The organism is uncultured Cocleimonas sp. (genome assembly GCF_947495625.1).
GTDB lineage: Bacteria > Pseudomonadota > Gammaproteobacteria > Thiotrichales > Thiotrichaceae > Cocleimonas.
The window spans coordinates 1-57671 of the sequence record NZ_CANLZW010000030.1; the positions used below are offsets into that span (position 1 = coordinate 1).

Sequence of the window (57671 nt, forward strand, 5' to 3'; positions counted from 1 at the left end):
AAGCCGCTTGGAATGATAACTTTCGGTTCAAAACGCTGTTTAACTTATGATTATAATGCGTTTGCCCTGGGGGGGGGGTCTAAGTCACCCCCCTACTTTTAGGCACTTTTTTGTATCTTGTTAAATCTACTTATTCGTTTTCAGCCTCTAGCACCGCAATACTGATTAGCTTGCCTATAGTATCGTCGAAGCTTTCCCAGTCTTTGTATTTTGCGAGCTTCTCAACAATCACAGGCTTCATTTCAAATGCTTCAGCATCATCATCTAGCATTTCTTTACTGGTTTCATAGATAATACTGAGAAAGTCTCGGAAATTGCTTAACACCTCTTTTCCACCAGATGGACCATGACCGGGTATAACAACATCGACATCCAGTTTCATTGCGTCTTCTAACACTTTTATATTACCCGGAAAGCTTCCATCATCGAGTCTTGGCATTCTTTGATTAAAATTATTATCGCCAGTAACTAGTACTTTATCTTCAACGATAACAAACATCGCATCGGTTTTAGTGTGTGCAATCTCACTCAAATAGGCTTTGATAGTTATATTATCTACCTTTACTTCCTGCTCATTTTCTAAGGTTATTGAAGCTATTACAGCTTCAGTGCCATCGGTAGCGCCTTCTGTTAAATTATGCATGAGATTTATCCAGCTTTCGGCTTCGCCTGCCTTTGCTTCTTCTATCATCACAGGATGAGCATAAATTTTCACGTCAGGGTAAGCGTTTTTAATCGCTTGATTACCCAACCAGTGATCACCATGCACGTGGCTATTAAAAACGTGAGTAACAGGTTTATCTGTTTGTTTTTTTATTTTTTCCAGCAAAGCTTCACCAACCTGCAAGCTCGACCCTGGATCTATTACAATCACACTTTTATCGGTGATGGTGAATAAAGGATTATTCATAAACCCTTTATTTTGAGGATTAGGTGGCGTTAACGGACCAAATACAACCCAGGAGTACTCTGCTACTTTTTTAGCCTCAAAAGCATCCATAATGCCGTTACCTTTAGCAAAACCCACTTTTGCGAATAAAAGCGACAATATGCATAACGATACTGCGCATAACAAAACAGCATTAAATTTTAATTTAGCAGTAGATTTCATGGAGTTAATTCCGCAATATAAAGCGCTTTATACTACTTAGATTCGTCTAATTTAGACATTAGTATAAACACCCATTAACACCAAGGTTAGTCACAAGTTTGAAAATTAAATTCAAAAGCGCAGCACCGTTTATTTATGAAAAAAAGAACATGTGAAACACAGAATTGGGATTAATTGGGGATTTGGAAATAGATCGGTTTAAAAAAAGTAACATGCAGTATCGTTATACGATTTCAAAATTTTTAAACGATGATTGTGAACACTTATATGGATATGGAAAAGATAAAGTGTTTGTGGATAAAGCAAGAAGTGGTACTAGAAGCTTAAAATGGTGGCCCGAGGTGGAATCGAACCACCGACACGAGGATTTTCAATCCTCTGCTCTACCGACTGAGCTATCGGGCCTTAAGCGAGGGCGCTATTAGAGCGTTTTCGTATTTAGTTGTCAAGAGATAAGTTAACAAGATTTCTTTTGTTTTTAAAATTATAAAAAAGTAATTAAATATATGATTGATATAGCGCTCTTTGAGCCTGAAATACCGCCAAATACGGGAAACATTATGCGTCTTTGTGCAAATACTGGATCACGCTTACATTTAATCCATCCTCTTGGTTTTGATCTCGATGAGAAGAAATTAAGACGCGCAGGAATGGATTATCGGGATATGGCAACTATTCAGGAACATGAAAACTATCAAAGCTTTCTAGAATTTATCGGCGATCGACCTGTTTTTGCTTTAACAACCAAAGGAAAAACTACTTACACAGATGCGAAATTAGTAACAGATTCAGTACTGTTATTTGGTCCGGAGACACGCGGTTTGCCTGATGAGGTATTGGCAACGTTTGCCGAAGAAAATAAATTACGTTTACCAATGCTAAAAGATAGTCGCAGTTTGAATCTTTCGAATACCGTTGCAATTGTCACATATGAAGCACTTAGGCAAAACCATTTTGAAAGTTTGGGTTAAACTTTACAGATGAATTTTATCCGACACATAGACACGCAAAAAAAGAATAATTCTGCGTGTGTTGCCACTATTGGAAACTTTGATGGGCTCCACTTAGGTCATCAAAAAATTATCAGCAAGCTGAAACAAAAAGCCCAGGAATTACAGTTACCTTTAACGGTGCTTAGTTTCGAACCATTGCCTGCTGAATACTTTAGCCCTAATCCTCCAACGCGAATTTATCCGCTGCGCGACAAGATTCGTTTATTAGAACAACTAGGCGTGAATAACTTTCTCTGCTTAAAATTCGATAAAGCATTTGCGAATATGCCCCCTGAAGTCTTCGTCAAAGACATACTGCAAGATTACCTGAATGTTAAACATCTCGCTGTCGGTGATGATTTTAAATTCGGCTATAACCGGGGGGGTGACTTTGCTATGTTAAACGACTTAGGAAAACATTCTGGAATGACAGTGGTTGATACCCCCACTGTAGAAAAAGAAGCGCAGCGTGTGAGCAGTACAAGGATTAGAAAAGCACTGGAACAAGGTGACATTTCATTAGCGAATAGCTTACTAGGATACAACTATCAACTAAGCGGGAGAGTTCGCCATGGTGAGAAGCGTGGTCGAACTATAAATTTTCCTACCTTAAACTTAAAACTCCCTGAAAATATTTCACCGAAACGCGGTGTTTATGCTGTTCGTGTTCATGGTTTAAATGATTCTATTCATACAGGTGTGGCTAATTTAGGTAATCGTCCTACCGTCTCAGGAAGTCGGAATAGGTTAGAAGTGCATTTATTTGATTTTTCAGATTCTGTCTATGGAAAATACGTCTGCGTAGAATTACTTGAGTTTATTCGTGAAGAAAAACGATTTGAAAACCTCGATAAATTAAAAGAGCAGATTTTGATAGATGCTGAAAAGGCTAAAACATTGATAGCTAAAATGACTTAGATTTGAGTACACAGTGTTTTCGTTATAAGCAGGTATTGTTGTTAGAAGATCCTGTCACTAAAAAACCTAAAGAGAACTAATAAATTCTTCTGGAAGCTCATCCTTATATTTGGTGACGTAGCTTTGCACCGCGTTGCGATACTCATCCACATATTGCTTAAAGCTCTTGAGATTCTTATCAAATTCGCCAATTTTATTGTCAAACTTTACGATTTGATTGATTTCAATAAAAAACGCATCACTTAAAACATCATGTTTACTTTGATGAGACATGGCCCTTGGATAAGATTGATCGACTAATGTCTTACTAAAATCTGCCAGTTGCTGACACGAAACAAGCAAAGATCTCGTATCCTCATCGTCTGTTTTTAATTTGCGAATAGCAATATCGTAAGTATTGATAATATTTCTGGTAGTAACATGATCAAACTCTTTAGTCTGCTCATATGAGTCTGAAAACTTGTCTGGATTGAAATAGTGGAATAATTTTACGTAGTTGGCTCGTGCGTAAAGGATTGATTCTCCCCCTAATACGGTACATTTTTTTAATGCAGATACCCGATCATCGCTACTACATGCAACAGTAAAGACTAAGGTATAAATAACCAATAAAAATAAAAACAACGACTTCATCAATACAGTGGTAGGGGACAGTTAACTCAGAATCTAAAATACTAGTCGAGTTTGACAAAAATTCAACAATCTTTACATTCCTTTATTGCAGGCTTTAATGCAGTCATCATTATTTTGTGCACCTTTATCTGTTACCAGCATGGTTTCAAGCGCTTCCTATCTATACTAATTCATTAAATCAAACTGTTTAAGAAGTCGTACTTCACCGGGGAATACCATGCAAAATACTAAGCGCAAGCAGCATTTAACTTTCATCACACTGTTAATTCTGAGTTTGAATGTCATTTCAGTGAGCCATGCGCAAGATTATGTCGCTGATCAAGATACTTTTGAACAACAGAGAATACGCGAAATGCGACTTCTTGAATGGTATGCGCAACAGCAACAGACAGAACAGGGGATGCCACAATCTTCTGCTCAAAATGTATCTAGCAATCAACCGTATAATCCACCCAGTGCACCTGCCCCAGTTGCAACACCAGAAGCTGATGATTTATTTGCTGCAGCAAATGCAGGTAACGTCAATCAACTTAGAACGCTTTTGTCTCAAGGTTTGGATATCAATATCTCAAACCAAGAAAGAGAAACTGCATTGCACATGGCTGCCGCTCGTGGTCATTATTCTGCAGTCATATTTCTAGTAAACAAAGGCGCTTACGTTAACGCCAGAACAGTAAAGAACTGGATACCTCTTCATCATGCGGTACGTTTTCGTCACCCGAATATTGTTAATTTTCTGGTTAATCATGGCTCACCTGCATACTCAAGAACCTCAGATGGATTGACTGCTGTAGACATGGCAAGAAATGTAAATGACCAACGTTTACTATCAATATTAGGCGCACGATAGGTTTAGAGTGGCTCTTAGGTCACCCCCCTACTTATAAGCATTTTTTTATAATCAAATAAATAGTCAGCCTAAGCAACAAGCCATATACTTTGGCTTTTGTAACTTCGCGATTTTAAGGTCATGGCCAAAATCGTATACTGACTTTAAATGCGAAAAACACAATACACTCAGCTTTCAGCTTTCTACTTCTTTTATTTCGCGGGCCTGGGTGCATTTCTACCCTATTGGTCACTCTATCTAAAGTCTCTACATTTCACAGCGAATGAGATTGGTGAACTGCTTGCCATTGTCATGGCGAGTAAGGTCATATCACCCTATCTGTTTAGCTGGATCTCTGATCACATAGAAAAGCGTTTAGTTATTATTCAGGGATCTATGTTTATATCCGTGATTGTATTTGCGGGCGTCATTCCCTATCAAAGTTTTTGGTGGTTTGCCTTGGTAATGGCTTTTTTCGGCGTTTTCTGGAACGCCGCATTACCCTTATATGAAGCGCTCACACTCAATCATCTAGCGCATGATACAAATCGGTATAGTGACATAAGACTTTGGGGCTCAGTTGGCTTCATTGTGGTGGCTTTGGTTTTGCCGATGATTATTGGCGGCAGTAATATTTCTCTGCTGCCACTGATAATACTGGCGTTACTGGTAGCAAGCACTGTCACAACATTTTTAGTTGGAGATAGAGCATCACATCATAGCTATCAAAGTAAACAAACACATATTATAGAAACGCTTAAAAAGCCGATTGTCATGGCATTATTATTAGCCTGCTTCTTTCAGTCTTTAAGCCATGGCGCCTACTACACTTTTTTCTCTATTTATCTGGAAGGCCATGGATATTCGCGTGATTTCTCAGGTGCCATGTGGGCATTAGGCGTTTTTGCGGAGGTAGTACTTTTTCTTTTAATGAGACGTTTACTGACTAAGTTCAGTGTCTGTCATTTATTTGCTATCGCCTTGTTTATCACAGCTTTAAGATGGGTAATGTTGGCGCTATGGGTTGATAATCTTATATTGCTGATCATCTCTCAACTGTTTCACGCTGCAAGTTTTGGCTTATTTCACGCCTGTGCTATTTACCTTATTCATACTTTGTTCCCCGGACGACTTCAAGGCCGCGGCCAAGCACTTTATGCTGGAATGAGTTTTGGTTTAGGAGGAACTTTAGGTCATTTACTCAGCGGTTATGCATGGGACTCTATGGGTGCAGTCTGGACATTCTTATCATCTGCAATTATCGCTTTAATTGGTGCTATTATAGCCTTCAAATATATTACCGAAGAGCGCTTGCCTGCGTATGCCGACAAAACATAAACCTTATGATATTGATCTGATCTTAGGTGAAACTAGTTCCCATATTCCTGGAAAAATTCATTATTTTGACGAAATAAATTCTACCAATACATGGTTAAAAGATAATGGTCAATGTGGAGATGTTTGCCTATCCGAAAAGCAATTCAATGGCCGTGGAAGGCGTGGCAATAACTGGGTTTCACCAGACAGTGGTAATATTTATTTATCATTTTGTTTTTGCCTGCTTGATGAAACTCAGCACCGTTCTCTATTAGGTTTAGTCACGGGCATTGCAATTGCCGAAGCATTAAAAGATATTGGATTGAAAGGGCATGGCGTTAAGTGGCCCAACGATATTTACTGGCAAGGTAAAAAGATGGGAGGTATTTTGATAGAAACGTCAAACTACTCAGATCAATTTATTATAGGCATCGGTTTAAATATCTCTTTAAACGGAATAGAGGCAGACAATATTAATCAGGGCATTACCTCGGTAAAAGATGCAATGCATGATAATGAATTTTCACGCGATGAACTTTTGATCAGCATTATCCACAGACTATCTATCCACCTTAAAAACTTTGCTACCATGGACTTTCACCACTTTAAAAAATTATGGGCAGAATGGGATATTTTGCAGGGGGAAAGTGTAAATTTTCAGCATCAAGGGAGCATTATCTCAGGTAAAGTTGATGATATTGATCAACATGGAAGACTCGGGATTATAAGCTCTTCAGGTGAAATCCAGTTTTATTCTTCTGCCGATATAAGGCTTGATAAAAAATCGTTGCAACAGTTTACGCAGTCAAACAACCACAGGCTCAACTAATCAATGAAAACACTATTAATTGACGCTGGTAATTCACACCTTAAATGGGCCACTTTGAGTGATGAAAACTCATTATCTGAACAGACTTCAGCATCCCATCAATACGAATTACCCATAGAGGTTTACGAAAAAATAGTTACTTCCAATAATGATAGTCATACCGTGATTATGGTCTCAGTATTGGGCGGTACATTCTCTCGTGCTGCCGAAAAAATTGCTCTTGAACAGCAAATGAAATTTATTGAAGTCGCCTCTGTAAATGAACTGAGCAATATAAAAAACGGCTACGCGGATCCAACTAAATTAGGCACTGACCGGTTTGTTGGAATAATCTCTGCATATCATCTACATAACAACTCAACGAATGGAAACAGGGCTTGTATCGTGGTGGATTCAGGAACAGCAACAACTATCGACGCGGTTGATAAAAATGGACAGCATCTCGGGGGCGTTATTCTTCCCGGCCTACATTTGTGTTCCGAAAGTTTATTAGAAAATACCGAGCTTCTTGGATTATGGGGCAATGAGTCCCATGTATTTACCCCTGAATGCTTTTCTAAAGAAACCACACAAGCAATAGCAAGTGGATGCTTATTGGGCCATGCTGGTGCAATAGAACATATTTGTAACATGATGGAACAACAACTTATCAAACAGTCTCAGCTTACTAGTAAGAATGACCCTGAAAATGGCATTAACCAAAACCAAAAAGACGAACTTGAAATCAAAAGAGTTATTTGTGGTGGCGCAGCAGAGAGCTTATTGCCATATATGGAAAGTGAATACGACTTGCAACCAGACCTTCTAATGTATGGCCTTAAAGTGATCAAGGAAGATTTAGCAAGAAATGTCTAATTCACTTCTTAAAAACATCATAATCGTTTTACTCGGTCTAAATGCCTTTTATTTAATATGGACCCTAACGATGGGGAAGAATTATGACACCCCCCCACTTTTAGTGGAAAAAAATGTTCCCAGCTTAACATTGCTGCCTATACAAAATAACGATATCTACCAAAGTGATAGCTCAACACGACAAAGTAGTTGCTACACCTTTGGGCCATTTAACAGTGAAAAAACAGCCAAAATAATCGCACAAAATATAAATAATTTTGGCTTGGCAACAGAAATACATAAACAAAAAACCATGCAGACGCTTAATTTTTTGGTATACCTGGAACCTTTTAGTAATCGTTCAGAAGCTATCAAAGTTATCAACGATATTAGAAATCAGGAAGTCACTGACTTTAAAATTATCGATTCAGGGCCGTATAAAAATGCCATAGCATTGGGATCTTTTGATTCATTAGGCGAAGCACGTCGACATTCCGAATATATTCGTTTTCTTGGCTATGACGCAAAATATACAACGCAGAAAAAGCAAAAAGAAGTTTACTGGATTGATTATGACGAACCATTTGGTAGTAATGCACCCGTCATTGATTGGGCAAATGATATAGACCCAAGAAACAGCGCACAAAAGATTCCTAAAGCGTGTGCTTTTTTGTAAAATTAGCGATTAGTAGAATAGAAGCTATATCTTAAAGCTTACCGAATAGACAGGCACAAAAAAGGGTGCCTACCAAGATATCGCAAAGTGTACATTGACCTTGAACCAGTAAGGTTCAAGTGGGAGTCTTTAAAAGCTTATTAGGCTTACCGCCGTAGCAGTCATGCTCACAAAACTTTCTCTAACCCCCGGAGTTTGTAATTAGGCTCAAGGGACTACCCGCACACTTTCCGAATACCACAGAGGACACCCGTAACTAAATACTAATATAAATAGTAAAGGTTGTTAAGCGATATTGGATTAACACGATGAAGTGATGGGTATTTTGAAGATAATTCAATGCAGTTTTTAAAATTCAACCCATAAATAATAGTTGATATTATTCTTTATTTTCAGCCACTTACTATACCTTAAAAACCATTATGGCTGTAATCTGTCAAATTAAAAAGATATGTTTATCTACTCATTTTTTTCTTTGATACTTATCCTGAGTACTCCTGTGGTATTTCAATACAAACGCAAGTAATTGAAATAACTCTTGTAAGTTTCTTTTTTGTTCGCTATAAAGAAAACTGAGAAACAAAGGGAGAACGATATGTTGACATCAAAACAATCATTGGTTTTAAATACCATCCAGGAAATGGCCCAGGAAATGGGTTACTTGCCTACACTGGAAGAAATAGGACAGCATATTGGTATTGGTCGCAGCACCATACATAAACATATTCGTACCTTAATAAATAATAACTACCTGCAAGAAGCTGATGGCAAAGCAGCTTATCAATTAATTGAGCCTTTCGAAGAGGAAGGTAGCCTACCTTATATGGGAAGAATCGCGGCAGGATTTCCCATTGAAGCAATACCAGATCAACAAAATATCAATCTTGCCCAGTTATTTTGTGGTCCTGGACGGTATGTATTAAAGATTGCTGGTGACTCTATGATAGAGGCCGGTATCTGGGACGAAGATTACGTAGTCATACAAAAGAAAAATTCGGCCAGAGAAGGTGAAATTGTTGTTGCCTTGGTGGATCGTTATGAAGCGACACTCAAATATTATCATCCTAAAGATACAGGAGTAGTTGAATTAAGACCCGCTAATAGTCAATTACAATCAATGTTCTATCCTGCTGATCAAGTGGAAATACAGGGTGTAATGATTGGTGTATTCCGTAGCTACTAAACACGTTTTACAACGACAAATACAAGATAAAAGGACACCCCCCGGCTTTTAGGTGATTTTAGAATTATCTATGAAATATTCTGTTAGAATATGACCAATAATAATTCTCGAGTTCAGGACGGGCCATGAATAAGCACAAAATCTTAATTAATACGTTTCATTGTGCGCTTTTAATTATTAGCGGGATTGTTCTTAGTTCTAGCGCTACTGCAAAACAAACAGCATTACTTGACGCAAATGGACAGCCTTTGTCTGAAGAAGTTTTGATGTTATTAAGTTCCGGCTCAGAGAAATTCAATTCGAGTAAGTCATCTAACAAATCAAAGAATAAGCCAGAAAAACAAGACCTTAAAACCCTTCCAAAAAAACCTAAAAGAAATAAACCGCCATCTAACCCTGTACTTGAAGTCGAATTGCTAGAGGCACTGAAAGCTGGAAAAACTCAGCGAGCGAAGCAACTTCTCAAAGCAGGAACCTCTCCTACCTATAAAAACTTAGAGGGTGAAACTCCTCTCGGTATTGCGGTATCTAGAGGCTGGGCATCAATGGTTATTGATCTTATCGATAACGGTGCAGATGTTAATGAAAAAGGAGCAAGAGGGGTTACTCTTCTTCATATAGCTAGTGCGAATGGCCTGATTGATGTTGCTAAAGTACTGGTTAAACATGGCCTCAATCCAGGCCAAAAAACTGATAAAAACTGGACTCCTTTACACGTCGCCGCGCGCTATGGTCACTGGCAATTAGTTCAATACTTCTTATCAGTTGGTGTGGACCCAGATATAAGAAACTCAGACGGTAAAACAGCTCTGGGACTTGCCCGTCATTTAAAGCATCAAGGCATTATTAAAATTCTTGCTCGTGTTACTACAGTTAGGTCTTTAGATTTCGCTAAAGTGAAAAAAAGCAAAAAGAAGAGCAAAAAAAGACGTAAATCGAAACGCAAATAATTAAATGCTCGAAAAAACTAACTACTAAAGAACAAACCATTTACAGATATCTTTGGCTGTTTCAAAACTTTTGTTAATACTGTTAAAAGAAACCAGCGGGTAATCAATCTTTTCTAATAAGTCTTCATAATTATTCATATTATGACTACTAGAATTACTACCTTCAATATTATTTAAAACAACACCTAACAATGTTAATCCCGCCTTTTCAATGGCTTCAATACTGAGCAATGTATGATTAATGCAGCCAAGACGATCTGCCACCACTAAAATAACCGGTAAATGTAACGCTATCGCTAAATCAGCATTTAAACCATCGGAACAAATTGGAGAATAGAACCCTCCTGCCCCTTCTACATATAAAAAATCATCCTCAGCGTTATAATTCTCGACACACTGCGAAGACAACTGTTTAATCGTAATTAGCTTACCTTCAATTTTGGCAGCCCTGTCTGGAGAAATAGCTGCCAGGAATCGATTAGGACAGATAGACTCTAATTTATCTTCTTTATTAGAAGCATGAGATAGTTTCCACGCATCACTTTGTGTAATGTCATCAGGCCAGCCTGACTCTATCGGTTTTCTTGGTTCTACAGAAATACCATCCTTGGTTAACTGTTGAATGATTTTCTGTCCTACCCAAGTCTTTCCAACGTCGGTATCTGTGCCTGTTACAAAAACACCTTTCATTTTATTTCTCCGCCCGACTTACCATTAGCACTGTAAATTATAGCTGTCGCTTTACCCACCACATCTGACTTTGAAATAACGCCAAACATTCTACTGTCATTGCTATTGTCCCTATTATCACCAAGTACGAATAGTTTATCTTTAGGGATCTGAATCTCAGTCATGTTTAAAGAATACTGTTTTATTTTATTCGCACTTTTTATATAAGACTCAGATATCTGTTTACCGTTAACATATGTAAAACCTTTGTGAATTTTCAAAAGATCTCCAGGCAAAGCCACTACGCGTTTTATAAAAGGGATGACTTTACCGGTCTTTTCATTAGGCTTGCGATTAAACACTATAATTTCGTTCCGATTTATTGCCGTTTCTAAATAAGCCTTATTAGAAATCACGATAACATCTCCAGGATTTAACAATGGCTGCATTGATTTACTTGGTATTCGATAGATATCCATTCCGATGATACGAGGACGAATATTATTAGATTTAATGTTATAGGGATTAATAAAGTACAAAGAAATCATCGCAGTAATTGCAAACACGACTATTCCAATTACTATAAAATGTAAGCGTCGAAATAATAACTTTAATAATCTTAGTAACAATTGCATCGACGATATATTAACAACAAAATTAAACAGATTCAGAAAAGGTATTAATTATGCAAGCACCAGATATTCAAGCCGTTAAAGACTACTTACTTGGATTACAGGACTCTATCTGCGAACAACTTGCTGAGGAAGACGGTAAGGGCATCTTCGAAGAAGACTCCTGGACCCGCATACCAAAACCTGATTCACCCGTTATGTATGGTGGGGGGAGGACAAGACTACTTGTTGACGGAGCAGTCATTGAACAAGGTGGTGTGAATTTTTCTGATGTTAGAGGCGATAAAATGCCTGGGTCAGCAACTGCTCATAGACCTGAATTAGCTGGTAGAAGCTTTCAAGCAATGGGAGTGTCTTTAGTTATTCACCCTAAAAACCCATATATTCCTACATCGCACGCCAATGTCCGCTTTTTTATCGCTGAAAAAGAAGGTGAAGAGCCAGTATGGTGGTTCGGAGGAGGTTATGACCTAACACCCTACTATGGATTTGATGACGATTGTAAGTTTTGGCACCAAACAGCTAAACAAGCATGTGAGCCATTTGGAGAGGATGTTTATGATACATACAAAAAATGGTGCGATGACTATTTTTATCTAAAACACCGTGATGAACAGCGTGGAATCGGCGGAGTATTCTTTGATGATTTAAATAAATGGGATTTTGAAAAGTCCTTTGATTTCATGAAAGCCATTGGAGACAGCTACATCAATGCTTACAGACCGATAGTTGCCCGTAGAAAAGAGTTGGAATATGGAGAACAAGAACGAGACTTTCAACTCTATAGACGCGGTAGATACGTAGAATATAATCTGGTTTATGACCGCGGAACACTGTTTGGATTACAATCAGGAGGTCGTACAGAATCTATATTGATGTCTATGCCACCATTAGTGAAATGGAAATATAATTGGCAGCCAGAAGAAAACTCTGAAGAAGCAAAACTATATAATCACTTCCTAAAACCCAAAGATTGGGTTAACTATTAATAGGGAATGTTAAGGCTTTGGAGCTTTAAAAACGGCTAATGCTTTACTAGCATTAATAAGGCCTTCACCATACTCATCGTCTCTTCCAGGCTTACCTAGATCAACAGCTGTTTTGGTAAGCGCTGAGTTTAGATTATTATTACTCTTCTGCGAAAGCAGGAGGGCAACGATTCCACTAACATGCGCTGAAGAAATTGAAGTACCAGTCGCTAATTTATATTTACCCTCAGGGGCAATCGTTAATATATTTACGCCAGGTGCTGAGTAATCTATAAAACGACCTTTATCAGCCATATTGAATAATTTCTTATTCTCATCAACTGCGGTAGCTCCGATCACTCCCGGAATTAGGGCTGGGTATATTGTACTACCCCAATTTCCACCATTTCCGGCAGCGGCAACAACAACAATACCTTTTGCGACCGCTTTTCTAACCATCTTTTCTACAATAGAATCTTTGCCGCCAGTAAAACTTAAATTGATGACATCTACATCATGCTGGATACAAGCATCAATAGCCTTTGCAACATCAGCTGAAGAACCTTTTAACACTGAAGGATGATTCTTTTCAGCTTTAAAAGCACCAATGGAATATAGCTTTGCCTTAGGCGCTATACCTATATGTGGATTTTGACTGACTAATACACCCGCAACAGATGTTCCATGAAGCAAAGCTTCCTGGTTTTTTATATCAACTTCAAATAAGTCTTTTGTTTCAATATGAGCATTAGATAACGATGGGTGGAAAATATCGATTGGAGTATCAACCATGCAAATGGTTGTGCCTTTGCCTTTGGTAGTTTCGTGTACGTAACTAACACCCGTCTCATACATCGAATAAGCATTTTTATAGGATGCTGAAGCAGTTTTGAAAATATTGTTAGTCTCAGCGTTTACACTTTTTTCTTTTTTGTTTATTGATGCACTGAGATTTAAAGGATCTTGGCCATTAGTTTTAGCGACAAGCATCCCTGTTTTAACTGAAGCAAGAACCGTACTACTTGCAGGATTTAAATTATACTTTTGAGTAATATTCTTAACTTTTGAAATATCTTCAGTTGCATACAACAATACAACTTCATCTTTAATATAATTTGATCTTCTTGGTTTTTTTACTATTTTTGGTTCATAGACAAAATCAAAATACAATGGCTCTTTGTTTTCGTCATCCAAAGCATATTCATCGGCTTGAACTGCGCCAATAGCAAGGCTGCAAATAGCAGCACTACTTAAAATAGATAATTTAATATGCTTCACCGGCAAACCATATCAAGTCTTTGTTAGAAGATAGAGAAGATAATACTTCTTTTATCTGGGCATTATTCAACTTTTGATTAAAACTAATTTGGTACATGCCTTCCTTACCTGGAACAGACTCAACTTTCTTAAGCTTTCCTTTAAGCAAAGGGAGTGACTGTAACGAATCCATTGAACCATTAGTACCTACAAGCAAAATGGTAGTTGATTTATCGTTGACGACTTCCGCAGATTTTGCAGCTGCTGGTGTAAACTCACTATCTGCTGTAAACAAAGGAGCTACAAAAGCCATCATTACTGATAAAGATATTACTAATAAAGCAACACTAGCAAAACGTGCATACTCAGTCACACCAAACGTGGCTGGCACCCATACTGAAATAGCACTTTTAATTTTATCTACGAAACTTTGATTTTCATTAGTTGAAATACTTGATGGTGTTTCGACTGAAATATTGTCGATCTGCTTGAAAACATTTTCAAGTCTAGATTCTGGTGACGCAAGCGTTGATAAACCTATTAATGATTTATCCTCTGTCATTAGATTAAAAACGTTACGTTCTTCCTCTACGAGTGATTCAAGCACACTATTAGACTGTAATACTTCTTTAAAGTAAGCATTATCTTCAGAAGAAAGCTGTCCAGTTACAAACCAAGGTAGTAACTCTAGCGCCCTTTCCGGGATTTCATTATTCTTAGTATCAATATTCATGGTCTAAAAGATCTGTATTTGAAAGAAGTGATTTCAAGTGCTTTCTTGCGTAGAACATCCGAGTTTTAACGGTATTTTCAGAGATATCTAACATCACTGAAATATCTTTTATAGACAATTCACGATAGTAAACTAATTCTATAACTTCTCTATGTTTCTCGCTAAGCTTTGCTAAATTGTCGACTATTTCCTGGTCTCTCTCTGAAATAATCACTTCTTGTTCTGGTAATAGATCTGTGTCCTCTATATTTAGTTGTTCAAAATCATCATCCTGCAATAACTCTTTGTTCTTCCTTAAATAACCGATCATCCTAAAACGTGCGATCGAATGTATCCAGGTAGATGGTTGTGAAAGTCCTGAAAAGCTACCAGCTGATTTCCATACTTCAATAAGTGCTTCATCGGCAATATCCGCAGCCAATGCAACATCATATTTCAACATACGACTACAAAATTTAATAAGCCTTGGTTGGTAGCTTATATATAACTCTGTAAATGCGTCACGATCACCTTCAGATATCTTTTTTAATAACTCGGTATCACGTATCGTCTTTTCTTCAACTGTTTGCTTATTGTTCTTCACAACTGCGTCCATTGATTCTGTAGTTTCGACTAAATAAAATGTTCAAAATAATTTATTTTATCCAAAATGATAAAAAAAAGACAATTTAACACAAATAAATGAACCTTTATTAAATGAATTGCCACAGAGCATGTGTGAGACGGTTAAGTTGGGCTTGATCAAAGGGGATTTGTAGACCAACCATATTCACGAGCAAAATCTAGCGGTTTGCTCTGTACCGACTCCCTCGCAACTTTGGGCGGACTTTATGTCCGCCTTTTTTTTGCGTATTTCTAATTGCTTATGTTCGTTTTAGCATACAATATTGATGTCTTTCATTATTGAACACTGTTTATCTATGCAAAAACAAATCAGCTTAGGGGTCGTCATGGACCCTATTCAATCAATAAATATTAAAAAAGATAGCTCTTTCGCAATGATGCTCGAAGCACAACGAAGAGGTTACTCTATATATTATATTACCCAGAAAGACTTATATGTTAAAGATGGTATAGCTTTTGCCAATATGTCTAAGGTTAAGGTCACTGATAATCCTGATTCCTGGTATGAATTAGAAGAATCCAGTGACAGACCGTTACATGAACTATCCTGCATAATAATGAGAAAAGATCCTCCATTTGATATGGAGTACATTTATTCCACCTATATTCTAGAATTGGCTGAACAAAAAGGATGCTTAGTCGTCAACAAACCTTCTAGTATACGAACCGCTAATGAAAAACTTTTTACTGCCTGGTTTCCAGAATTTTCCCCCGAAACACTTGTTACCAGAGATATTCAGCGGATCAAAGCATTCCATGAGCAGCTTAAACGAATTGTTGTAAAACCCCTTGATGGTATGGGTGGTTCAATGGTATTCCAAATTCAGGAAGGTGATGCCAATAGAAGTGTCATTCTAGAAACAATAACAAATAACGGCACTCAAACCGTGATGGCTCAACGCTTTCTTCCAGAATTCAAAAATGGGGATAAAAGAATATTAGTCATTAATGGAAAACCATTTCCTCATGGATTAGCAAGAATACCTGCGAAAGGTGAAAGTCGAGGTAATTTAGCGGCTGGTGCCAGCTATGAAGGCGTAGACCTTACCGAAAGAGAATTCGAGATTTGTAATGCAATAGGACCAAAACTGAAAGAAATGGGCCTCATATTCGTAGGGTTAGATGTCATTGGAGACTATGTTACTGAAATCAATGTCACCAGTCCTACCTGCATTCGCGAGTTAGACACAATCTATTCGGCAAATATATCTGGCTTATTAATGGATGAAATTGAAATTAGTCTTAAAGAGAATTTACAATGAATACAAGGGTGAAATGGCTCGATAATATGAGCTTTGTAGGGGAATCAGGAAGTGGGCATTCAGTCGTTATGGATGGGCCTCCTGAACACGGCGGCAGAAACCTTGGCATACGTCCAATGGAAATGCTTCTATTGGGTTTAGGTGGCTGTGCTTCTTTTGATGTTGTTTCCATGCTTAAAAAAAGTAAACAAGACATCGTTGATTGCGAGGTTGAAATAACCGCAGAACGCGCTGAAACCGAGCCGAAGGTTTTTACCAATATACACCTCCACTTTATTATCTCTGGAAATGATATATCAGAAAAAAGAGTGGTAAGAGCTATAGAACTTTCCGCAGATAAATACTGCTCTGCTTCTATAATGCTTGGAAAAACAGCCAAAATTACTCATGATTATGAATTAAAGTGACTAAAAAGACTCCAGTCATCAGTTGCAGTTGCTGAATAAAATAATTTAGCCTAATATTCGCGCGGATTTTAAAATCTAACCAAAAAAACAATAATATTTAGATATATAGGCACATCAAAGGGGAAATTATGAAACGCTTAAAAGCAGTTTCAATGAGTTTAATTATAGTTAGCTTGTTTTGTATTCAAGGGACAAGTTTTGCTAATAGCTCAAAAAAGAAAGTCGATATTGATATAAACCAAGCTTACGATTTGCTAATTAAAGGCAATACAAAAGCTAAAACTAATCGAGCTTCTAAGGCTAAAAATAATACGCCGCACAAATATAAAGCACTTCAAGTGGCAAAGAAGCAAATAAATAAGCGCTATAAGTGGGGGGGTGACAATCCTAAAAAGGGATTCGATTGTAGCGGTCTCATCCAATACGCTTACAAAATGATAAAAGTAAATCTTCCAAGATCTGCTGCAGCTCAATACAAACATGCAAAAAGAGTGGCTTTAAAGCACCTGGAAGTTGGTGATTTAGTCTTCTTTCATACGAGAAGAACCCGAGCTAAAGTAAATCATGTTGGTATCTATCTAGGCGGGAATAAATTCATTCATGCCCCCAGAAGGGGCAAAAACGTTTCTGTGGCCAGTTTTAATAGCTACTGGCGAAAGAAATTTGTAGGCGCAGGACGCGTCTAATAACTAATCTGCTGTTGATGTCTCAGTAGCAGGCTTCGCGCCAGCTTCATCTGTATTAGTAGCTTCTTTCTTTGTTTCTTCCATTGCAGGAACCGCTTCTTCTGTTGCTGGAGCCTCTTCTGTCTCTGGTGCGCTTTCTGCAGCGGGCTTCTCTGTTGCAGGTGTATTTTCTTCAACTGGGGCAGTTTCTGGTTCTGTATTTTCTTCAGGTTCAGCCTTAACTTCAGGAGTTTCTACAGCATCGGTTTCTACTGCTTCAGATTTTGCAGCTTCTTCTACTTTAGGAGCAACTTCTTCTGCAGGTGAAACAGCGCTAGCTTGAGACGAGATTGGAACTCCAAAATTTAATGCATTACCTTCAACAGCCGGACGCTTGGCCATAAAAAAGAAAACAGCCGCTGCCAAAATTGTAAAAATTAATATACCGATTGAGTTATTAGATAGTTTCATTACTTCGATCCATGGTTTAATTAAATAGAATCATATCATTGATTTAGCTGATACAAATCTTACGGTTAAACTTTATTAAATTTAATATTTTTTCTAATTCTCTAGATTTAAGAAGTTTATATTAAGTTGTTCTGCTTAAAGAATAATTTGCCAAATTAGATAAAGCAGATTTAAATTCTGAATCTGGTAATACCTTTAAGCAATCAGTTGCCAAGATCGTTTCTTTTTTAGCAACTTCAATTGTATATTCTAAGGACTTGGTCTTTTTAATGATGTCCGTTATCTCTTCAATTAAATCAAGGCCACCTTCTTCGATCGCTTTTTTTATCATATCGGCATCTTCTGTATGCCCACTCTTTTCACTTTCGCTTAGTGCATAAATTAGTGGCAATGTAGGTTTACCTTCTGCCAAGTCGTCTCCAACATTTTTACCCATTTCATCACTGTCTGCACTGTAATCTAAAATATCGTCAACTAATTGAAATGCTGTACCTAAGTGCGTTCCAAATTTTGCAACAACAAGCTCATCTTCCCTAGACAGACCTGATAAAACGGCACCGAGCTGGCAAGCTGCTTCAAAGAGTTTGGCGGTTTTGGAGTAAATAACTTCTAAATAACGCTCTTCGCTAGTATTAGCATCATTTATATTAAGTAGTTGTAATACTTCACCTTCAGCAATAATGTTGGTAGTGCTTGCCATGATATTCATAACGCGCATTTCATTGACATCTACCATCATTTCAAAAGCACGTGAATAGAGAAAATCACCGACTAATACAGCTGCTTGATTTCCCCAAACATTATTTGCCGTATCTTTGCCTCGTCGCATATCAGACTCGTCCACTACATCATCATGCAATAAGGTGGCTGTATGGATGAATTCAACGATAGCAGCAATATCTACATGCTTTTTTCCATCATATCCACAGGCACGGGCCATCAGAAGTGCCAACATAGGTCTTAACCTTTTGCCGCCACTATTAATAATGTAATGACTCAATTGATTGACCAGTACAACATCTGATTGGAGTCTATTTTGAATTAAGGCATCAACAGCCTTCATATCTGATTCAACCAGATTCTGTATTGTTTTATAATCCACGCAAATTCTTTGACTTAATGTTATTGAATTAGGGAATGCTAGGTAGATGCAGGGTAAGTGTCAAGGCAGATGTCGAAATTCACTGCGTTTTATTGATTAAAATAGCAAATATAATATTTGACTAAGTATATAAGTGCTTGTAGACTTTCGCGGCTTAAACAAATTATATATTAACTGGGATTTTACTCCGGTTTATTACAGAGGTTATTAAAATGGCTCATAAAAAAGCAGCGGGTAGTACACGAAACGGTCGTGATTCAAATTCAAATCGCCTTGGTGTTAAGCGCTTTGGTGGCCAATTAGTTTCTGCTGGAAGCATTATAGTTCGTCAACGTGGAACTCACTTTCACCCGGGTACAAACGTAGGCTGTGGCAAAGACCACACTTTATTTGCAAAAACTGACGGGGTTGTTCTTTTTGAAGTAAAAGGCCCGAAAAACAGAAAGTTTGTAAGTATCCAAGCGGCATAAGTTACTCACAACTTTAATAAAAGCCCCGCTTGTCGGGGTTTTTTATTGCCTGTTATTTTTATTAGATTCAGATAAACTCAAACCATGAAATTTGTAGATGAAGTTGTAATTATTGTTAAAGCCGGCGACGGAGGAAACGGTATTGCCAGTTTTCGTCGTGAAAAATACATTGAGTTCGGTGGACCTGATGGTGGCGATGGTGGTGATGGCGGCAGCGTTTATCTACAAGCCAATAAAGGCTTAAACACTTTAGCTGACTTCAGACATGTACGGTTTTATGAAGCTGGGCGCGGAGAAAATGGCGCTAGTCGAAATATGACCGGTGCTAAGGGTGAGGACAAAATTGTTCAAGTGCCTATAGGAACAATGATCTATGTAGAAGAAACTGGCGAAATGATTGGTGACCTGACCAAAGACGAAGAAATGATCAAAGTCGTTCAAGGTGGCTTTCATGGCTTAGGGAACTTACGCTACAAAAGCTCTGTGAATAGAGCACCTCGTCAAACTAAGCCAGGTTCTGAAGGTGAAACACGTTCTCTCAGGCTAGAAATGAAAGTGCTTGCTGATGTAGGGCTTCTTGGTTTGCCAAATGCTGGTAAATCTACCTTAATTAGCACTGTTTCTTCTGCAACACCAAAAGTTGCAAATTACCCTTTCACTACGCTATACCCAAATCTTGGCGTTGTTAAAGTCGATTCCTATCAAAGTTTCGTTATTGCAGATATTCCTGGAATAATTGAGGGTGCAGCAGAAGGTGCTGGTCTAGGGATACAGTTTTTAAAGCATTTATCTAGAACAAGTCTATTGCTACATCTAGTTGATGTTGCCCCGATGGATGAGAACGAAGACCCTGTAGAATCTATTAGAATAATAGAAAAAGAGTTACAAAAATTTAGTTCTGAGTTAGAAGAGCGCGAGCGTTGGTTAGTACTCAATAAAATCGATCTTCTCCCTCCTGAAAAACAGCAGCAGCATTGTGATGACATAGTGAAGCGACTCGACTGGAAAGGTAAAGTATTTAGGATCTCAGCTGCCACAGGTCTAAATACTAAAGCATTAACCAACCAAATTATGCAATCACTCGATGATAAAGCTTATCTGGAAACGCAAAACCAAAATGAGCAGGATTAAATACACTCAAAAAGCTAAGCGCTGGGTCATTAAGATAGGTAGCGCGCTTCTCACTAAAGATGGCAAAGGCTTGGATTACGATGCCATAAACAGTTGGACCGAACAAATGGTCCAGTTACGCCAACAAGGCATTGAAATTATTTTGGTCTCATCAGGTTCAGTTGCGGAAGGTATGAGCCGCATGGGATGGACTAAGCGCCCAACAGAATTGGCAGAACTTCAAGCGGCTGCAGCGATTGGCCAAACAGGCTTAATTGAAGCTTATGAAACTCAATTCAAAAAACACCATATTCAAGCAGCTCAGATCTTACTCACTCATGATGATGTAAGTAATCGAAAGCGTTATCTCAATGCCCGAAATACATTACGCGCCTTACTGAAATTCAAAGCCCTACCGATCATTAATGAAAACGACACCGTTGCCTTAGAAGAAATGCGCCTAGGCGATAATGATACCTTAGCGGCATTAGTGGCAAATATTACCGAAGCTGAATTATTAGTAATTCTTACCGATCAACAAGGACTGTTTGATAAAGACCCTCGCCATAATGAAGATGCAAAATTAATTACCGAAGAAAGAGCCGGCAATCAAAAATTACATAAGTATGTGGGTGAAATTAAAACATCACTAGGTAGCGGCGGAATGTCTACCAAACTGACAGCGGCTCAACGTGCCGCTCGCTCTGGTTGTGCAACTATTATTGCTTCAGGCAGAGAAAAAAATGTACTAGGTCGTATAGCAGCTGGAGAGACAATTGGTACCTTATTAACACCCGATGATGCTCATTTCTCGGCAAAAAAACAGTGGATTGCAGGACAAGTACAGGCTAGTGGTACTCTATATCTCGATGCAGGCGCAAGTCATGCTATTCAAACTCAAGGCACGAGCTTACTACCAATTGGGGTAGAAAGGTCTGAAGGAAGTTTTAAACGTGGAGACGTAGTTGATTGTAAAAATAAGGACAATCAGCTTATAGCACGCGGATTAATCAACTATTCTGATAAAGAAGTATCCCTGCTAGCTCAAAAACCAAGTAATAAAATTGGTAATATTTTAGGATATACAGGTGAGTCAGAGCTGATTCATCGTGATAATTTAGTCGTCTTATAGTTTATAGCGAATAATCCTGCAAATAATCTAAATTAGGTCACCCCCCTACTTTTAGGCCTTTTTCTCTCATAAATCGAGCATTTTATAGAGATTAGGTAATAGATAGGAAGACTTCATAGCACCGTTTGATCCGTTTAACTTCTATTTTTAATAAATTATCTTGATAAGACGCGCGCTTATCGGAGTTTTATTGAATAGATAACCCCTTAGACGTTAAAGTTTAGCTAATGAAATAGAACTAACACTCTATCTAAAATATAAAAATTATAAGGTTACAGTCATGATTTTAGTCGGCTCACTCATTTTAGCGTTTCTCATCACTCTTTTCTTGGTAAGTAAAATAGCAAGTATGCTTCATGCTAAGAAACCAGATATGGGAAGAATTTTCTTAGCATCCATTGTAGGAAGTATTGCAGCTGCTATCACTCTTATCCCTTTAGGAATTTTCCTTGGTGGTATAGACCCAAACATCATGCTGATTTTATCCATTGCTATCGTCTTTATAGTTTCTAGCATGGCGTTCAAATACATCAATGTAATGACATGGGGTAGTGCCATTACAACGAATATTGCAAATATCGTATTAAGTCTAGTTGCCTTAACTGCCTCGGTTGTTTTGAACGGCGGATCAATTAACGAAACTGTCGCTAAAATGACTAGTGTTGCTAAAGAAAATGCGAATATGGTTCAAAGTGTAGCAACAGGCGATTTAAATGCTGTTTTACCTAATGACTCAGAAAATACTGATGAAGTTAATCAGGATGCAAGTATGGATCAGAATGGAAATGTAATCGCAGCGAATGACGAAGAGATATCACTTGATGATGATCTCGAACCTACTTTTAAAGAAAATGACTTGTTACCAGCAGCAACGGTCAGAGAACTGAAGGCAAAAGAAAAGAAAGTATATATTGAGCCAAAATTTAGAGTGGTTAGTATTTCAAGAATCCGCTCTGCAGTAGGCAAGAATATTAGAATTTTAAATACAAATGACACTAGCATTACTGGCTTGCTTAGAAAGGTAAAAGGAAACAATGCTGTCATTGAGCAGCACTTAGGCGGAGGTATTGCAACAACACCAGTGTCATTAGCTAAAATTCGTAAACTTGAAGTTTACAGGTAAACATAAAACAAAAATCAGTTACATAAAAAAAGCCCAGTTTACTGGGCTTTTTTTATGTTCTTTTTATTTACAACTTTAACTATCATCTGTTTCTTTTCTAATTTTTAGTAAAGTATTGATGGCTGCAGAGGCAACATCACTACCTCCCTGGTGACCTAATACTGTAATACAGGGAATATCAAGTTGTTCATGGTTATCCCATAAATAATTCTTGGATCCGATTGTTCCGGTAAACCCTGAAGGTGTTGCGATAATTAAACTTGGCTTTTTGTAATTTTCGTCGTCTTTTGATTCTTCAAGGACTTCTAGTAAACGATAGAGTGCGGTAGGCTCTCTACCAATAACGACAAAACTATCAGATAGATAAGGCTTCCATAGATCGACCGCTTCCATGCTTCGTGTATGCCTATTAGACTTCGCTTGTGAAATTACACTGGCTTTATTTATCAAGCAAATGGGCTCGTCTTTTAAATATTTTTGCTTCATCGCGCATGCAACATTTTCTGTATCACATAGAAGATCAAAATCTTCTTCGAGCGCTTCTAAAGCAGCATCTATCGCGCCCTCGCTAAACCGGATATTTTCAAGAAGCGAAACATCCCCTGCTGCTGCTATCATCTGCAGTGCAACTGCTTTTTCATTATCGTTGAAGTGAGATAAATCAGAATTTTCTTGAATAGTTTTTAATGAGAGTTTTTGAATATTTTTTGGGTTTTTTTCGTATTTAATCATAAATCAGACATCGTCAAATAAAGTGACTGTCCTAAATGGAATGGTAGTGAGTATAGAAGAACTTTTGATAAATTTGATAAAAATTAGAATTTATTTTTAAGCATTACATAGCACTTGTTGTTTCTGTTCGATAAAATACAGTGATTATTTATTCAGCTATTTCCGAAGTGAAACGATGCCAACTCCAGTATTTGAAACAAATTTAGAGCACTTACCTTTGATTACGCGAGGTAAAGTTCGTGATATTTATGACGTGGATGATAATCACATGCTTATTGTCACCACTGATAGATTATCTGCATTCGATGTTGTTCTTCCTCAACCCATTCCTAACAAGGGGGTTGTGCTTACACAAGTTTCTAATTTTTGGTTTGATAAACTCTCTCACATTGTGCCAAATCATTTTAGTAATCTAACTCTTAATGACTTGAAACTAACAAAAGTTGAGAGAGAAATTCTTGAAGGCCGCAGCGTTATCGTTAAAAAGCTAAAACCTTTACCGGTTGAAGCCATTGTACGCGGATATATAATTGGCTCTGGCTGGAAAGATTACCAAGAAACAGGCCAAGTCTGTGGCATTGACCTGCCTGAGGGCTTACAACAAGCAGAAAAATTACCCGAAGTAATCTTCACCCCTTCCACAAAAGCTGAAGTGGGTGGTCATGACATCAACATTACTTTTAAACAAATGCATGCTCAGATTGGTGGTTTTTTAGCAGAAGAGGTTCGCCGCATTAGCATTGAACTTTACACAGAAGCATCTGAATTTGCTTTATCAAAAGGCATTATCATTGCTGACACCAAATTTGAGTTTGGATTAGATGATAGTGGCCGATTAATACTCATTGATGAAATACTATCACCTGATTCATCAAGATTTTGGCCTGCGGATCAATACAAAGAAGGCACAAGCCCCCCGTCATTCGACAAACAATTCATTAGAGATTATCTAGAAACTCTAGATTGGGATAAAACACCACCTGGCCCGCATTTACCCACAGAAATATTAGAAAAAAGCGCTGAAAAATATCAAGAGGTTGCAGACTTATTATTAGGTTCGTAGAACCAATACTTAAGCAAAGAGTCCAACCTACATTCCAGCCGCTTTCTGTAGTATTATGTCGGCAAATAACCTAGAGCAGTATGATGAGCGCAACTTTACAATCAAAACCAAAACTTCCAAGTTTTATCAGTCTTCTGCTTGTAATTGCCTTGGGTATTTCGTTAGCAAAACTGATGTGGTTAATTTTGACTCCAACTCCCCAAATTAGCACTTTTTCTGCAACTGAAACCAGCAATCTCATCACGCCTCAAGCTAAAATAAATTATGGCAAACGTATAGCAGATCAACACATATTTGGAGAAGTTAAGATTGCGCCAGTTGCCGCTGTAGTAAAAAAACCAGTTGCAGTAAAACAGGCAGTCGTAGCTCCTACCAAATTAAATTTAAAACTCCATGGCATAGTCGCTTATAAATCTAAAGAAGGCTTTGCTTTAATATCAGCAGCTAACGGCCCTCAAAAAGTATATGGCAAAGGAGAAACCATTCAAGAAGGTGTAACTGTCAGTGACATCTTTCCAGAGAAGGTGGTATTAGATAACCGTGGTAAAACTGAAGAATTATTATTGCCTGTTAATAAAGCAGCACCAAACTCAAGAAGACGATCAAATAATTCAGCTTTAGGCGGTGTGCCGTTACCCGGAAGCGAAACTCAAAAAAAACCTAGCCGCTCACCATTAGCCTCTGCTAATTCTGCACAACCCAATCTTGCAAAATTAAGAGAAGATATCATATCTAATCCAACTAAATTAATGGATGTAGTAAGGCCTTCACCTGCAATCGTAGATGGTCAATTTATAGGATTTCGCATCAAACCTGGAAAAGAAAGAAGAATGTTTAACCAATTAAACTTTCGCTCCAACGATATAATTACTGAAGTAAATGGTATTGTGTTAGACGATCAAAACAAAGGCGCAATGGTATTAAATGAATTATCACAAGCCGCCAGCATTTCAGTAAAAGTAAAGCGCGGTAACCAAGAAATATTAATCGATCACGCTTTTTAAGCACAATTTTAGTATGTTGCTTCGTCTTTTATTTCTTTGTTTCATAAATTTTTTCTTAGTTTCATGTTCTGATAATACTAGCTTGTCCAATAAAGTAGTTTTGCAAGGCAAAACCATGGGCACAAGCTACCACATTACCCTAGTTGCTTCTAAAAAAGATCTGACTAAGCAAAAAGTCATACAATCCGAAATAGATGCACTGTTAATAGATATCAATAATAAGATGTCCACTTACCAATCAGATTCAGAAATTAGCCTCTTTAACGCCAACCCTTCGTTAAATTGGATTCCTATATCAAAAGATTTTTATCACGTAGTAGATAGTGCTCTATCTATTTCAAAACTTTCTAAGGGCTACTTTGACATCACTATTTCGCCTTTAGTAGATTTATGGGGTTTTGGCCCAAAAATAAAAGTTAAAACACCAAAGAAACAAAATATTGAGCTAATAATGTCACGCATTGGTTATCAAAAACTTAAGGCAGATGAGAGTCAATATGCACTTAAGAAAAAGGATCCTTTACTAAAAATAGATTTATCTTCAATAGCCAAAGGATATGCCGTTGACAAGGTAAGTGAGTACTTAAGCAGTAGATCTATAGACAACCACTTAGTAGAAATTGGTGGTGAAGTACAAGCAAAGGGTAAGAACCCTTCTGGTAAAAAATGGCGTATAGCTATTGAAAATCCAGAAACAGAAAACAGAACCCTTAATAGCACCATTGAGCTAAATAATACTGGTGTAGCAACCTCAGGTGATTATAGAAATTATTATGTAGAAAACAATGAAAGGCTTTCACACATCATAGATCCTAAAACTGGCCACCCTATAAATCATAAGCTCGCTTCAGTTACGGTAATAAATGATTCAACAATGCTAGCCGATGCTTGGGCAACGACTCTAATGGTACTTGGTGAAGAAAAAGGAAAAGAATTAGTTTTGGAACAGGATTTAAGTGTTCAGATGATTATTAGAAACGATAATGGGTTTTCAACCTGGAAGAATAAAATACCTTAAAGTCAGCACTCAACTTTAAATTCTGTATATACAGAGCCAAGTCATTTTTTCAGACATTAAAAAAGGAAGGGTGCTTTGAGCACCCTTCCTTTTTAACACTTAGAAAAACTACTTCAAATTAAGTAATTTTCTGATCTAATTCACCGGCTGCATAACGCTGTGACATAACATCTAGTGAAATCGGTGTAATCTTTGACGCATTTCCTGCACTGCCGAATGATTCGAAACGTGCTTTACAGATTGCTTTCATTGCGTTCGTAGATTCTTTCAAGAATTTACGTGGATCAAATACTGATGGATTTTCAGCCAGGAACTTACGAATTGAACCTGTAGAAGCCATACGTAAATCTGTATCAATATTTACCTTAGCTACTCCGTTCTTGATACCTTCAACGATTTCGCTAACTGGAACACCATAAGTTTGTCCCATATCTCCACCGTAGTTATTGATTATTTCTAACCAATCCTGTGGTACAGACGAAGAACCGTGCATAACTAAGTGGGTGTTAGGAAGACGTTCGTGGATTTCTTTAATACGATCAATACGTAAAATATCCCCATCAGGTTCTTTAGTAAATTTATAAGCGCCGTGAGATGTGCCGATTGCGATTGCTAGTGCATCAACATTTGTTGCTTTTACAAAATCAGCTGCTTCTTCTGCAGAAGTTAAAAGCATGTCCATATCAAGCTTGCCTTCAGCGCCATGACCATCTTCTTCGCCCATTTCTCCTGTTTCAAGAGAACCTAAACAACCTAATTCACCTTCAACAGAAACACCACCAGCGTGGGCCATTTTAACTACTTCAGCTGTTACGCCTACGTTGTATTCAAAACTTGCAGGGGTTTTCATGTCTGCTTCAAGCGATCCATCCATCATTACTGATGTAAAGCCAGATTGAATAGAGCGCAAACATACTGCTGGCTCTGAACCATGATCCTGGTGCATCGCAACAGGGATATGTGGGTACATTTCCGTTGCTGCGGTAATTAAATGACGTAAGAAAGGCTCGCCTGCATAAGAACGCGCTCCTGCAGAACCTTGTAAAATAACAGGTGAATCAGTTTCGTCAGCAGCTTGCATGATCGCATGCACTTGCTCCATGTTATTTACATTAAACGCTGGCATACCGTAGCCATTTTCTGCTGCATGATCTAGCAGCTGTCTCATCGAAATTAGGGCCATTGAGGATCTCCTTTTATTTTTAAAGTATCTATTAAATTTCAAGCAGGCTAACAATCTACCCCATTATCAGCTTGCGCTTTTTACTTCATGTAACCGGATAAAAACATTTAGGTCACACATAAAGATTTTTTAACCATTCTGGTGAGAACCGACACGCATAACCTTCATTTGGTTGGTGCCGCCATCGGTTCCTGTTCCTAATAAATCACCTTTTGTGACTATGACTAAATCACCATCTTTAACTATTTCTTGTTCAATTAAATGCTCAACCACAGTTATGTTTGCTTTTTTCGGATCTGTTAAAGGCTCATGAATCCAAACAGGATAAACGCCTCGATACATACAAACTTTACGACAGGTTTCTTTATGTGTCGTCATTGCATAAATTGGTATACCCGAACTTATGCGAGACATCCATAAAACCGTTGAACCTGATTCAGTCAAAGCACCAATTCCTTTGACGCCCATATGGTTTGCAGCATACATCGCTGACATTGCGATTCCTTCGTCTATACGATGAAAACGTTTGCCTATACGATGTCTTGATTTCTTTTGCGACGTAGATTGCTCGGCTTCAATACAAATAGAGGCCATCGCAGCAACCACTTTTGCAGGGTGTTTACCGACGGCAGTTTCACCGGATAGCATTACTGCATCGGTGCCGTCCATAACGGCATTAGCAACGTCAAATACTTCCGCTCTTGTCGGTATCGTATTATCAATCATCGTTTCCATCATTTGTGTGGCTGTAATTACCGCACAATTCAGGTTTCTCGCACGTTTGATTAGCTTTTTCTGCATCAAAGGCAAATTAGCGTCACCAATCTCGACACCCAAGTCGCCTCTGGCAACCATGATTACATCAGACGCACCGATAATATCGTCCAGGGTAGGTTGCTCAACCGCCTCTGCACGTTCTATTTTAGCGACAATGGCAGCATCACCACCTGCATCTTGCATTAACAGCCTTGCATACTCTAAATCTGCTGCACTTCTTGGGAATGAAACTGCTAAAAAGTCGACACCAATTTTGGCTGCAGTTTTGATGTCTTCTTTGTCTTTTTCAGTTAGAGCTTCCGCTGAAATTCCACCGCCCCGCTTATTAATTCCTTTGTTGTTCGATAGACCTCCACCTACGATTACTTCGGTGTGGATCTCAGCTCCCTGAACATCTGTAACTAGTAATACTATTCGGCCATCATCTAGAAGGAGTTCATCTCCCTTATAAACATCGTTTGGAAGATTTTTATAAGCGATGCCTACTCTTTCTTGCGTTCCTGAAAACTTGTCCATGGTCGCATCAAGAATGAATGAGTCTCCAGCATTAATGGTAACCTTATCGTTTACAAAACGATCAATACGAATTTTAGGCCCTTGTAAGTCACCTAAGATTGCGACAGCCCATCCTAATTTATCTGCTGCATCTCGTACCATTTTCACACGGCGAATATGGTCTTCGACCTCCCCATGTGAAAAGTTCATGCGTACAACATCTACACCAGCACGGATCATTGCTTCAACGGATTCCGGAGTATCCGTTGCAGGTCCCATAGTGGCTACTATCTTAGTTCGTCTCATAGCTTATTCATTCTAGTAAAAGGTCTGATTATATTGCGACATTATGACTAGATTATTAACCCTTCGCTCTTTCTTCTAGCATGGCAACAACAGGCAATTTTTTACCTTCTAAAAACTCGAGGAAAGAACCGCCACCTGTAGATATATATGAAACTTGATCCGCAATACCGTATTTATCTACTGCGGCCAATGTGTCACCACCACCTGCTACAGAGAAGCCTTTTGATTCTGCTATGGCCATAGAAATCGCTTTGGTGCCTTCACCAAATTGATCAAATTCAAAAACACCTACTGGACCATTCCAGACAATCGTTCCTGCATTTTTAATCACTTCAGCAAGTTCAGCAGCAGATTTAGGACCGATATCAAAAATCATATCGTCATCAGAAACATCGCTAACATCTTTTACTGTAGCTTCAGCTGTTTCAGAAAATTCTTTAGCGCAAACCACGTCCACCGGTACTGGAATATCTCCACCGTTCGCTTGTGCTGCTGCTTTAAGATTTTTTGCTGTTTCTACTAGATCTTCTTCGTAAAGGGACTTACCAACATTATGGCCTTCGGCTGCGATAAATGTATTTGCTATACCACCACCTACGATCAATTGATCCACAACTTTTGATAGCGACTCTAGAACCGTTAGTTTTGTTGATACTTTAGAACCACCAACCAGTGCAACCATAGGACGAGCAGGATTATCCAGAGCTTTACCGAGGGCTTCTAATTCACCAGCAAGAAGAGGTCCAGCCGCTGCTGTAGGCGCAAATTGACCAGCACCATGCGTAGAAGCCTGTGCACGATGAGCAGTACCAAATGCATCCATGACGTAGATATCACAAAGTGCGGCATACTGTTTTGAGAGTGTTTCATCATTGGCTTTTTCGCCTTTATTGAAACGTACGTTTTCTAATAAAACGACTTCTCCGTCGGCAACTTCCGGTGCAGTTTCCAGGTAATCAGTGATTAATCTAACAGGTGTTCCAAGAAGTTCACCCATATGATCTGCAACTGGCGCTAACGAAAATTCACTTTCAGGAGAGCCTTCTGTTGGACGGCCCAAGTGAGACATGATCATAACTTTTGCGCCAGCAGCGATAGCCTTCTCAATCGTTGGCATCGATGCACGAATACGCTTATCAGAAGTTACTTTGCCATCTTTAATAGGGACATTAAGATCTTGGCGAATAAGAACACGCTTACCAGCGAGGTCTAAGTCAGTCATTTTGATTACAGACACGGAGAATCTCCTATAAATTTTCAGATTGATTAAATAAAGATACTAGTAACTTTATTAAGTCACCCCCCTACTTTTAAGGGCTTTTTGAGGAAGGGAAACTAGTCTATTTATTTAATAAATCTGTGGGTATGTAACATACCCACAAAAGTATTTCTTTTTTGATAGCTGTTTAGTTTAGAGACTAAACAATAACCAAATCATTATGAAATATGGTCAACCAAACGCAGCATGTTACAAGTGTAACCGTACTCGTTGTCGTACCATGAAACGACTTTAACGAATGTGTCGTCAAGTGCGATACCAGCACCTGCATCAAAGATTGAAGAAGCACTAATACCACGGAAGTCAGAAGATACAACCATCTCATCAGTGTACTGAAGTGTGCCTTTCATAGAACCTTCAGAAGCTTCTTTCACTTTCGCACAAATTTCTTCGTAGGTAGCTGGTTTATCTAGCTCAACCGTTAGATCAACAACAGAAACATCAACAGAAGGGATACGGAAAGCCATACCAGTTAATTTGCCGTTAAGCTCAGGAAGTACAACACCTACCGCTTTAGCAGCACCTGTTGAAGATGGGATGATGTTCTCAAATACAGAACGTCCACCACGCCAATCTTTCATAGATGGGCCATCTACAGTCTTTTGAGAAGCTGTTGCTGCGTGAACAGTTGTCATAAGACCACGCTTAAGACCCCAGTTATCATTAAGGATTTTAGCAACTGGCGCTAAACAGTTTGTAGTACATGAAGCTGCTGAAACAATTGCCTGACCCGCATAATCTTCATGGTTAACACCGTATACGAACATCGGAGTAGCATCTTTAGAAGGTGCAGACTGAACAACTTTTTTAGCACCTGCATCAATGTGTGCCTGACAGCTTTCTTCAGTAAGGAAGAAACCAGTACAATCAAGAACCACATCAACATCAATATCGCCCCACTTAAGATCAGCAGGATTACGCTCAGCTGTCAGACGGATTTTGTTGCCATCAACAGTGAAAGACGTCTCATCGACTGCAGTTACTTCACCATCAAAACGACCATGAGCAGTATCGTACTTAAGCATGTATGCAAGGTAATCGTTATCGAGTAAGTCGTTGATTCCAACTACTTCAAGGCTAGGAAAGTCTTTTTTGATTGCACGAAATACCATACGTCCGATACGTCCAAAACCATTAATGCCGATTTTTGTTGTCATGGGTTTCTCCTTAGAAAAATATAAAAATTGATAAAAGATAAAGACAATAGCGCCCCGATTTGATCGAGGCGTATTGGCTAATTAATTTAGGCTACTTCGTTAATAGCGTTAACTACATTGTCTACTGTAAAGCCAAAGTATTCAAATAACTCAGGTGCTGGTGCTGACTCACCAAAAGTAGTCATACCTATCACTTTACCGTTCATACCAACGTACTTCCACCATCCGTCCATAATTGCTGCTTCAACTGCAACACGGGCAGTAACTGCTGCAGGCAGAACTGATTCTTTATAAGCATCATCTTGCGCTTCGTAAACATCAACCGAAGGCATTGATACAACACGTACTTTTTTGTCAGATGCTTCAGCGGCTTTAACAGCAAGATCAACTTCAGAACCCGTTGCGATGACAATTGCATCAGGCGTACCATCAGTATCCACCAGAATATAGCCACCTTTTTCGATATTAGCAATTTGTTCTGCTGTACGTGGTTGATGCGCAAGGTTCTGACGAGAGTAAATTAAAGTGGTTGGACCATCTTTTCTTTCGATAGCATGTTTCCATGAAACAGCCGTTTCAACTGCATCACAAGTACGCCAAACCGACATATTAGGAATCATGCGTAACGTTGGAATTTGCTCAACAGCCTGATGAGTCGGGCCATCTTCACCTAGACCAATTGAATCATGGGTATACACAAAGATGCTTTGAATCTTCATTAATGCAGCCATGCGTAAAGCATTACGTGCATATTCTGAGAACATCAGGAAAGTTGCGCCGTAAGGTAATAAACCGCCATGTAATGTTATGCCATTCATGATTGCTGACATACCAAACTCACGAACACCATATGAAATATAATTTCCGGCGAAATTCATTTCTGTAGAGCCGTGGTTATCATTGATATTTACACTGCATTCGTTGAAGGTATTATTTGAAGGCGTTAAGTCTGCAGAGCCACCAAGGAACTCAGGTAGTTTAGGAGCAAACCCATTAAGCGCCATTTTTGAAGATATACGCGTTGCCTGCGTAGGGGCTTTTTCATTAACATGTGCAATGAATTTTGCTGCGTGATCATCCCAGTCAACTGGCAATTCACCCGCCATACGGCGCTCAAATTCAGCTGCTTCTTCTGGATAGGCTTCTGAATATGCTGAGAATTTCTTATTCCATGCATTTTCTGCAGCTTGTCCTGCTTCTTTAGCATCCCAGCCCGCATAAACTTCATCTGGAATATCAAATGGAACATGGCTCCACTGCAAATGCTCACGAGCGGCTACGATTTCTTCGTTCCCTAGAGCCTCACCATGAACGTGATGTCCACCTTCTTTGTTTGGTGCGCCTTTACCGATAACTGTCTTACAACAGATCAATGAAGGTCTTTCAGTTTCTGCTATGGCAATCTCAGTAGCTTTCTTGATTGCATCAGGATCATGACCATCAACTGATTGAACATGCCAGTCGTAGGCTTCAAAACGCTTCGGTGTATCATCAACAAACCAGCCATCAACGTTACCATCAATGGAAATGTCGTTGTCATCATAAAAACAAATCAGCTTGCCCAGGCCGAATGAACCAGCCAGAGAACATGCCTCATGCGAAATACCTTCCATCAAACAACCATCACCTAAAAATACATAGGTATTGTGATCAACAATTTCGTGCCCTTCTTTGTTGAATTGCGCAGCAAGCACTTTTTCTGCAAGAGCCAGACCAACAGCATTAGTAATGCCCTGACCTAGTGGGCCAGTTGTAGTTTCAATACCTGGAGTGTATCCATATTCCGGATGTCCCGGAGTCTTGGAATGCAATTTACGGAAACCTTTTAAGTCATCAATCGACAAATCATAGCCAGTTAAGTGTAATACCGAATAAGGCAACATTGAGCCATGTCCATTTGACATCACAAAACGGTCGCGGTCTGCCCATTTTGGATTTGTTGGGTTGTGCTTCATAAAGTCGTTATAAAGTACCTCGGCGATATCTGCCATTCCCATAGGTGCACCAGGGTGACCAGAATTAGGAATTTGAATGGCGTCCATGGTAAGGGCACGGATGGCGTTAGCCAGAGTTGCGCGATTAGACATTAAGCTCTCCTTAGATTGTTTTAGCTTTAAATCAATATTAATCAGATTAACAAAATAGTGTCGATAATATATTTCTGTATAGCCTCGAGTTACATTGAATGCTTAAGCTATATAGAAATGTATTATTTAACTGCGTCTCGGTTTTAACTAGCCTGTTATTGAGAATTAAGCCATATAAAAAGAGACAAAAATCCTGAGTTGTAAATTTATTGAAAAGACAGATAACACATTCTGTTGCAATTCATTTATAAACTAAACTAAATATTACCTACTTCTTATATAAGCATTACTTATATATTTGGGGCTTACTAAAATTAAATTTAGACTCCTTTTCTTAGTCAATACTCAAACTTTTGGATCCACATTTATTAAAAAAGGATCGCTATGGTTTTGTATTAGAAACTAAATAATCCTTATTATTAAAGCATTTACTATACTCAGCAAAGTAGGGGGACGGATTATAAGTGGCACATATTGTGATCGACTTAGACTAACTGAGCAACCTCTAATCAGAGGTATTATTAGGTTCTTTAAGCGGTACTTGCTTAATCATAAAGGGTACTAGAAATAGTTTTATTTTTACGATAGAATACTGCCCCCTTGCTTGAGGAGCGTTGCGATCCGATATTTTTTTCTAAAATATTAGACTAGGCTCAAGCTAATTAAACAGTCCGTAATGGTTGTTTGATGAATATGCAACGACGCTCAGCTAATATTTAAGGAGAACTTAATATGGCTGGGAATCATTTATTCACATCCGAGTCGGTTTCTGGGGGTCACCCCGACAAGTTGGCAGATCAAATTTCTGATGCTGTCCTTGATGCAATTCTAGAACAAGATACAGATGCACGTGTAGCCTGCGAGACTATGGCTAAGACGGGCATGATCATTCTTGCTGGTGAAGTAACTACTAGCGCTGTTGTCGATTATGAAAAAATCGTACGTGATACAGTAAAAGAAATAGGTTACACCAGTTCAGAAATTGGTTTTGACGGCGACTCATGTGCCGTTATTAACGCACTAGGTCAACAATCACCTGATATCGCAATGGGTGTAGATCGCGAAGACAAAGAATCACAAGGCGCTGGAGACCAAGGCTTAATGTTTGGTTACGCAAGTAACGAAACTGATGTTTTGATGCCTGCTCCAATCACCTACTCACACCTTTTGGTTGCGAAACAAGCTGAGCTAATGAAAAACGGCAAACTACCTTTCTTGCGTCCAGACGCTAAGAGCCAGGTAACTTTCCGTTACGAAGGCGACAAGCCAGTATCAATTGATGCAGTCGTTTTATCTACTCAACATAGCCCTGATGTTAGCCAAGCTGATCTTCAAGAAGCAGTTATGGAAGAAATCATCAAACCAGTTCTTCCTGCTGAATGGTTAAATTCAGACACGCTTTACCACATCAACCCAACAGGCCAATTTATTATTGGTGGTCCAGTAGGTGATTGTGGTCTTACAGGTCGTAAAATCATCGTTGATACTTACGGTGGAATGGCGCGTCACGGTGGCGGTGCATTCTCTGGTAAAGACCCATCAAAAGTTGACCGTTCTGCTGCATACGCTGGTCGTTATGTTGCTAAGAATATTGTTGCTGCTGGTCTTGCTGAGCGTTGTGAAATTCAGGTTTCATACGCAATCGGTGTTGCTGAGCCTACTTCAATATCAATCGAAACGTTTGGCACTGGCACAATCTCTGATGAAAAAATCGAAGCGCTAGTGCGTGAAAACTTCGACCTACGTCCTTTCGGCATTATGACAATGCTAGATTTACTTAAGCCAATCTACAAACAAACTGCTGCTTACGGTCACTTCGGTCGTGAGGACATTGGTTTGCCTTGGGAAAAGACTGACCGGGCTGAAGCACTTAAAGCTAGCGTTTAAATAAATTTGCTACTTTTCTGAGGAACGCTGCACCAGATCACTTATTGAGTGATTATGGGAGGCTCAGAAAAGTAGCTAAAACTTTAAACTGCGTTCCTAAATTTTTACTTTAAATTTAATAGGAAAAATATCATGACTAAAGCTCAAGACTATATTATTGCTGATATAACACTTGCTGATTGGGGTCGTAAAGAACTCAATATCGCGGAAAATGAAATGCCTGGTTTAATGGCGTTACGTGAAAAGCACGGTACAGATAAGCCACTTACTGGCGCTCGTATTGCTGGCTCTTTACACATGACTATTCAGACAGCTGTGCTTATCGAAACGTTAACTGCATTAGGTGCAGAAGTTCGTTGGGCAACGTGTAACATTTTCTCTACTCAAGACCACGCTGCTGCTGCAATCGCTGCATCTGGTGTTCCTGTATTCGCGGTTAAAGGCGAGTCTTTAGATGAGTACTGGGATTACTGCCACAGAATTTTTGAATGGCATGACGGTGGCACTCCAAACATGATTCTTGACGATGGCGGCGACGCGACTGGCTTGATCGAGTTAGGTGTTAAAGCTGAAAAAGATATATCTGTACTGGATAACCCAGGCAGTGAAGAAGAAATCTGCATGTTCAACTCTATCAAAGAGAAATTGAAGACAGATCCAACATGGTACTCAAACATTCGTCCAAACCTTCAAGGTGTTACGGAAGAAACGACTACTGGTGTACATCGTTTATACGAAATGGTTAAAAAGGGCGAGCTAGCTTACCCAGCAATCAACGTAAACGATTCTGTAACTAAATCAAAGTTCGATAACTTATACGGTTGTCGTGAGTCTTTAGTTGACGGTATCAAGCGTGCTACTGACGTAATGATCGCGGGTAAAATCGCTGTTGTATTAGGTTACGGTGACGTTGGTAAAGGTTGTGCACAATCACTACGTGGTTTAGGCGCGACTGTATGGGTTACTGAAATCGATCCGATTTGTGCACTGCAAGCTGCAATGGAAGGCTACCGCGTAGTAAACATGGATGATGCTGCTTCACAAGGCGATATCTTTGTAACAGCTACCGGTAACTTCCACGTAATCAATGAAGAGCAAATGCTACAGATGAAGCATGAGTCTATCGTTTGTAATATCGGTCACTTCGATAACGAAATCGCTGTAGCAGATATGGAAAAATACGAGTGGGAAAACATCAAACCACAAGTTGATCACATTATCTTACCTAGCGGTAACCGTATCATCCTTCTTGCTCAAGGTCGTTTGGTAAACCTGGGTTGTGCAACAGGTCACCCAAGCTTCGTAATGTCAGCTTCTTTCACTAACCAGGTGTTAGCTCAGATCGAATTATTCTGTCATGGCGAAAAGTACGAAAACGATGTTTACATGCTACCTAAAGCATTAGATGAAGAGGTTGCTCGTTTACACCTTGATAAGATCGGCGCTAACCTAACTGAATTAACTTCAGTACAAGCTGAATATCTAAATGTTGATAAGAACGGTCCTTACAAAGTAGAACATTACCGTTACTAATAGTTAGTTTTATAAAGTACACCCCCCCACTTTACGGCAGTTTTTCTAAAAAATGTGCTTAAAGTAGGGGGGTGTCATTAATAGTACTTTATATTTCTGAGGTCTTTTCGCCATTATCTGGCGAGTTAAATACGAATAATTTGATATTTTTTTCATAGAAATGAGAACAATAGATTTACTGTCGTCTGAATTTTGATGGTGGGAATAAATTATTCTATCTGACTATTCAGCCACTATATTGGTCATAAGATCTCTTCTTAACCAGGAGTAACGACCATGAAAGATCATTCATATAGCTTTGAGTTCTTCCCTCCTAAAACGGAAGTTGGTATAGAAAAACTCTCACAAGTTAGCAAAGAATTATCCCAATTGAATCCAGCGTTTTATTCTGTCACCTACGGTGCTGGTGGAACTACACAGGAAGCGACAAAGGGGACAGTTTTAAGTATTCAAAAAGAAACAGGTATTCCAACAGCGCCTCACCTTTCGTGTATTGGATCTGATAAAAAACAAGTTCGTCAGATGCTGAACGAATACAAAGACAACGGTATTAATCGAATCGTTGCGCTACGCGGTGATTTGCCTTCAGGTATGCGTGAAATTGGTGATTTTCATTACGCCAATGAATTGGTTGAATTCATTCGTGCTGAGACTGGCGATCATTTTCAAATTGAAATAGCTGCCTATCCTGAAAAGCATCCTCAATCTAAAACCTTTGATATTGATATCGAAAACTTTGGACGAAAAGCAAAAGCAGGTGCAGATCGCGCTATCACTCAGTATTTTTTCAATGCAGATGCTTATTTCAACTTTATCGATAGTCTGGAAAAGGCACAGATTGATATTCCCGTAATGCCGGGAATTATGCCTATTACTAACTTTTCACAAATGGCGCGTTTTTCTGATGCTATCGGCGCAGAAATCCCACGCTGGTTACGCATGCGTTTTGAGTCATACGGCGAAGATATAGATTCGATTCAGAAACTAGGTAATGAGTTTGTCACTGGAATGTGTGAGCGCTTATTAGAACAAGGTGTACCAGGCTTACATTTCTATTCAATGAATAGAGTTGAACCGAGTTTAGCTATCTGGAATAACCTAGGGCTTTCAGAGGCTTAATACGAATTTACTGAATAAGTAGATAAGTAGATAAGTAGATAAGTAGATAAGTAGATAAGTAAAATATGCCTAAAAGTAGGGGGGTGACTTATAAAGGTCACCCCCCTACTTTTAGGTGTTTTTTTTCTAACGATTTAAGTGTTAAACAAACGGAATCGGTCTGAATTGTTTTTCCCAGGGATTCGGCCTTCTCCACCAACGTTGTGCTAGCGTCGCATATACTTCACGGAAATCTACCGTGTGAATCAAATCGCCATCGTGTAATTTATCTGGGTTTAAACTAGGTTGTTTTCCATACAGTCCACCTCGAACACGACCACCAATGGCAAAGTGTGGCGCTGCTGATCCATGATCTGTTCCGCCGCTGTTATTTTCAGCAACTCGACGTCCAAATTCAGAGTAGGTGATAACCATGACGTTATTCCAAAGACCTGCTCGTTTCATTGCCTCTGAGAAAGCCTGTAATCCACCACCTAAGTGATTCATCAGGTTATTGTGCTGGTCTACTTGTGAAGCGTGGGTATCAAAACCTTCAAGTGATACTTTATAAACAGGTGTATCCATGCCGTTTATAATCATCTGAGTGACCTGTTCTAGTTTTCGACCAAAATGACTAGGCGGAAAACGTACAGGTGAGCGTTTGCCGTTATGAATTCGACCAAGCTCTTTTGCTGCTGTATTGATTTGATTTTGTACATTAAGCATATGCGCTAAGGATGAGTTAGCTGGGCGGAAACCTTTTTTATTTAAATATTTTGTCTGGCGTAAGAAGGTCTTTGGGTCTTCCATTGCGACGGCAGAGCTATTTGCACCAGCCATTGGGCCAAGATTATTATCGCCTAACACTATGCCATTCACTGAGTTCTGGCGAACTGGTAAAACACGAGACAACCAACCACGCGTCTCATCATGTTTAATAGATGCCGTTTCCCAAATATCTATTGAATGAAAATGAGAACGACTCGGATTGGTATAACCCACACCTTGAATCCAGGCCATATTACCTTCTTTCCAGAGTGGTAATAGCTTTTTCAAGTAGGGGTTCATTGCCATATTATCTTTTAATGGAATGCCATTTTTTACGCGTAGCGTAGGTCTTGCACGATGATAATCAGCATCTCTAAAAGGGATCAGTGTGTTTAAACCATCATTGCCGCCTTTTAATTCAACCATCAAAAGAATCTGATCGGGTCGATTGCCTTGTCCGGCCGCAAATGCACCGGGAGCCATACCAGCAAGCGGAACTAAGCTGGCGTATTGTAAAAAATCACGTCTATTCATTAATTTATTATCTTTTCTTTTATCTTATCTAAGTTAAGCAGCCCTATTTAAGCTGAAACACCGGATCTAAAATTAACGCACGCACCATGCGTCGTTTTCCCGGGGTAGTGGGCAAAGGTAAAACAGGTGCTAATGGTAATAACCATTGAACAACTTCTGATCCTGTTGTTTTTGGTAAATATGACTGTACCTTTGCCGATTCACGACTATGTCGCGTTAGTTTATTGAGTAATGAGGTACGCACTAATAATGTTTGCGTATCAATCCAGTCATTACCGCCTGACCAACCCTTTACTGTTGGCGGATCAAATAAGTCCTGTCCTAAGAGTTGTGAAATGTGCACAAGTTCCGTATCGGGTAATTTTGGGAAAGGTAACGCGCGTAATGTGCCTACCAGCAGATCAATAGGTGACTTGGTTAAAGTCCCTTTATAACGAGGAGACCAGAAGGCTTCACTATTAAGCACTTCAGAATATAGCGTTCTGATATTGTAATTTGATTTTCTAAACGCAGCTCCCCAGTTTCGGATATATCGGTAATCTGGAGCTGTATCGCTGACAAACTCTTTCCAGAATTTTTCTGCAATGTATTCGGCAGTTCTTGGTTTTTCTAAAATAATATCGATGATTTGATCACCAGAGAAAGAGCCTCGTCGTCCCATAAAAGTCACAGGTCGAGCATCATGCTGTCTGGCATCATAAACATAGGTGCCGTTATTACGATTTACACCCCAGCCGGTAAAAGCGATGGCTGCAGCCTTGATGTCATTTTCGTTGTAATGCCCTCTGCCTAGCGTAAATAATTCGAGCAATTCTCTGGCAAAGTTTTCATTTGGACTGCCTTTGACATTCTCAGAGCCATCCAGATAGATAAGCATGGCAGGATCACGGGCAACTTTATGTAACAATGTTCGGAAGTTACCCATTGCGTTGTCACGCAGTAATTTGTTCTGATTTAACATCAGATTAGGCTGTTCAACTTTTTCTAGTGAAGAGGTGAAGTGGTTATGCCAGAACAATGTCATGTGTTCGTTAACAGGTGTATCTGTTTTCAAGAGATGCAGCATCCACCAGCGTTTCAGCGTTTCACCTTCTCGCATCATCATTTTTCGGGCTTGTTTTTTCCCTGCGCCATTGCGCATACGCATGCGATTGACATTAGCCCACGGTGTTAATCTTGGTGATGGGGGTGTTTTTGTGGCAGACGGAGACAGCAGAATGCTAATGGCTTCCGCTCGGGTTTTACCTTCTAACGCTTTTACGTCACCCCACTCTTGCCCTAAAGCAGTCCGTGTCACTAGATGCCGTGTGTCTGAGAAACTCAGCCTTCCCATTCCATTACCCTACCTAAACTACCCCGCAGTGCCTATAAGTACCACTAAGTTTTTATTATTATTTGAGTCTTGAGCCCAATATACACTCTGCTTTATGAAGAGATTATGAACGATTTTTTGAATCATAAATCTCCCCGACAAGCGGTACTATAGGGCCGACAGTATACCTACACTTATTTTGGAATCAAGGTATGAACATTGATGTAGATCACAAGGAAGTTGCAAAGCTGGAGGAAACACTCAATGATTTCAAACAGGAGTGGGAAGATATACAAAACAAACGCTCACACACATGGCGCAAATACTTTGTTATTTGTTTTATAGCTGCTCTACTAGTCTCTTTATTAATCCCATCACTATGGTGGTGCGGGATCTTTGTCATTGGTTATTTTGCGGGGTCACTATTTGCCATGTTAAGGCAAAATGCCAAAACAAGTTCGCAAATAACAGAACACCAGCAACAGCTTAAACTGGTTAAGCTGTTGCGCAATTTCGAGACTTCACCTTTTTCTGAAAGGTGAATTAAAACCTCAATTTAAATGAGGCCATATCGTTTCGCGCTTTTTACAGCCGCTGTTCGATTAGATACTTTTAAGTGTTTGAACAAATCATGCACGTGAGCCTTTACGGTATTGGCTGAGATATTTAACTCACTGGCAATCTGTTTATTGAGTAATCCTTGAGACAATAAATAGAGAACCTCTTGTTGTCTTGTGGTTACATGGCCATGAATCTCTGTATTTTCAGGCAAAGGTTTAGATAAGTAAGATTGACCACATAACAATTTCTGGACTGCTTCCAACATGACTTCAATTCGACTGCATTTAGAAATGAAACCTAATGCACCTTTTTCCATAGCCATCGTTGCAATGGTTGGAGAATCATTGGCTGAGACAATCAAAACAGGTATTTTACTATCCATTGTATTTAAATACTCAAATAGTCGAAAACCTCTGACTCCATCTATATTTATATCTAGCAAAATTAAATCGGGTTTACCATTATCTCGAATAAAAGCATAACCGTTATCTACATTGTCTACACATGCTACCTGATTCGATTCATCATAATTCTCTATAAGATTCTTCACTCCTTCAGCAAATAGAATCTGATCATCTATAATTAATATTTTCATCTGCGCTCCCTAGATCTTCCTTAAGCACCCCCTATGCTCATTTTTGATCGATTAATCTCCATAACTCTTCTTTTGCAGTTTTTGGCCCTTTTTTTAATTTACTAAACTGTCTTGAATACAATATACATAAGCCTTTTCAAAATTTTGTGACAAAAGTCACAAAAAAAATCAATCTTTAATTAATTGTTATACTACATATTAGCAATTCCAAATATAGTAACGAATAAGGGGTATTATTAATGCACAACACCTTGTATAATCGCGCGCCTCGGTTAATTGTGAATAAATAACCCTCCTTATATAAAACAGAGACTTTTGTCGTGATAGAAAATTTAAGAAATATTGCCATTATCGCCCATGTTGATCATGGTAAAACAACGTTGGTTGATAAATTGCTAGAGCAATCTGGCACTCTTGGTGATCGCGCTAATGTCTCTGAGCGAATGATGGACTCGAATGCCATCGAGCAAGAACGCGGTATTACCATCCTTGCAAAAAACACTGCCCTTAAATGGAAAGATTACCGAATTAACATTGTAGACACACCCGGCCATGCCGATTTTGGTGGTGAAGTTGAACGTGTTTTATCGATGGTTGATTCTGTATTGCTTCTTGTTGACGCAGTTGATGGCCCAATGCCTCAGACTCGCTTTGTAACATCTAAAGCATTCGCAATGGGCTTTAAGCCGATTGTTGTTATCAATAAAATTGACCGTCCTGGCGCACGTCCTGATTGGGCACTTGACCAAACTTTCGATTTATTCGATAAATTGGGCGCGACAGATGAGCAACTCGACTTCCCAGTAGTCTATGCATCAGCGATTAATGGCTATGCTGGTATGGAAGACACAGTTGATAGTGGCGATATGACACCTCTATTCCAGACTATTGTTGATAGTGTAAGTCATCCAGATGTTGATCCAGACGCTCCTTTCCAAATGCAGGTTTCTCAGCTGGACTACAACTCATACACTGGATTGATCGGTATTGGTCGAATCAAACAAGGTAAAATCAAAAAGAATTCAGCGGTTAAAGTTATCGATGCTGAAGGTAAGATTCGTAGCGGTCGTATTCTTCAGCCAATGGGCTTCAATGGTCTTGATCGCGTTGATGTAGACACAGCACAAGCTGGAGACATCATAGCCTTCACTGGAATGGACAAACTACATATTTCAGACACTTTATGTGACCCTGATAACGTTGTAGCGCTTCCTGCAATGACTGTAGATGAGCCAACAGTAAGCATGACTTTTCAGGTAAATAACTCACCGTTTGCTGGTAAAGAGGGTAAATACGTTACTTCTCGTAATATCCAGGAACGTCTTGATGAAGAGCTTTTACACAACGTTGCTTTACGTGTTGAGCCAGGTGACGATATTGATAAATTCAGAGTATCGGGTCGTGGTGAATTACATTTAGGTATCTTGATTGAGAACATGCGTCGTGAAGGTTTCGAAGTAGCTGTTTCTCGTCCTGAAGTTGTTGTACGTGGCGAAGGCGATAGCCGTGAAGAGCCTTATGAGAACTTGACGATAGATATCGAAGAGACTCATCAAGGTAGCATCATGGAAAAGATGGGCGAACGTAAAGGCGCTCTTCAGAACATGGAAACTGATGGCAAAGGACGTATTCGTCTTGAGTATGTTATTCCATCACGTGGCTTGATTGGCTTCCAAACAGAATTCATGACATTAACATCTGGTACTGGCTTGATGTATCACTCTTTTGATCACTATGGTCCTTTCATTAAAGAAGAGATTGGTCAACGAAGTAGTGGTGTATTGGTTTCTAACGCAACCGGTAAAGCATTAGCATTTGCAATCTTCAACCTTCAAGAGCGCGGTAAGATGTTTATCGACCACGCACAAGAAGTTTACGAAGGTCAGGTAGTTGGAATTCACAGTCGTGATAATGACTTAGTTGTTAACCCTCTTAAGGCAAAACAATTAAATAATATCCGTGCTGCGGGTACTGATGAAAACTTGATTCTAGTTAAGCCTATCAAATTTACACTTGAGCAAGCATTAGAGTTTGTTGATGATGATGAGCTTGTAGAAATCACACCAGAGAGCATTCGTATTCGTAAGAAAGTACTTAATGAAAGCTTACGCAAAGCGGCGACTCGTTCTTCAAAGTAAGTGATTCATTAAAAATTTCATACTCTACTAAATAGAATATGGAAATTAAGTTTTAAAGGATATACACCTCCCCACTTACAGGCCTTTTTTATTGCCTTTAAGTGGGGTTTTCGTATTAACAATACCTATTTATAAAAATACTATTTATGTAAATTTGTATTCGTACTATGATCTGATCTTTTGGGCTTCCGTCTATGTTTAAGATCCTACTCCCTTCACTTTTAACTCCTATTGTTTTTCTCTCAACACTATTTTCTCAACCCGCCTTTTCACATGGGGCTCATTATGAGGTTCAATTAAAGAGTGAGCTTCAAGTTAATACAGATGACCTTATCAGTAGTGTAGGCATGATTTGGGTTTATGATCCAATAGTCAGTGCAAATATGTTAAAAGACGATTCTGATTTAAAGAAGCTAGAGGAGTCTATACATAGTAATCTTGAGCGTTTCAAATTTTTCACTAAGATTACTGCAGATGATAAAGCGCTTGCGATAGGCAAAGCACAAAATTTCAAACTAGAAGAGACAAAAGATGGAGATGTAATTAATTTACAAATTAGTTTTACTTTGCCATTTGCAACACCACCTAAACTAAACAGCGTTAAAAAAATCGATTTTGATTATGCTGACCCTACCGCAACGGCCATTTTATATTATGAAAACCCTCAAGATCTAAGTCTTGGTTTTGGACTTAAAGATAAATGTAAAACTAACCTTACAGAGAAGCCAAGTTTTAAAGAAGGTGAGTTTCCTCAGATCGTTACCATATCCTGTAATTGATTTAATCTCATTACATTTTAATTCAGTTAAGCAAATTTTCAGCTACTCATAACGATAACCGACCCCATGTACCGTTTTAATTAAGACGGGTTCTGTGGGGTTGTCTTCAATGAGCTTACGTAATTTAGAAATATGTTGATCAAGCGTTCTGCTATTCGGCATATGATCATACCCCCAGCATTCATTAAACAATTGATCACGTGTAACCACTACACCCTGATGATTTGAAAGGGTCTGTAATACTTTTATCTCACGCAAACTCAAATCGATAAAACCATCTTCCTTTTTTGCTCTTAATTCATTTGGGTAGATTTCTAACTCACCAAAAAGGAAACTGTTTTGCTCAGTTGGGGTGTTATTTGTTTTTAGATAGCGACGAGTGATTGCCCGAATTCTTGCTACGACTTCACGAGTACCGAAAGGCTTACTAATATAATCATCGGCACCTAACTCCAGACCAATCACTCGATCTATTTCTTCTGATTTAGCGCTCAAGAATATGATTGGAACATCAGCATCCATACTTCTAATTTCTCGACAAACTGCATAGCCATCCATCTCCGGCATCATGATATCCAGAATCACGAATTGCGGTTTATGTTGCTTAAAACGTTCGAGTGCAATTTTGCCATTTTCTGCCGCATCAATCTCATAGCCTTCTTGCGAGAGTAAGTCATTTAAGCCTTGTCGAATATTATGATCATCTTCTGCGATTAGTATTTTCATGATTATTTCTACCCTGCCTGTTTTACCCAGTTTTATTTTGTCTTGTTATTTACTTAGTAGGTATACGTAATTCAAAGCAAGCGCCTTGACTCACTTCAATATATTCTAAAGAACCACCCAAATGTTGAGCTTGTTGTCGGGCGATCGTCAGACCAATACCAGTACCGCTAACACCCTCTGTTATCTTGTCATTGATGCGATAGAATGGTTTGAAGATATGTTTACGCTCGCTCTTTGAAATCCCGTCACCGTAATCTCTAACTGATAAGTGATACTGGCCATTCTTTATTTCACTTTTTATAGTTAAACGTTTGCCTGAAGCAGCATACTTTTCAACATTGCTTAATAGATTATTCAAGATTTGTTCTAAGATATCTGGATCGCTTGTTATTTCTTGATCGGCCTTCAAAGCTAACTCTAAACTAATCTGCTTCGCTTCTAAACTAGGTGCAAAATGCTCAATAGATTGTTGTATAACATCATCTGGGTAAATTTCACGCTTATGAATTCTCGGTGCTCTTGAGAAATTCAGAACATTTGAGATGAGACGAGATAATCGTTTACTCTCATCGGTAATGACTTGGACATAGCGTTTAGGTTGCTCTTCATCTTCGATCTGTTCTTCTAAAAGCTCTGCATACATTCTGATATTAGTCAGCGGTGTTTTAAGCTCGTGAGATACCTGACTGACAAACTGCACACGTTGCTCAGCCAAACGCATCTCGCGCGTTTGTTCCCGATATAAAAACCACGCCAAAGCAGATATCAAAAAAGCAAAACCTAGAAAGGTAAGTAACAAGGTATATCGAGATAAAGAAGACTGATTAAACGGCTCTCCATGATATTCAAGAGCCCAGCTAGAAAGTGGGTAACTCAAAGGACGCCTTTGTTGAGGAACATCTTTAGAAGTACTTAATTCATAATTGCCCCATTGATAAACCACTTGCCCAGCGGTATCCAATAAACGTAAACGAAAATCACTGCTTTCATCACCCGGAACGGTATCTGGCAGGCGGCTAATCAAATCAGCCTTTACACGCACCGGTTCCATCTCTACACCGACAATTATGCCGTTGTCTTTCTGCTGCCAAAAGATCAAATTAGAATCGCTTCCCCAGTGCCACATATACCAACCTTGCCGATTAGCCTTGTTACTATTTTTGAGGGCAGCTGTTCTACTCTTAGACCTTTCAACAATCTTGCTAGGCGCAGATTTTGCTAATGGTGCCATTTCTGCTTGCTCATTCATTTGAACACCCGCTTCATTTTCTGCTTGCGCAATCGCATCACTACTCACATTTGAAGATGACGATAAAGAAGGTGATAAAGAAGGGAGAGAAGAAGTGTTATAGGAAGAAGCTGATGGAGAGATAGTACGAGAATTCTTTTTTGTAAGTGCCGCTATTTGCGGTGATGTTGAATCACCAAGTTCTATTTGATTACTTCGGTTTGTTATCAACATTTGAGGATCACGCCAAATCAATTCCAACCTATCTACAAAGGTTTGCTCTGATTGCGTTACTGCAGCATTTCTAGGAGGGAATTGGCGTTTGTTTTGAGCATCGATAACAAATATTTGGCGGATATTCCCATTATCATCAATGCGCTTTCTAATCTGATCATTGCCCAAGTTCCATTGCTGGATTTGCAGTCCCCACTTAATTTGCATCTCTTCAAAATAGCTTTGAATAACGGTATCTACCTGATTCAATCTGGCGCTTACCAAACTATTAAACCGTGCACTATTTAGTTGTTTATTATCTTGGTCAATTTTCCAGCCCTGCCATCCAAGCATTAGTAATGGAAGCACTACTATCAATACCAAGATGATCATTAACTTTTTATGTTTCGTGCTTTGAGGCATTAAAAAGATTTTTTCCCTTTCATTAATGTAACAGTCAAAATTAACAGTAGATTCATTATTATATAGAAAAGAAGTTAGAAAAAACGAGATCCATACTTTATGGACCCCGTTCACTTTAATATCTATTAATAAGATTGCTGCTTATCTAACTTGTACTGTTTTGCTTTGAATGACTTACGATTCTTATTCCATTCTTTCTCTTCCACAATCACTTCTGCATCCTGGCTGATTGATGAACTAAAAGAATTTAATATGCCAGCCTCAGATCCACCCAGCATTTCTGCTTTACGCTTTATTACACGCGCACTTCCTTTCAATACTTCCTGCGCTTCTTTTAACTGACCTTGATCGCGTAAACGTAATGCCTTCTTGCTCGCTTCGTTTGCTACTTGTTTAGTCGCTGTCACTTCAACACTTCGGTTTAAAGCACGCTTCACATCATCTTGAGACGCGCTATAAGCGATCTGCATATTATCCGCGAGTCTGTCTTGCTTTTTACTCTGCATATTCTGATAAGCCACACTCACATCGGCTAACGATACTTGCTGTTTTGCTTTACCTGCAGGTACTTCAACTTCTATTAAGACGAACTTTTCCTGTTCACTATAAAGCTGGCTCATATTAGTTTTTACGGTTTGACCTAAAATGGTTCCGTCGCGACCTAGAATTCGAATCGGTCTGATACCATTTTTACACTGAATTATTATTTCTACATCTTGGGCAACGACTGATAACACATCACCAAATTCGTATTTGAATATCTTTTCCAGATCTTCTGCGTCTTTAACGAAAGCATGATTTCCATCGCTAAAACCGGCAAGGTTTGCCATTAAGTCTTCGTTATATCCAGTGCCTAAGCCAATCGTTGTTACAGTAATACCATCTTTACTTAACGATGCGCCTAAATCACCTAATTGGCTTGGTGAACTTGGGCCAACATTAGCCTGACCATCTGATAATAAAATAACGCGATTAACACGATCCTTATCTAAAAACTTGCGAATTTCTGCTGCACCTTTACTAACACCTGCAAACAATGCGGTTTTCCCGTTAGAGCGCATTCTGTCGATCGCTTTATTAATTGCTCTTTTATCGCTTACTTTGGTTGCTGGTACCAGTACGTTTACGGTTGAGTCATAACTTATAATTGAAATAATATCGTTTTCATTTAACAGGTTGACTGCCATACGTGCCGCTTGTTTAGCGCTTTGTAACTTCTCACCGCTCATCGAACCAGATTTATCTAATACGATGGCGATATTTGCAGGTGTACGATCAGATTCGTTGTCTAATTTAAAACCTGTGAGCGCAATCTTCAGGAAAGTGGTTTGTTTTCGACCGGCTTCAATTACTGGGCTTCCTAGCTCTGCTCGTAACTCAACCTGTTTTGCGTGTGCAGATGTCATTGCCAGAGCACTTCCCAGTAGGGTGCACGATGCCATACCAACAGCACTCAATAGTTTTTTCCAATATGGTTTCATATTATTCCCTGTCATCTTGTCCTACCTTTATTTCTTGTTTGTGGAAAAGTGACTTTAATGGAGACAGAACAATCATAAGTGAAAACGGTGTATACACTTTGTAAAAATATTGTAAAAAGGTCTCTTGTAGCTTGTACAATGAAAGCATGAAATATACTACATCAATACAAAACCTATTATTTCGAAATGTCTCTTTACTACTTCTTGTGATGTTTGGTTTTACAGCTTGTTCCCATAATGCTGCAACCAATAAGACCAGTAAACATTCAACACAAAAGACTTTGTCGCAGTCTGAGCATGACAAGCAGATTCGTATTTTAGATTTGAAAGCTATTCAGCCTTTAGATTCATTTTCAAACAAGCTCGGGCAATATCGCGTTATTTTTGTCGGCGAATCACATACTGATTACGGGCATCATCTCAACCAACTGGCTATCATCAAAAAAACCCATCAAAAGTGGGGTGACTTAAGCATTGGATTAGAGATGGTTCAACGACCTTTTCAAGCAGCGCTGGATGATTATATCGCAGGTCGAATTAATGAACTTCAGATGCTAAGAAAAGTAGAATGGTATAAACGCTGGAAATACGATTTCCGTTTATATCGACCGATCTTTGATTACGCAAAAGCCAATAAAATCCCATTGATTGCTTTAAATATTCCCTATGAAGTTACTAAACGGGTATCAAAAGATGGCATTAAGGGACTTTCTAACAAAGATCGTGCTCTTTTACCAAAAACACTTGATAGATCCAATAAGGATTATGAAGCGCGTTTAAAGTCAGTTTATTCAATGCATTCTCATGGAGTAAACAATAACAGCAAAGCTTTTGAGAACTTCTACGATGCACAGTTAGCCTGGGATGAAGGAATGGCCTTTGCAGCTTCTAAATATCTAAAAAAAGACTCAAAACGAAAAATGATAGTGATTGCAGGAAGCGGTCATGTAATCAACCGAGAAGGAATTCCCGCCAGATTAGATCGATTGCTAGGTCAACAGATGGGAAAACACTCAGCAGTAATTTTAAGTAAAAGTAGTATTGATAACATGAGTGACAAGGGAGAGCAGCCGTCCTCTAAAAACGCAGATTATTTACTGTATTCACCAGACGTTAAATTACCACCAGCAGGACTCATCGGCATTAGTATGGATGATAGTAAGAAAGGTGTGAAAGTAGGTTCAGTGATAAAAAAAGGTGCCGCAGAAAAAGCAGGTATCAAAGCGAATGATGTGATTGTCGCTATTAATAATCAAACGATTAAAGAAACAAGCGATGTCAGTTTGTGGCGTTTAGATAAAAAACCAGGCGATAAAGCGACAGTGAAATTACTAAGGAATAATAAGGTGCTTTTAAAAACGTTAGTGCTTGGTAAGCCGATGCAACAAAGCATGTTTGATTTCAGCAGGATTCATAAAAAGTAGATTAACTAATAACAAATAAGTCACCCCCCATCTTTTGGGGCATTTTTTAAAAAAATTCGTGTTTCTTAAAGTACTCAGTATTTCCGGCATGCTTCAGTAATCTAAAGCTTATATCATGCAATAGCAGTTACGATTAAGGCTGAGGATTCTTTTGAGCTTTGTTATCGTTATAGTTAATAGTGTATAGACCTGTGCGGCAACGATTGGCATATAGCCTCAGTCTTTTATCTGATGTTTCGCTGCTTTGGCGGAAACTAAACCATTCTCCGTCATAGCCTTGGCCATGTGCTTTTCCAAAGCGAGCTTCCAGCTCTTTTGCCAGCTCTTTTACCTTATTTTTGCATGTTTTCCGAAGGATTTTCTGCTGCTTCACTTTACCAGCCTGTTTACCTTTGGCAATCTCGGTCTGATATTGGTACTCACCCTGGATAGCGTAAATACTGCCATCAACCGTAGTTTTAACTGTATATTTTTGAAAACGCTGATCTGGTTTGTTGGGTTCAACCTGATATATCTTTCCTTTTAGCTTGGTGCTTTCTGCTCCTTTGTATAACTGCGGTTCTTCACTGAGTACTTTAGTAACCATGGAGTGTTCGAATTTTTTACCGAGAGGAATTCCAAATGCACCCTGAATAGTTTCGAATGTCTTTTCGGGGGTTATGGTTTTTTTAATCTCAGTAGTTGTCACTGATACTGGCTCTGGGATAGCCTGGGTCACTTCACTGTCGCTGGTCTTTGCCAACACGACTGTGGATTGTAAAATAAGCAGCGAAATTATCGTACTAGTCAATTGTGTGTTCATATGATTCTCGTGTCTAGAAAAAAACCGGGAAGAGAGTATACCTCCGCCCGGTTTTTAAGTTTAGCTTTTAAAACACATCAGACTCTATTTCAGCAATCCGATGTGCTTTGGTTCTGCGCATCACTGCGCGGGTTTAGTTCTCAGGATCCGGATCACCCGTCTGGCTAGAACCAGGCAACGTGTAAGCGTTATCTGGAGAGATGTAGTCATCCAGGTACATGACGCGGCGGAACATGGAGTCTCCGTCGATGAACTCACCGGTTTCCGAGTCTACATTGAACTGACCCCAAACACCGTATAGGAAGTCACCGCCCGCGCTGGCCGTGATACTAGCTTCTTCGGACAGAGCATCCTTGAAGCCTTCCAGTGTATCGAACTCATTACAGAATCCGGTACCTGCTGCCCAGGCTACGTCCGGATCACCATGGGCGTTACTAGGATAACAATCGGCAGCTGGATCACTTACACCAGTATCAATCTCACTCCACACTGTGAAGTGATCACCGAAGCGCTCAGCTCTACCATAAGCCAGATTCAAAGGCTCTGCTTCACCAAATTCAACCGTAGTGTTATCACCGTCTTCAAAGACCACGAAGTTGCGTGATGGGTTCAGGATATCAGTTGGGTTAATAGCCTCAAAGGTACCCCACTCAATGTTCCCAGGATCGGTTACACCTTTGGGTGGAATCCCACCAGCAGCTGTGTAGCGTGGATCAAGGATAGTGTTTTTCATTGACTTCAGCTGTGACACATTACGAGACTGCTCGGGAACACCTGCTGCATAAGCAGTACACATGTGCGTACTATTAATGGAGTCTGCATCGCGCATGGTTTCACAAGTAGTTGTACCGCTGCCACTGTAAGTCAAACCATTGCTAGCGGTAAAGCTCGTTGGAGTTGTACCCCAAGTGAGACCTCCATCGAATGAACGTCGAGTATAAAGCTCATAACGATCGTTACCTACTTTATTGAGTTTCCAGTTGGGAGACCAGGCGTAGATCATCATGATATGATTACCATCAAGGTAACCTCGATGCGCTTTAGATACCTCAAGCGGATTATACCAGGATGCATCATCCATATTGCTCATGAGCATTGCACTATCGGGCTCAGTTCCACAAGTTGCGGGATTTTGAACAGCATCACCACTGATATTTGCACCATTCCACCCCGGACATTCGTACCAGCTCACTAATTTATCGTAAGTTTTATTGTCTTCAGGATTGTTCTCTGAAGAGCAAAGTTGACCAAATGCCGCGTCATCCACACAAGTCATATCAGAAACACCAGGGCAAGAGCCATCAGCCTCACCACTAGCCTCACACTTATATGGCGTACGAGCAGATAAGTTTATCGGGGCTGACATACATAGGCCGTAAGGATAGTAAGGGTTGGAACCGTCAGTGAAATACTTCACACCTTGGTGCTCACCACCTTCACCGTCATACCAAGCACAGACCATATTATTTGCTGAGTAAGGGTTTTCCGTTCTTTCATCCACTGCGGCCATGGTAGTGACTTCTTCGTCACAAGCAGGAGGGATCGGACCTGAACAGTCTGCTGGGGCGTTTTCGACCGCTATCCAAGGACCAAACTCCAGAGAACCATCAACATCCGCCAACTGTATAGAACACGGAACTGGTCGAGTGCTGCCTGGGCCTACCGCGATCCTGAAAAGGAAATCCTCTGTGGACTCGGTCCATGCATCATCAGCATCGTAAAACCGCTGAACAATCTTATCATCGGTTACAGCGTTGTTCACACGCACCTGAGTTGTTAGATCTCCATCAAGGCCATCGACCTGTAACTCGATTCTCCCTTTCCCATTCGGCAGTAAGAAATACCGAGCGGAGTCAACGCTGGGGACATCCGCATCAACCTCGATGGGGCATGTTTCTCCGCTTCCTGTATTGACAACAAAACGACGGGTACTAATATCAGCAGGTCCACCCTGATTGACGATACCCTGTTTCCACAATGGCATTGCTACCAGTCCATTACCAGATAGAGCCTTGCTAAGCGGCTGTGACATCATACTGGTACGACGTGCAATCTCAGTATTGAAAATCAGGTAATTAAGATCAACACTATCATTTGAAAAGTCCCACATCTGCTCCGTACTCATAGGCGGATAGTAGGTTCCGGTGCGCCAGTTAACTTCAGGTTGGTTAAGCTGAGCGCCTTGAGACAGAACGTTACTCACTAGACTATACTCGACACCAACACCCGCAGAGGTATTTGGTGAACCTAGATTGAAACTAGTCCAGAACACATTTTTACCAATGTCAGCCTTTTGACAACCAGTCTCTTCATCAGGTTGCTGAGGTGGGTCAATACAAGTCTCTTCTGCAGTATCTTCCAAATTACCAAGCTCCCATTCTTCGGTATTTATAAAACCGTAGCGACCCAGACCCTTGTCCTCTTCAGATACAATCACCACCCAGGCATCATCCACAACCCCATCACCATCAGAATCGCGTGGTTGCAGATTCAATCGAGGACGACTAGCTGCATTATTGGCCAGATTAGGCATGTCACCAGCATTCATAGTGCCGTCTTTGTTCGAGTCAACGACACATACTGGATTCAGATTACCCGCGTTTCCAAAAGGAACTTCAACCGAACCTACGCACTGATTAATAATGCCATATGGAGCAGCTAAAGAATTATTACAGAAACTTGCATCTTCAGGGTCAACTGGGAATGTACAACGATCATTATTAGTTAGACGAACTGCAGACATCATAGGCACATAAGGCACTGGACGATTGGTATCGAATACTTCCTCTAAGCCATTATCAGCCAGTGGTAGTGGCTCGCCATCATTGTCAACGATATCGAAGTCTTCCCACTCAACAAAGCTGTACCAGATATCGGTTTTACTGGCAGTTGTTGCGCCAGACCAGCCCGTTCCCGGACCTTCACCTTCACCTGGGCGAACACCTTCCGGGTCTTCCTGCCAGGTAATAGCACAACCGGCACCAGCTACACAGGATGTTTCGACACGGTTTACATCACGTGCACCAGAAGTCAATCTTTCAGCCTGAAACCAGACCATTTGTGATTTACCTTCATTTACAGGATCTTCGCGCATTACACCACGTGCACTCCATAGACAACTGTAGGGTACTTCGCCTACTGGAGCAGCATCAAGCTCGTTGTAATTTGTTGAATCTTGCGAGCCCGCAGCACCAAACATATCAGTTAAGTAGAGATCGCTGGTGTTATCAACACCAAGATAAGCGGCAACTTCTTCACGAGGAAACTCACTACTCCAGACCGGGTTACCCGAAGAACAAAATTTACTATGCCAGGCGACCAGAACCTTATTACCTGCCACTGCGTGGAAGACATTAGGTACGTCACCAGGGTAGTCAGTAATCAGTGTGTTGCCACCAGTATTAGGGCCGACACACTCCTCGCTTGAGCCTTCGACTTCCAAAGCAGGCCCGAAAACACCATCGACTCCTGCTTGAATGAAACAGGGATCATCGGACAGCCTACGCTCTTTCTCGAATTCTCCCGTTTTTTGGGATCTGACTGTAAACAGATCATCCTTGGTAACGGCATTGCGGATGGTGACTTGCTCACGTTTATCCGTCTCTGTATCACCGTGGACATGAAGCTTACCACCATTGTTTTTGGCGTCCCATGAAACCTCTTCGAGTGTCGGGCCAGCAGGATCAAACTCAATCACACTGCCTTCACCTTCGGCAACACCAGGATCCTGCAATGGAGTTGAAACAGCAAAAGAACTTTTATCTGCAGAGTTGGACAGATTGGTATTTTTCCAGGTTTCGCCATCATCTAAACTCACCGCAACAAACGCATCACGTCGACCGTGACCAGAGAAACCTGAAGCCTCAGGGTTCTCAAAACCAACAACCGGGCCGTAAACGTATGCATTAATCAGGGGCTTGGCCTTGGTCTCGGTTTTAACCAACACTTCATCAATGTTTTTGTACTCAATCGGCACTAGTTCACCAGCCGCATTCTGGCTTGGCACATGAAAGTTCATCATTTTAATAAAGGCGTGTTCACCTTCGGGTTCCGGGTTTTCGGTATTTCCGGGTGAACTGGATACATTCCTTACCAGTCGTTCACCATCATCAGCATAAGCATTGAATGTGCTTAAACTTAGAGCAGTGAGAACTGTTGATAGAATAATTCTATTTTTCATTTGATTCCCTCATTCTCATTAAGTTAAAAAATATAGAAATGTAAGAACAAAAAAACCATCTTTTTACATTTCTAAATGGGCTTAATTATTTTTATACCCTGTGATAGCGCTTATATTTAAAAACAAAAGAAATGTGTTTCAAAAAAGAAAAAATAAGCGTGCGTGCAAATTACAATAACTTCAAAAAATTTAGACAGACAGTGAAAAGTTCAAAAGAAAATGAAGATTTTCAACATTCTTGATTTATATCATTACTTTTTATTTTATTAATCAACAATTGTTAATTTGCTTAAATATGGTGATTGACATTTGCTGGTTGAAGATCTCAGTATGGTACTCCTAGTGCATGAATTTACTAATTTTTTAAATATTTCGCCTTACAACAACAGTATTTTTCCTTTAATAGGGACAACATAAAACCGACATTGGATAAGGATTTTCAATGCGATAGTGCTTATAGATAAAAACTAGATAACAACGTTTTTGTTTTCATGAATGATCAATGTATCCAGACCTTTTACCTTTAAACAAAATCAGTCAGGCAGATTAAGAACAAAAAATTGGAATTCAAAATATAATTAAATATGGGAGATAAAAAAATGAAAAAATTCAAGATATTAAGTACAATTTTACTTGTTTTAGGACTTGCGGCATGTGGGGGTGGAGACAGTGAAGTCGATACAACTGAAACAAGCGATGCAACTGAATCAAGCGAAGCCACAGATGTAAATGATACTTCTGATTCAACTGATTCAACCGATACCTCTGATTCAGACGACATCGGTCCAGACTTTTCAACAACAATCCCATTCACCTGTTCTGATGTAGAAACCTTCGATGTTGGGGGAGTTGCAAATACCTCAACATCTCAATCGGGCAGCGATGGCGATATTATTTATGACTGCCTATATGACAATGTGAGTAGCAAATTCACGCTAGAAGACAGTGACAGTGGTAGTGCTATTCCCAGTTTAAATGTTGTAGATGTTACCAAAGTCGAAACTGCTGACATTAGTTGTTCTGATGGATCTTCAGCAAAAGGAAACATCACCTATAATTACAAAAGTGGCGTCGTTAATATTGCGGCAACGGTAAATGGACAGGAGATGAATTGTGAATCACATTTTACTTCGGTCTTACCGGCTACACTGACAGATCATGATTCGATCGCTACACTGCTTGAAGACTGGGGTACCGATACTGACAGAAATAATGGCGCGCAGTCTGGATTGACAAACACTAATTGCCCTCAAGATGACGGGCTTGATGATGAAATTAATCCATTATTAAGCATTTGTAAGGGCTATTTACAAGAGCAATACACGATAACTGATGATAAAGGTAAAGTGCATAAAATCGCTATTAGATCTTCCATTAATAAGTAGTAACCGAAACTGAATTTTCTTTCCGTTATTTTACAGTGAAGAAAAGAAATGCTTTGTTAGACGTAAGTCACCCCCCCTACTTTAAGGCACTATTTCCAAAAAGTGCCTTAAAGTAGGGGGGGTGACATTTTTAATTAATATAATGGCTAATTAAGCACTCGCATCAAGTCTTTCAGCATTAACGAAACTTCGCCGGTCATCAAAGAGAACTGAATATCCATATGCTCTTCGTGTGATTCTGGATCGTTATCATTTAATTCTTCTTCAAGCACATCAAGGAATTTAAGCTTTTTGATCTGTAAGTCTTCACTTAATACAAAGCTGATTTTTTCATCCCATTCCAAAGCCAGCTTCGCTGCATATTTACCCGCTTCTAAACTTTTCTGTACTTCATCCAGGGTTAGATCATGTTGCTTGAATGTTGCACTGCCTTTGTCATCGCCCTGATTTTTTAACTCACACTCAAAACCTAACTCAAAAGGCTCAGGTGTTTTAGAACTGCTTAACCATTCGGTCATAGCAACTGCTGGAGACGTTTCTGATTCTGGCAATGTCACTGGTAAAGTACCCAATGTGCTACGAAGTAATTTTGTGAATGCTTCTGCA

General features: G+C 39.5%; 52 protein-coding genes, 1 tRNA gene, 1 other RNA gene and 1 riboswitch (1 of these 55 running past the window's edge). Of the genes, 28 read left to right on the forward strand and 26 right to left on the reverse strand.

The window, feature by feature from the left end; translation table 11 throughout:
• Positions 1-130 precede the first annotated feature (130 nt).
• Positions 131-1111, reverse strand: a complete 981-nt coding sequence (locus Q1A31_RS15540) for an MBL fold metallo-hydrolase (RefSeq protein WP_299878733.1) — start codon at positions 1109-1111, stop codon at positions 131-133.
• Between the two features lie 329 nt (positions 1112-1440).
• Positions 1441-1516 (reverse strand) — tRNA-Phe (locus Q1A31_RS15545).
• Positions 1517-1617: 101 nt separating this feature from the next.
• Between Q1A31_RS15545 and Q1A31_RS15550 the strand changes: the two genes are divergently transcribed.
• On the forward strand, positions 1618-2082 hold the full coding sequence (locus tag Q1A31_RS15550; RefSeq protein WP_299878736.1) for a tRNA (cytidine(34)-2'-O)-methyltransferase: 465 nt from the start codon (positions 1618-1620) through the stop codon (positions 2080-2082).
• Positions 2083-2091: 9 nt separating this feature from the next.
• Positions 2092-3021: a bifunctional riboflavin kinase/FAD synthetase gene (ribF, locus tag Q1A31_RS15555; protein WP_299878739.1), complete on the forward strand. Its 930-nt coding sequence runs from the start codon at positions 2092-2094 to the stop codon at positions 3019-3021.
• A 66-nt stretch (positions 3022-3087) separates the two neighbouring features.
• Here ribF and Q1A31_RS15560 read toward each other — a convergent pair whose 3' ends face one another.
• On the reverse strand, positions 3088-3654 hold the full coding sequence (locus Q1A31_RS15560; protein WP_299878742.1) for a hypothetical protein: 567 nt from the start codon (positions 3652-3654) through the stop codon (positions 3088-3090).
• Positions 3655-3871: 217 nt separating this feature from the next.
• Here Q1A31_RS15560 and Q1A31_RS15565 point away from each other — a divergent pair, with 217 nt between their 5' ends.
• The 5 genes from Q1A31_RS15565 (at position 3872) to Q1A31_RS15585 (ending at position 8139) form a co-directional block, all read left to right on the forward strand.
• Positions 3872-4504 (forward strand): ankyrin repeat domain-containing protein, encoded by a 633-nt coding sequence (locus Q1A31_RS15565; RefSeq protein ID WP_299878745.1) that lies wholly within the window; start codon positions 3872-3874, stop codon positions 4502-4504.
• A gap of 147 nt (positions 4505-4651) precedes the next feature.
• Positions 4652-5821: an MFS transporter gene (locus tag Q1A31_RS15570; protein ID WP_299878748.1), complete on the forward strand. Its 1170-nt coding sequence runs from the start codon at positions 4652-4654 to the stop codon at positions 5819-5821.
• Positions 5805-6629, forward strand: coding sequence for a biotin--[acetyl-CoA-carboxylase] ligase (locus tag Q1A31_RS15575; RefSeq protein WP_299878751.1), 825 nt, complete (start codon positions 5805-5807; stop codon positions 6627-6629). The genes Q1A31_RS15570 and Q1A31_RS15575 overlap by 17 nt, the downstream gene beginning before the upstream one ends.
• Positions 6630-6632: 3 nt before the next feature.
• Positions 6633-7484, forward strand: coding sequence for a type III pantothenate kinase (locus Q1A31_RS15580; RefSeq protein ID WP_299878754.1), 852 nt, complete (start codon positions 6633-6635; stop codon positions 7482-7484).
• Entirely contained in the window at positions 7477-8139 is a 663-nt protein-coding gene (locus Q1A31_RS15585; protein ID WP_299878757.1) for an SPOR domain-containing protein, read from the forward strand. The genes Q1A31_RS15580 and Q1A31_RS15585 overlap by 8 nt, the downstream gene beginning before the upstream one ends.
• A gap of 65 nt (positions 8140-8204) precedes the next feature.
• Here the strand turns inward: Q1A31_RS15585 and ssrS are convergent.
• Positions 8205-8388, reverse strand: a non-coding RNA gene (gene ssrS, locus Q1A31_RS15590) — 6S RNA.
• 346 nt (positions 8389-8734) lie between these two features.
• On the opposite strand from ssrS, the gene lexA reads away from it, so the two are divergent.
• On the forward strand, positions 8735-9322 hold the full coding sequence (gene lexA / locus Q1A31_RS15595; RefSeq protein WP_299878760.1) for a transcriptional repressor LexA: 588 nt from the start codon (positions 8735-8737) through the stop codon (positions 9320-9322).
• A 125-nt stretch (positions 9323-9447) separates the two neighbouring features.
• Entirely contained in the window at positions 9448-10272 is an 825-nt protein-coding gene (locus Q1A31_RS15600) for an ankyrin repeat domain-containing protein (RefSeq protein ID WP_299878762.1), read from the forward strand.
• Between the two features lie 24 nt (positions 10273-10296).
• Here the strand turns inward: Q1A31_RS15600 and bioD are convergent, their stop codons facing one another.
• Positions 10297-10962 (reverse strand): dethiobiotin synthase, encoded by a 666-nt coding sequence (gene bioD, locus Q1A31_RS15605; protein WP_299878767.1) that lies wholly within the window; start codon positions 10960-10962, stop codon positions 10297-10299.
• On the reverse strand, positions 10959-11507 hold the full coding sequence (gene lepB / locus Q1A31_RS15610; RefSeq protein WP_299878770.1) for a signal peptidase I: 549 nt from the start codon (positions 11505-11507) through the stop codon (positions 10959-10961). The genes bioD and lepB overlap by 4 nt, the downstream gene beginning before the upstream one ends.
• 119 nt (positions 11508-11626) lie before the next feature.
• Here lepB and hemF point away from each other — a divergent pair, with 119 nt between their 5' ends.
• Positions 11627-12562, forward strand: coding sequence for an oxygen-dependent coproporphyrinogen oxidase (gene hemF, locus Q1A31_RS15615; RefSeq protein WP_299878773.1), 936 nt, complete (start codon positions 11627-11629; stop codon positions 12560-12562).
• A 9-nt stretch (positions 12563-12571) separates the two neighbouring features.
• On the opposite strand, the gene Q1A31_RS15620 is transcribed toward hemF, so the two are convergent.
• Genes Q1A31_RS15620 through Q1A31_RS15630 form a run of 3 tightly spaced genes read right to left on the reverse strand, consistent with a single transcriptional unit; the run spans position 12572 to position 15114 of the window.
• Complete coding sequence (locus Q1A31_RS15620) at positions 12572-13819, reverse strand: S8 family serine peptidase (protein WP_299878776.1); 1248 nt, start codon at positions 13817-13819, stop codon at positions 12572-12574.
• On the reverse strand, positions 13806-14531 hold the full coding sequence (locus Q1A31_RS15625) for a hypothetical protein (protein WP_299878779.1): 726 nt from the start codon (positions 14529-14531) through the stop codon (positions 13806-13808). Before Q1A31_RS15625 ends, Q1A31_RS15620 begins: the two co-directional genes overlap by 14 nt.
• The gene (locus Q1A31_RS15630) at positions 14521-15114 is read right to left on the reverse strand and encodes an RNA polymerase sigma factor (RefSeq protein ID WP_299878782.1); all 594 of its coding nucleotides are present in this window, start codon (positions 15112-15114) and stop codon (positions 14521-14523) included. The genes Q1A31_RS15625 and Q1A31_RS15630 overlap by 11 nt, the downstream gene beginning before the upstream one ends.
• A gap of 337 nt (positions 15115-15451) precedes the next feature.
• Between Q1A31_RS15630 and gshB the strand changes: the two genes are divergently transcribed.
• The 3 genes from gshB to Q1A31_RS15645 all read left to right on the forward strand — a co-directional run bounded on the left by gshB (position 15452) and on the right by Q1A31_RS15645 (position 17510).
• Positions 15452-16417 carry a glutathione synthase gene (gshB, locus tag Q1A31_RS15635; RefSeq protein ID WP_299878785.1) on the forward strand — a complete coding sequence of 322 codons (966 nt, stop codon included), beginning with the start codon at positions 15452-15454 and terminating at the stop codon, positions 16415-16417.
• Positions 16414-16824, forward strand: coding sequence for an OsmC family protein (locus Q1A31_RS15640; protein WP_299878788.1), 411 nt, complete (start codon positions 16414-16416; stop codon positions 16822-16824). The genes gshB and Q1A31_RS15640 overlap by 4 nt, the downstream gene beginning before the upstream one ends.
• Positions 16825-16952: 128 nt before the next feature.
• On the forward strand, positions 16953-17510 hold the full coding sequence (locus tag Q1A31_RS15645; protein WP_299878791.1) for a C40 family peptidase: 558 nt from the start codon (positions 16953-16955) through the stop codon (positions 17508-17510).
• A 3-nt stretch (positions 17511-17513) separates the two neighbouring features.
• Here Q1A31_RS15645 and Q1A31_RS15650 read toward each other — a convergent pair whose 3' ends face one another.
• Together Q1A31_RS15650 and ispB are read right to left on the reverse strand one after the other, a co-directional pair.
• Complete coding sequence (locus Q1A31_RS15650; protein WP_299878794.1) at positions 17514-17960, reverse strand: hypothetical protein; 447 nt, start codon at positions 17958-17960, stop codon at positions 17514-17516.
• Positions 17961-18081: 121 nt separating this feature from the next.
• Positions 18082-19062, reverse strand: coding sequence for an octaprenyl diphosphate synthase (gene ispB, locus Q1A31_RS15655; protein ID WP_299878797.1), 981 nt, complete (start codon positions 19060-19062; stop codon positions 18082-18084).
• Between the two features lie 212 nt (positions 19063-19274).
• On the opposite strand from ispB, the gene rpmA reads away from it, so the two are divergent.
• The 4 genes from rpmA (at position 19275) to Q1A31_RS15675 (ending at position 22897) form a co-directional block, all read left to right on the forward strand.
• Positions 19275-19532: a 50S ribosomal protein L27 gene (gene rpmA / locus Q1A31_RS15660; RefSeq protein ID WP_299878800.1), complete on the forward strand. Its 258-nt coding sequence runs from the start codon at positions 19275-19277 to the stop codon at positions 19530-19532.
• Positions 19533-19616: 84 nt separating this feature from the next.
• Positions 19617-20663 (forward strand): Obg family GTPase CgtA, encoded by a 1047-nt coding sequence (gene cgtA / locus Q1A31_RS15665; protein ID WP_299878803.1) that lies wholly within the window; start codon positions 19617-19619, stop codon positions 20661-20663.
• On the forward strand, positions 20650-21774 hold the full coding sequence (gene proB / locus Q1A31_RS15670) for a glutamate 5-kinase (protein ID WP_299878806.1): 1125 nt from the start codon (positions 20650-20652) through the stop codon (positions 21772-21774). Before cgtA ends, proB begins: the two co-directional genes overlap by 14 nt.
• 373 nt (positions 21775-22147) lie before the next feature.
• The gene (locus Q1A31_RS15675; RefSeq protein WP_299878809.1) at positions 22148-22897 is read left to right on the forward strand and encodes a hypothetical protein; all 750 of its coding nucleotides are present in this window, start codon (positions 22148-22150) and stop codon (positions 22895-22897) included.
• Between the two features lie 75 nt (positions 22898-22972).
• Here the strand turns inward: Q1A31_RS15675 and Q1A31_RS15680 are convergent, their stop codons facing one another.
• Entirely contained in the window at positions 22973-23629 is a 657-nt protein-coding gene (locus Q1A31_RS15680) for a precorrin-8X methylmutase (protein WP_299878812.1), read from the reverse strand.
• A 175-nt stretch (positions 23630-23804) separates the two neighbouring features.
• Here Q1A31_RS15680 and Q1A31_RS15685 point away from each other — a divergent pair, with 175 nt between their 5' ends.
• The 3 genes from Q1A31_RS15685 (at position 23805) to Q1A31_RS15695 (ending at position 26714) form a co-directional block, all read left to right on the forward strand.
• Positions 23805-24692: a phosphoribosylaminoimidazolesuccinocarboxamide synthase gene (locus tag Q1A31_RS15685; protein WP_299878815.1), complete on the forward strand. Its 888-nt coding sequence runs from the start codon at positions 23805-23807 to the stop codon at positions 24690-24692.
• Between the two features lie 80 nt (positions 24693-24772).
• A complete protein-coding gene (gene gspC / locus Q1A31_RS15690) occupies positions 24773-25696 on the forward strand; it encodes a type II secretion system protein GspC (protein WP_299878818.1) in 924 nt (307 codons plus the stop codon).
• Between the two features lie 115 nt (positions 25697-25811).
• The gene (locus Q1A31_RS15695) at positions 25812-26714 is read left to right on the forward strand and encodes an FAD:protein FMN transferase (RefSeq protein ID WP_299878821.1); all 903 of its coding nucleotides are present in this window, start codon (positions 25812-25814) and stop codon (positions 26712-26714) included.
• A gap of 118 nt (positions 26715-26832) precedes the next feature.
• On the opposite strand, the gene fba is transcribed toward Q1A31_RS15695, so the two are convergent.
• The 5 genes from fba to tkt all read right to left on the reverse strand — a co-directional run bounded on the left by fba (position 26833) and on the right by tkt (position 33998).
• Positions 26833-27897 (reverse strand): class II fructose-bisphosphate aldolase, encoded by a 1065-nt coding sequence (fba, locus tag Q1A31_RS15700; RefSeq protein ID WP_299878824.1) that lies wholly within the window; start codon positions 27895-27897, stop codon positions 26833-26835.
• A gap of 129 nt (positions 27898-28026) precedes the next feature.
• Complete coding sequence (gene pyk / locus Q1A31_RS15705; protein ID WP_299878827.1) at positions 28027-29475, reverse strand: pyruvate kinase; 1449 nt, start codon at positions 29473-29475, stop codon at positions 28027-28029.
• A gap of 55 nt (positions 29476-29530) precedes the next feature.
• Positions 29531-30712, reverse strand: coding sequence for a phosphoglycerate kinase (locus Q1A31_RS15710; protein WP_299878830.1), 1182 nt, complete (start codon positions 30710-30712; stop codon positions 29531-29533).
• A 200-nt stretch (positions 30713-30912) separates the two neighbouring features.
• Positions 30913-31911, reverse strand: coding sequence for a type I glyceraldehyde-3-phosphate dehydrogenase (gene gap, locus Q1A31_RS15715; RefSeq protein WP_299878833.1), 999 nt, complete (start codon positions 31909-31911; stop codon positions 30913-30915).
• 86 nt (positions 31912-31997) lie between these two features.
• Positions 31998-33998 carry a transketolase gene (gene tkt, locus Q1A31_RS15720; protein WP_299878836.1) on the reverse strand — a complete coding sequence of 667 codons (2001 nt, stop codon included), beginning with the start codon at positions 33996-33998 and terminating at the stop codon, positions 31998-32000.
• 600 nt (positions 33999-34598) lie between these two features.
• A riboswitch (S-adenosyl-L-homocysteine riboswitch) is annotated at positions 34599-34712 on the forward strand.
• Between the two features lie 18 nt (positions 34713-34730).
• On the opposite strand from tkt, the gene metK reads away from it, so the two are divergent.
• The 3 genes from metK (at position 34731) to metF (ending at position 38537) form a co-directional block, all read left to right on the forward strand.
• The gene (gene metK, locus Q1A31_RS15725; protein ID WP_299878839.1) at positions 34731-35885 is read left to right on the forward strand and encodes a methionine adenosyltransferase; all 1155 of its coding nucleotides are present in this window, start codon (positions 34731-34733) and stop codon (positions 35883-35885) included.
• Positions 35886-36017: 132 nt separating this feature from the next.
• Entirely contained in the window at positions 36018-37418 is a 1401-nt protein-coding gene (ahcY, locus tag Q1A31_RS15730) for an adenosylhomocysteinase (RefSeq protein ID WP_299878842.1), read from the forward strand.
• A gap of 276 nt (positions 37419-37694) precedes the next feature.
• Positions 37695-38537 carry a methylenetetrahydrofolate reductase [NAD(P)H] gene (metF, locus tag Q1A31_RS15735; protein WP_299878845.1) on the forward strand — a complete coding sequence of 281 codons (843 nt, stop codon included), beginning with the start codon at positions 37695-37697 and terminating at the stop codon, positions 38535-38537.
• Positions 38538-38678: 141 nt separating this feature from the next.
• Here metF and Q1A31_RS15740 read toward each other — a convergent pair whose 3' ends face one another.
• Both Q1A31_RS15740 and Q1A31_RS15745 read right to left on the reverse strand, forming a co-directional pair.
• Positions 38679-39818, reverse strand: a complete 1140-nt coding sequence (locus Q1A31_RS15740; protein WP_299878848.1) for a DUF1501 domain-containing protein — start codon at positions 39816-39818, stop codon at positions 38679-38681.
• A 43-nt stretch (positions 39819-39861) separates the two neighbouring features.
• Positions 39862-41151, reverse strand: a complete 1290-nt coding sequence (locus Q1A31_RS15745) for a DUF1800 family protein (protein ID WP_299878851.1) — start codon at positions 41149-41151, stop codon at positions 39862-39864.
• Between the two features lie 191 nt (positions 41152-41342).
• Between Q1A31_RS15745 and Q1A31_RS15750 the strand changes: the two genes are divergently transcribed.
• Positions 41343-41672: a hypothetical protein gene (locus Q1A31_RS15750; protein ID WP_299878853.1), complete on the forward strand. Its 330-nt coding sequence runs from the start codon at positions 41343-41345 to the stop codon at positions 41670-41672.
• A gap of 14 nt (positions 41673-41686) precedes the next feature.
• Here Q1A31_RS15750 and Q1A31_RS15755 read toward each other — a convergent pair whose 3' ends face one another.
• Positions 41687-42286 (reverse strand): response regulator, encoded by a 600-nt coding sequence (locus Q1A31_RS15755; protein ID WP_299878856.1) that lies wholly within the window; start codon positions 42284-42286, stop codon positions 41687-41689.
• Positions 42287-42606: 320 nt separating this feature from the next.
• Here Q1A31_RS15755 and typA point away from each other — a divergent pair, with 320 nt between their 5' ends.
• Together typA and Q1A31_RS15765 are read left to right on the forward strand one after the other, a co-directional pair.
• Complete coding sequence (typA, locus tag Q1A31_RS15760) at positions 42607-44424, forward strand: translational GTPase TypA (RefSeq protein WP_299878859.1); 1818 nt, start codon at positions 42607-42609, stop codon at positions 44422-44424.
• Between the two features lie 194 nt (positions 44425-44618).
• Positions 44619-45203: a DUF1007 family protein gene (locus tag Q1A31_RS15765; protein ID WP_299878862.1), complete on the forward strand. Its 585-nt coding sequence runs from the start codon at positions 44619-44621 to the stop codon at positions 45201-45203.
• A 42-nt stretch (positions 45204-45245) separates the two neighbouring features.
• Here Q1A31_RS15765 and Q1A31_RS15770 read toward each other — a convergent pair whose 3' ends face one another.
• From Q1A31_RS15770 to Q1A31_RS15780, 3 genes are all read right to left on the reverse strand, one after another.
• Positions 45246-45929 carry a response regulator transcription factor gene (locus Q1A31_RS15770; RefSeq protein ID WP_299878865.1) on the reverse strand — a complete coding sequence of 228 codons (684 nt, stop codon included), beginning with the start codon at positions 45927-45929 and terminating at the stop codon, positions 45246-45248.
• 49 nt (positions 45930-45978) lie between these two features.
• On the reverse strand, positions 45979-47793 hold the full coding sequence (locus tag Q1A31_RS15775; protein WP_299878868.1) for a cell wall metabolism sensor histidine kinase WalK: 1815 nt from the start codon (positions 47791-47793) through the stop codon (positions 45979-45981).
• Between the two features lie 125 nt (positions 47794-47918).
• Entirely contained in the window at positions 47919-49274 is a 1356-nt protein-coding gene (locus Q1A31_RS15780; RefSeq protein ID WP_299878871.1) for a VWA domain-containing protein, read from the reverse strand.
• Positions 49275-49420: 146 nt separating this feature from the next.
• On the opposite strand from Q1A31_RS15780, the gene Q1A31_RS15785 reads away from it, so the two are divergent.
• Positions 49421-50698 (forward strand): ChaN family lipoprotein, encoded by a 1278-nt coding sequence (locus tag Q1A31_RS15785; RefSeq protein WP_299878874.1) that lies wholly within the window; start codon positions 49421-49423, stop codon positions 50696-50698.
• 133 nt (positions 50699-50831) lie between these two features.
• Here the strand turns inward: Q1A31_RS15785 and Q1A31_RS15790 are convergent, their stop codons facing one another.
• Positions 50832-51500, reverse strand: coding sequence for a hypothetical protein (locus Q1A31_RS15790; protein ID WP_299878877.1), 669 nt, complete (start codon positions 51498-51500; stop codon positions 50832-50834).
• 133 nt (positions 51501-51633) lie between these two features.
• A complete protein-coding gene (locus Q1A31_RS15795; protein ID WP_299878880.1) occupies positions 51634-55680 on the reverse strand; it encodes a choice-of-anchor O protein in 4047 nt (1348 codons plus the stop codon).
• A 599-nt stretch (positions 55681-56279) separates the two neighbouring features.
• On the opposite strand from Q1A31_RS15795, the gene Q1A31_RS15800 reads away from it, so the two are divergent.
• Positions 56280-57065, forward strand: coding sequence for a hypothetical protein (locus Q1A31_RS15800; RefSeq protein WP_299878883.1), 786 nt, complete (start codon positions 56280-56282; stop codon positions 57063-57065).
• 146 nt (positions 57066-57211) lie between these two features.
• On the opposite strand, the gene Q1A31_RS15805 is transcribed toward Q1A31_RS15800, so the two are convergent.
• On the reverse strand, positions 57212-57671 hold the 3' portion of the coding sequence (locus tag Q1A31_RS15805) for a recombination-associated protein RdgC (protein WP_299878886.1). Its footprint extends 434 nt past the window's final position; the window shows 460 of its 894 coding nt (coding positions 435-894); the start codon falls outside the window, past its right edge — the gene reads right to left on this strand; its stop codon occupies positions 57212-57214.

Bases quoted from the DNA above. Each gene is read 5' to 3' on its own strand.
- Q1A31_RS15645 (WP_299878791.1), top strand. From the start codon at position 16,953: ATGAAACGCTTAAAAGCAGTTTCAATGAGTTTAATTATAGTTAGCTTG.
- Q1A31_RS15640 (WP_299878788.1), top strand. From the start codon at position 16,414: ATGAATACAAGGGTGAAATGGCTCGATAATATGAGCTTTGTAGGGGAA.
- Q1A31_RS15680 (WP_299878812.1), bottom strand. From the start codon at position 23,629: ATGATTAAATACGAAAAAAACCCAAAAAATATTCAAAAACTCTCATTA.
- Q1A31_RS15800 (WP_299878883.1), top strand. From the start codon at position 56,280: ATGAAAAAATTCAAGATATTAAGTACAATTTTACTTGTTTTAGGACTT.
- metK (WP_299878839.1), top strand. From the start codon at position 34,731: ATGGCTGGGAATCATTTATTCACATCCGAGTCGGTTTCTGGGGGTCAC.
- Q1A31_RS15550 (WP_299878736.1), top strand. From the start codon at position 1,618: ATGATTGATATAGCGCTCTTTGAGCCTGAAATACCGCCAAATACGGGA.
- Q1A31_RS15675 (WP_299878809.1), top strand. From the start codon at position 22,148: ATGGGAAGAATTTTCTTAGCATCCATTGTAGGAAGTATTGCAGCTGCT.
- Q1A31_RS15565 (WP_299878745.1), top strand. From the start codon at position 3,872: ATGCAAAATACTAAGCGCAAGCAGCATTTAACTTTCATCACACTGTTA.
- bioD (WP_299878767.1), bottom strand. From the start codon at position 10,962: ATGAAAGGTGTTTTTGTAACAGGCACAGATACCGACGTTGGAAAGACT.
- rpmA (WP_299878800.1), top strand. From the start codon at position 19,275: ATGGCTCATAAAAAAGCAGCGGGTAGTACACGAAACGGTCGTGATTCA.
- Q1A31_RS15540 (WP_299878733.1), bottom strand. From the start codon at position 1,111: ATGAAATCTACTGCTAAATTAAAATTTAATGCTGTTTTGTTATGCGCA.
- hemF (WP_299878773.1), top strand. From the start codon at position 11,627: ATGCAAGCACCAGATATTCAAGCCGTTAAAGACTACTTACTTGGATTA.
- Q1A31_RS15695 (WP_299878821.1), top strand. From the start codon at position 25,812: ATGGGCACAAGCTACCACATTACCCTAGTTGCTTCTAAAAAAGATCTG.
- Q1A31_RS15575 (WP_299878751.1), top strand. From the start codon at position 5,805: ATGCCGACAAAACATAAACCTTATGATATTGATCTGATCTTAGGTGAA.
- Q1A31_RS15585 (WP_299878757.1), top strand. From the start codon at position 7,477: ATGTCTAATTCACTTCTTAAAAACATCATAATCGTTTTACTCGGTCTA.
- Q1A31_RS15560 (WP_299878742.1), bottom strand. From the start codon at position 3,654: ATGAAGTCGTTGTTTTTATTTTTATTGGTTATTTATACCTTAGTCTTT.
- Q1A31_RS15745 (WP_299878851.1), bottom strand. From the start codon at position 41,151: ATGGGAAGGCTGAGTTTCTCAGACACACGGCATCTAGTGACACGGACT.
- fba (WP_299878824.1), bottom strand. From the start codon at position 27,897: ATGGCCCTAATTTCGATGAGACAGCTGCTAGATCATGCAGCAGAAAAT.
- cgtA (WP_299878803.1), top strand. From the start codon at position 19,617: ATGAAATTTGTAGATGAAGTTGTAATTATTGTTAAAGCCGGCGACGGA.
- Q1A31_RS15650 (WP_299878794.1), bottom strand. From the start codon at position 17,960: ATGAAACTATCTAATAACTCAATCGGTATATTAATTTTTACAATTTTG.
- Q1A31_RS15770 (WP_299878865.1), bottom strand. From the start codon at position 45,929: ATGAAAATACTAATCGCAGAAGATGATCATAATATTCGACAAGGCTTA.
- Q1A31_RS15750 (WP_299878853.1), top strand. From the start codon at position 41,343: ATGAACATTGATGTAGATCACAAGGAAGTTGCAAAGCTGGAGGAAACA.
- gap (WP_299878833.1), bottom strand. From the start codon at position 31,911: ATGACAACAAAAATCGGCATTAATGGTTTTGGACGTATCGGACGTATG.
- Q1A31_RS15780 (WP_299878871.1), bottom strand. From the start codon at position 49,274: ATGAAACCATATTGGAAAAAACTATTGAGTGCTGTTGGTATGGCATCG.
- Q1A31_RS15740 (WP_299878848.1), bottom strand. From the start codon at position 39,818: ATGAATAGACGTGATTTTTTACAATACGCCAGCTTAGTTCCGCTTGCT.
- tkt (WP_299878836.1), bottom strand. From the start codon at position 33,998: ATGTCTAATCGCGCAACTCTGGCTAACGCCATCCGTGCCCTTACCATG.
- gshB (WP_299878785.1), top strand. From the start codon at position 15,452: ATGCAAAAACAAATCAGCTTAGGGGTCGTCATGGACCCTATTCAATCA.
- Q1A31_RS15600 (WP_299878762.1), top strand. From the start codon at position 9,448: ATGAATAAGCACAAAATCTTAATTAATACGTTTCATTGTGCGCTTTTA.
- Q1A31_RS15625 (WP_299878779.1), bottom strand. From the start codon at position 14,531: ATGAATATTGATACTAAGAATAATGAAATCCCGGAAAGGGCGCTAGAG.
- Q1A31_RS15795 (WP_299878880.1), bottom strand. From the start codon at position 55,680: ATGAAAAATAGAATTATTCTATCAACAGTTCTCACTGCTCTAAGTTTA.
- Q1A31_RS15775 (WP_299878868.1), bottom strand. From the start codon at position 47,793: ATGCCTCAAAGCACGAAACATAAAAAGTTAATGATCATCTTGGTATTG.
- lexA (WP_299878760.1), top strand. From the start codon at position 8,735: ATGTTGACATCAAAACAATCATTGGTTTTAAATACCATCCAGGAAATG.
- ribF (WP_299878739.1), top strand. From the start codon at position 2,092: ATGAATTTTATCCGACACATAGACACGCAAAAAAAGAATAATTCTGCG.
- Q1A31_RS15580 (WP_299878754.1), top strand. From the start codon at position 6,633: ATGAAAACACTATTAATTGACGCTGGTAATTCACACCTTAAATGGGCC.
- proB (WP_299878806.1), top strand. From the start codon at position 20,650: ATGAGCAGGATTAAATACACTCAAAAAGCTAAGCGCTGGGTCATTAAG.
- Q1A31_RS15785 (WP_299878874.1), top strand. From the start codon at position 49,421: ATGAAATATACTACATCAATACAAAACCTATTATTTCGAAATGTCTCT.
- Q1A31_RS15570 (WP_299878748.1), top strand. From the start codon at position 4,652: ATGCGAAAAACACAATACACTCAGCTTTCAGCTTTCTACTTCTTTTAT.
- Q1A31_RS15765 (WP_299878862.1), top strand. From the start codon at position 44,619: ATGTTTAAGATCCTACTCCCTTCACTTTTAACTCCTATTGTTTTTCTC.
- ahcY (WP_299878842.1), top strand. From the start codon at position 36,018: ATGACTAAAGCTCAAGACTATATTATTGCTGATATAACACTTGCTGAT.
- metF (WP_299878845.1), top strand. From the start codon at position 37,695: ATGAAAGATCATTCATATAGCTTTGAGTTCTTCCCTCCTAAAACGGAA.
- Q1A31_RS15755 (WP_299878856.1), bottom strand. From the start codon at position 42,286: ATGAAAATATTAATTATAGATGATCAGATTCTATTTGCTGAAGGAGTG.
- Q1A31_RS15685 (WP_299878815.1), top strand. From the start codon at position 23,805: ATGCCAACTCCAGTATTTGAAACAAATTTAGAGCACTTACCTTTGATT.
- gspC (WP_299878818.1), top strand. From the start codon at position 24,773: ATGATGAGCGCAACTTTACAATCAAAACCAAAACTTCCAAGTTTTATC.
- Q1A31_RS15790 (WP_299878877.1), bottom strand. From the start codon at position 51,500: ATGAACACACAATTGACTAGTACGATAATTTCGCTGCTTATTTTACAA.
- pyk (WP_299878827.1), bottom strand. From the start codon at position 29,475: ATGAGACGAACTAAGATAGTAGCCACTATGGGACCTGCAACGGATACT.